The sequence below is a fragment of the Stenotrophomonas sp. 1337 genome (assembly GCF_031455455.1).
Classification (GTDB): Bacteria; Pseudomonadota; Gammaproteobacteria; order Xanthomonadales; family Xanthomonadaceae; genus Stenotrophomonas; species Stenotrophomonas indicatrix.
The window spans coordinates 112,630-170,160 of sequence record NZ_JAVDSR010000009.1 but is presented as its reverse complement, the minus strand read 5'-3'; the positions used below and the strand labels follow the sequence as shown (position 1 = coordinate 170,160).

The following is a 57,531-nucleotide window of genomic DNA, read 5'->3' as shown; positions in this document are numbered from 1 at the left end:
GCCGCGCGCTCGGCCGCCAGTTGGATGCGTGCCTGCAGTGCAGCGCTGTTGATCCGGTCGCCGTCGAAGTCGGCCGGCGTGGCATACACCCCGATCGGCAGCGTGTGCGCCTGCAGGAAGCTGAAGAGTGGACGCAGCTGATGGTCGATCACCAGCGCGTGGCGCTCGCTCCCACCAGTAGCCGCCAGCAGCACTGGCGTATCCACCAGCGCGTCCAGCCCGATGAAGTCGATCAGGTGCTTGAACAGGCCCGGATACGACCCACGATACACCGGCGCGGCCGCCACCAGCAGCTGTGCAGATTCAATCGTGGCCAGTGCGCGTTCCACCTGCGGCTCCACTTCACTACGCTGCAGCGCCTGCCCCAGCGAGCGCGCGATCGGCGCCAGCTCGACCAGCTCCACGCTGATGTTGACCCGCTCGCGCAGTTCTTCCAGCAGATGCCGCACCAGCAGCAACGTGCGCGAGTTGGCCGACGCCGTCGGCGAACCAATCAACGCAACCACATTCAATGCAGATGACATGACCCCCTCCTCGGTAGCGCCGGGCCATGCCCGGCGACGTTTCACATGAACCTCAGAACCGGTAATTGACGCGCCCGTACCAGAACGTCCCGACGTTGCTCAGCACATCACCGCTGTCCCAGGTGGTCTCGATGCTGGCCACATCGGTGGCGCTGCGTGCGTACGCAGGCACCTTGCGGGTGCGCTTGTCGAACACGTTGTTGATGCCCAGCGCCGCGCTCCAACCGGCACCCAGCTCGACGCCACCGGACAGGTTGGTCACCAGCACCGGCAGCTGCTTGTACTCCACGCCGTTGTTCAGGCGCTTGATCGGGCCGTAGTAAGTGAAGTCCACGTTCGAACGCCAGCGCCCGTTCTGCCAGCCCAGCCCCGCCACCTGCGTGTACGACGGCGTGCGGAAGCGCAGCGCGTACTCGCTCGACTTGGTCAGCAGGTTGATGTTCGGCAGCCCCTGCAACGCCTGCGGAATCGCGCTCACCTTCTGGATGGTGGTGCGGCCCACATTGGCCGCGTAGCTCCAGCGCAGCTTGCCCCACTGCGTTTCCTGGTTCGCCTCCAGGGTCAGCTCCACGCCGCGCGTGCGGGTGTCGCCCACGTTGGTGAAGTAGCTGGCATAGAACGCATCACCGGGCAGGATGCTGATGCCGGCCGTGCCCAGCAGCGCGTCGATGGTGTTCTTCTGCGCGGCGGTCAGCACGGTGCCACTGTTGTCGGTCACCCGCGCCGGGTCCTGCGCGTTGTAGCCGATCTGGCTGGACTGGCCCAGCTGGCCACGGATGTCGATCTGGTACGCATCCACCGCCAGATGGAATGCCGGGCTCGGGTCCCAGGTCACGCCGAGGCTGTAGTTGGTGGCCTTCTCCGGCTTCAGCGGCGTAGCGCCCAGCGCCACCGCCGCCGGCGAAGCGACCTGCGCCACCAGCGTGGTACCGCACGGGCAGCTGCCGGTGGCCTGGTAGAACTGCGCGCCCAGGCTCGGCGCGTGGAAGCCATTGCTGACCGTGGCACGTACGCCCAGCGCATCGGTGAAGTCGAAGCGCGTGGTCAACCGACCGGTCGACACCGTGCCGAAGTCCGAGTGGTCTTCCCAGCGCGCGGCGGCGTCCAGGTACCAGCGCGACGTGATGTTGGTCGCTGCACCGGCGTACACCGCCTTGCTGTTGCGGTTGGCCTTCACCGCATCGGCGGTGGAATAGCCGACGAAGGCAGCCGCACCGAAGCCGGTGTACGACTCCCACTGCCCTGCCCCGCGTTCGTATTGTTCGTGCTGGTACTCGGCACCGGCACTCACTTCCAGCGGCGATGCGAAGGCCGCCACCTCGAAGCCTCGACGCAGATCAAGGTTGGCGATGCCCTGCTGGTAATCCAGCTTGCCGTCATAGAAGTCGGTCGGCGAGCCGGGGTACGGCAGCGAGTAGTTCACCGAATTGCGGGTGTAGGTGCGCACCGTGTTGCGGTTGCCGGTCAGGCTGAAGTCGTAGTCCCACCCCGCAACCTGGCCCTTCACCCCAGCCGTGCCGGTGTACTGCTTCTCCTTGGTTTCCAGCACCGGCAGGAAGCCATCGGGAAACACGCTCAGCACGCCCGGCGCCTTGTAGGTGGTGAAGATCGTTGCCGGCAGGCGGAAGTTCTGGATCGCCTGCGCGGTGCGGTCGCTGGCGGTCGCATTGGCGTAGAACTGGGCGTTCTCGCCCAGGCCATGGCCCACGTTCACCGCGAAGGCCTTCAGCGCATACGACGGCGAGCTGAGGATGATGTTGGCCTCGGCATCGCGCCCGGCCTCGGCCGGGTTCGGCGTCGCTCCAGCCGGCAGGCGGTTGTTTGGACGCAGCGCCACCAGGTTGCCGTTGCCATCCACGGCGGGATAACTCAGGTAGCCGTCGATGTAGCGCCGCGTGCGGATCGCATGGTGCTGGCGCGTGCTCTCGCCGGACAGGTTGATGAAGCCATCCTCGCCCCACGGCAGGCCGATGTTGGCGCGCACGCTGGTGCGGCTGCCGTCGCCATCGGTGCTCTGCCCGCTCTCCACCGACACATCGCCACCGTGCGCCTGCGATTTCAGGATCACGTTGATCACTCCGGTGATCGCGTCCGAACCATAGATGGCCGAAGCACCATCACGCAGCACCTCCACATGGTCGATGGCCGACACCGGAATCAGCGCCAGATCGGCCCAGGCGTGGCCGGGATAGCCGCCACCGTTGGCGCCACTGACATACGCGCTGGCGTTGCGGCGCTTGCCGTTCACCAGCACCAGCGTGTAACCCGGCGACAGGTTGCGCAGCTGGTAACCGCGGATCAGGCTTTCCTGGTCGCTCTGGTAACCGCCGATCTGGCTGAGCGATGGCAGGCTGCGCTGCAGCGCCTCCAGCAGGTTGGCCTGGCCGGTCGCGGCCAGGTCCTCGGCGGAAATCACGTCGATCGGTGTCGAGCTGTTCTTCACCGTGCGCGTGCTGGTGCGTGAACCGGTCACCACCACCGCATCCAGCGTGGACGCAGCAAGGTTGGCAGAAGTAGCAGTGGCCGCCGACGGTGCATCGGTCTCAGCCGCATACGCCGGAGCAACGGCAAGAGTGGCGGCAATCAGCAGGGAGAGCGTGGACAGCGCAGGAATGTGGGCAGCAGGCATGGGGGCTCGTGGGGGTGGGCCGGAGACACGCCTCCATTCAAGAGCCCACGCCCAACACGCAACAGCGGATATCGCGTCATGTGACCGTCACATCGCGCCAGCCACATGACCGCTGGTAATGACCTTACGCAGCCTGCACACACCGGGTCGGATCCCTTTCCAAAGGAAAGGGCTCTGACCCCATACACGCGAATCCGCAGGGTCAGAGCCCTTCCTGCGGAAAGGATCTGACCCCGGTCTCCATATACCCTGCGGGCATCACCTCATGCCCGCGCGCCACTCAGCGGCACGTGCCTGCGTCGGTAGCATCAAGCCATGCCCACCCTGCCTGCCGATCCGACCGCGCCCACCGTCGCCATCGTGGCCTGCCACGGCCAGGGCCTGTTCGAATTCGGCTGCGCGGTCGGCCTGTTCGCACCCATCCGCCCTGAACTGGGCGTGGCCTGGTACCGCACCCAGCTCTGCGCTGGCGAGCCCGGTGCACTGCGCATGCTCGGCAGTGCGCAGGTGCAGCTGCCCTACGATCTGAGCGCCGTCGACGACGCCGACATCATCGTCATTCCCGGTTGGCGCGAACCCAGCGAGCGCCCGCCGCAGGCGTTGCTTGATGCCCTCACCCGCGCCCACGCGCGCGGCGCACGCATCACGTCCATCTGCTCCGGTGCATTCGTGCTCGCCTGGGCCGGTTTGCTCGATGGTCGCCAAGCCACCACCCACTGGCGCCTCACCGAAACGCTGGCGCGCGAATTTCCGCGCATCCACGTGCGCGACGATGTGCTGTACGTGGACGCCGGCAGCATCATCACCTCGGCCGGCTCGGCCACCGGCATGGACATGATGCTGCACATGGTGCGCAAGGATTACGGCGCGCGCGTGGCCAATCTGGTGGCCGAACGGCTGGTGCTGGCACCCTGGCGTGATGCCGAACGCAGCCAGCGGGTCAGCCGCGCGATCCCGCTGGGCGAGCCCACGCGGCTGGCGAAACTGATGGAATGGATGCGCCGCAACCTGCGCGAGCCGCATTCGCTGGGCAGCCTGGCCGAACAGGCCGCACTCAGCCAGCGCACCCTGCAGCGGCAGTTCCTGGAAGCCACCGGCCTGTCGCCCATCGACTGGCTCATCCGCGAACGCGTGGCCTACGCACGCGAACTGCTGGAAACCACCGACCGCCCGCTGCAATGGGTGGCCGAACAGGCCGGGTTCGGATCGCAGGAATCGTTCCGCCGGCACTTCCGCGGCATGGTCGACGCCAGCCCCATCGAATACCGCAACCAGCACCGCAGTGGCCTCAGCGCCGACCGGCTGGTGGGTTGCTGAGTCCCGGTAGCGCCGGGCCATGCCCGGCGAGCGAAGCGGCCACTGCGGCGCGAGACGCCGGGCATGGCCCGGCGCTACCTCCCCGCTCGCTCAGTCGTCCTGCACCAGCCCGAACTCGCGCAGCAGCCCACCAATCTGGGTCTTGTCCAGCTTGTTCATCAGCAGGTTGCGCAGGAACGCCGGCCCCGGAATGTCCAGCTCCTTGCCATCTCGAAGACGCCCGGTCGCGGCCAGCAGCGTGCGCACGTCGTAGGTCGAATTGAACACCTCCGGCACGCCGCGCTCGATGCCCAGCAGCGTGTACACCGCTTCCATCGGCGTGCGCACCGAATACTCGGTGGTGAAGATGCAGTCGCGCTGCTTCGATTCGGCAAACTGGCCGATGAAGGCAAAATTCACCGCGCCCTCCGGCACCACGTCCGGGCGGTCACCGGCCTGGCGCGGCATGAAGAACGCAGTGATGTACGGCATCATCACCGGCACCGTCTTCGCCCCGGTCGCCGCCAGCTCGTCGATCTCCTCCACCGGCACACCCAGGTGGTACAGCCACTCGCGGGTGATCTCCTCGCCCGTGCAGTCCTGCATCGGCTTGTTCACGTAATCGCCGGGCGTATCCACGAACAGCGAATACACCCACACCACGATCTGGTCCTTCGGCTGGTTCTTGAAGTGCGGCTGGCGGTTCACCGTCCAGCTCATCAACCAGCGCGAGTCACGCACGCTCACGATGCCGCCGGTCACCACCTTGCCGCTGAACGGATCGCGCTTGGCAATCTTCTCGATGTACGCCGGAATGCGCGCGTCCAACGTGGTTACCGTCGCCGATTCCCACTTGGTTTCCGGTATATGCGCACCGAATACATCCGGGCGCCCGAACGCCGCATCCTTGGCAGCGATGCGCCGCCACAGGTCCCACGCCGGTGCCGGGCCTTCATTCAAGCGCGCAGCGGTGTGGTGGTCGCCGTTGTCGGAATTCTCGGTGAGCGAGCCGATCGTCATGAACACCAGATCGTCCGCGCCCAGGTCCACGCCACCGGCCTGGCCGTCCCGTGTCCAGTGGATGCGCGTGGCCTGCTTGCGGCCCGCCTGCAGCTCGAAGTCCACATCGGTCACTTCAGTGCCGTACTGGAAACGCACGCCGCGCTCCTGCAGCCACTTCACCAGCGGCAGCACCAGCGATTCGTACTGGTTGTACTTGGTGAACTTCAGCGCCGAGAAATCCGGCAGCCCGCCGATATGGTGGATGAAACGATGCAGGTACAGCTTCATCTCCAGCGCCGAGTGCCATTCCTCGAACGCGAACATCGTGCGCCAGTACAGCCAGAAATTGCTGTCCAGGAAATCGCGGCCAAGCACTTCGTTGATGCGCTTGTTCTCCATCTCCTGCCGGGTGGCCAGGAACAGCGCGATCACGTCCTTCTGCGCCTGCTCGCTCAGGGTGAACAAGCCATCGGTATGCGCATCTTCGCCGCGATTGATCGTGGCACGCTGCAGCGAATAGTTCGGGTCGTCCTTGTTCAACCAGTAGAACTCGTCCAGCACACTGGCATCGTCGATTTCCAACGACGGAATCGAACGGAACAGATCCCACAGGCACTCGAAATGGTCTTCCATCTCGCGGCCGCCGCGGATCACGAAACCCTTCTCCGGCACCTTCAGGCCATCCAGCGCGCCACCGGCAATCTGCTGCTGTTCCAAGATGGTGATGCGCTCGCCGGGCATGCGCCCATCGCGCACCAGGAACGCCGCACCGGCCAGCGAGGCCAGGCCCGAACCCACGAACCAGGCCGTCTTGTTGTCCACGCCCGCCGGCTTGCGCGGGCGCGCGAAGGCCTCGTAGTTGCCACTGCTGTAGTACATGCGCGTCTCCTTCCTGGATGGGGTAGCCCCCACTCTAGCGCCGAACCGATGTACCGCATCCTGCAGAAAGGCTGCGACGCAGTGACGCAGGTGCTTGCTGTCCCCGCGTTTCCAGCGGCCTCAACCGCCGTCAGCCGTCGCCTCGGTAGTGAACCAGCGCTGGAACCCGTCGATGGCGTCCGGCATCAGCGCGCTGGCGCGCTCACACACAATGGACTCGGCGTGGCGAATGGCACTCACTGCATCCGGCTGCGCACACAACGCCATCGCCACATCCGACGCGTCCAGCATCGCGAGGTTCACGCCCACGCCCACCGGCGGCATCAGATGGGCAGCATCGCCGATCAGCGTCACGCCGTTGCGCAGTGTCCAACGGAAATCCGCCGGCAGGCTGTAGATCGGCCGCCGCACGAAATCGGTGCACGCCTCCAGCAGCCGCCGCAGGTTCGGTGCCCAGCCGCTGTAGCTGCCTGTCACCAGCGCACGCATGCCTTGCTGCGCGATCTGCGCATCAAGCCAATCGGAAGGCCGCTTCAGCGCTGCATACACGCAGAATCGATCGCCGCTGTTGCGCTGACCGAACAGCGCTTCCTCGCCGCCAAAGCAGAACAAGCTGCCCTGCCCCACCATGGCCGCGATATCCGCCGCAGGCTGCGCGATCCATCCTTCAAAGAAGGTGATACCAGTCGACAGCGGCTGGCAGGCACTCAACGCAGCGCGCACCCTCGACCACGCACCATCGGCACCGATCACGATGTCCGCCTCGGCCTGCACGCCATTGGCGAAGCGCAGGTTGTGGCGGCCGGCATCTGCAGGTTCCATCTCGCTCAGGCAATGGCCCCACTGCACCGTGTCGGCCGGCAACGCGTCCAGCAGCAACTGGCGCAGGTCACCGCGGTCGATCTCCGGCTTGTCCATGGTTCCCTCCGGCCCGAACCCACCTGCGGTAATCGCCCCGGACCACGGATCACCCACCCGCGCCTCCTGGCCTTCATGGCGCGCCACCGCCCGGAACGCCTCCAGCAGACCAGCCCGCTGCAGCGCTACCTGGCCGGAGTCCTCGTGCAGGTCCAGCGTGCCGCCCTGGGTGCGCTGCTGCCCGGACGACTCGCCCTCGTACACGCTCACCCGATGGCCGCCGCGATGCAGGATGAGCGCGGCCGTCAGGCCGGCGGGGCCCGCGCCGATGATGGCGATACGTGGAGGGTGCGGCATGAGGTGGCCTGCTGGTCGGTTGATACATCAACCGTAGAACGCTCGAGTTGACACGTCAACCAACCGCAGGCAACGTGAGCGCATGACCTCACCCACCATCACCCCTGACGAGTGGGCCGCTTGGCGCGGCTTCCGGCGCATGGCCGAGATCACCTCCGGCCGCATCGTCCACGACATCACCCGCAGCACCGGGCTTTCCAGTGCCGACTTCGTCGTGCTGATGGAACTGAGCAAGGCCAAGGACCGCTGCCGCCGCCAGCGCGACCTGCAGGACTACCTGGAATGGGACAAGACCCGGCTCTCGCACCAGCTCACCCGCATGGCCGGCCGTGGCCTGATCGAGCGCGACACCGACAGTGACAACGTGGTGGTGATCCGCATGACCTCAGAAGGCCGCACCCAGCTGAGCGCAGCACGGCCGGTACACGTCGCCAGCGTCCGCCGGAATTTCCTCGACCATCTCTCAGCCGATGACCTGGCCGCACTGCAGCAGATCACCGACAAACTGCATGCAGCACTGCAGGACGCGGAAAACTGAGACGCCGCCAATCGCACGCGGCATCCCGGTAGTGCCGGCCGCTGGCCGGCAGCTGCAGTCCCCCAATTCCACCAGGCTGCCGGCCAACGGCCGGCACTACCCCAACCGACAATCCACGCCGCGTCATTGACCGGTAGTGCCGGCCGCTGGCCGGCAACTGCAATCACCCACTCCACCAGGCTGCCGGCCAGCGGCCGGCACCACCCAGGCCGACAATTCACGCCGCTGCATCGACCGGTAGTGCCGGCCGCTGGCCGGCAACTGCCATCACCCAACTCCCCCAAGCTGCCGGCCAGCGGCCGGCACTACCCCGGTTGAAAATCCACGTCCGCACAGTTGACATGCAGGCATTTACCTGCCTATTGTGATCCCACGGACGGCACCCCGCCGCCCACCGTGGAGCCGCAGTCATGGTGGATATCGCTCACAGAGTCGGCATCAAGGCCCCATCAGCCCAGGTCTACCAGGCCCTGGCCACCCCCGAAGGCATCGCCGCCTGGTGGGCCGAAGACACCACCGGCGACCGCCACCCCGGCGGCACCGTCACCGCCCGCTTCACCGCCAACGGCCAGGAAATCGGCGCCATGCAGATGAAGCTGCTGCAGCTGCAGCCGAACGAGCGGGTGCTGTGGGAATTCATCGACGGCCCACCGGAATGGATCGGTACCACCGCGCGCTTCGCCCTGCACCAGGACGGCGACTACTGCATCGTGCTGTTCAGCCATGAAGGCTGGAAGGAGCGCGTGGAGTTCATGCACCACTGCAGCACCAAGTGGGCCATCTTCCTGATGAGCCTGAAATCCCTGCTGGAAACCGGGCGCGGTCAGCCCAGCCCACACGACGTCAAGATCGACAACTGGAATTGAAGGCACCCCATGGATGCAGACAAGGTGTTCAAGGCACTGGCCGACCCCACGCGCCGCATGCTGCTTGACCTGCTGTGCGAGCGCAACGGGCAGACGCTGGGGCAGCTCTGCGAGCACCTGCAGATCGCCCGGCAATCGGTTACCCAGCACCTGGGCCTGCTGGAAGACGCCAACCTGATCAGCACCGTTAGGCGTGGCCGCGAGAAGCTGCACTTCATCAACCCGGTGCCGCTGCACGATGTCTATACGCGCTGGGTAAGCAAGTTCGAGCAGCAGCGCCTGAGCCTGCTGCATGACCTCAAACAGGAACTGGAAGGAGAATGACGATGAGCGCTGAATCCACCCGTTTCATCCACGTGATCTATATCGCCTCCACGCCGCAGAAGGTGTTCGAAGCCATCACCCGGCCGGAGATTGCCCGCACCTACTGGGGCCATGAAAACGTATCGGACTGGAAACCCGGCTCGCGCTGGCAGCACGTGCGCGCCAACGACGAGCGCAAGGTCGAACTGGTCGGCGAAGTGGTGGAAAACACCCCACCCTCGCGACTGGTGATCACCTGGGCCGCCGCCTCGCAGGCGGACAACCCGAACGCCTACAGCCGGGTGACGTTCGAGATCGTGCCGTATGAGGACATGGTCAAGCTGACGGTGACCCATGACGAGCTGGAACCGGGCAGCGGCATGGATACCGGCATCCGCCAGGGCTGGCCGATCGTGCTGTCGAGCCTGAAATCGCTTCTGGAAACCGGCAAAGGCCTGGACGTATTCGCCAAGCCCCAGTAGTGCCAGCCCATGGCTGGCAATCCGCCCACGGCCCAAGCCAACCCCGTGAAGGCGCCTTGATCCCGCTGAACGACGCATGCAACGCGTGCTGGCCGCTCGTCCGCAAAGTACGCGTTACGTCACGTCAACACGGCATCATTGCGTTGCAGTTTCAATACCCTTCCACAGGTTCCTCTTGCAGCCCTCTTCCCCTTCGGCCGGTGAACCGGCCCCGTCGTCGCCGGCCTTCATTGAAGTTGTTGTTGTGCGGGCCGGTACCCACCTGTTTGCCATCGATGTCGAAGTCGCAATTGAAATCCGCGGCCCGGAAACCTTTGATCGCCCCGGCAGTGGCGCGCGCCCGCACCTCACCGTGCGCGGCCACGCACTGCCGGTGGTCGACCTGCGCCAGGCCAGCGGCTTGAGCGGGTTCGCTCATGGCTGCCCGGCCATGCTGCTGATGCAGGCCGGCACGGAGACCTCTGCCTTGGCCGTAGACGAGGTACGGGACATCGAAAGCGTGCCACGCCACAACGTGCGGCCCGCCGCGGATAGCCCGTTCGGGTTCTGCAGCAATCACGTCACGCTGGATGCGCTGGGCGAGATTCCCCTGATCGATCCCAGCCGGCTTCGATAACGCCGAACCACCGCGCCAACCTCCCGATAACACCGGACCCCACACCGATCTCCCGGTAACACCGGACCCACACCAATCTCCCGATAACACCGGATCCACACCGACCTCCCGATAACACCGGACCCCGCACCGATCTCCCGGTAGCGCCGGGCCATGCCCGGCGGGCAGCCGGCCAGCTAGCGCGCCGTCCAGCCCCCATCCACCGGCAGCGCCGTGCCCGTGATCTGAGCCGCAGCATCCGAGGCCAGGAACACCACCATTTCCCCCAGCTGCTCAGGCGTCACGAACTGCAACGAGGGCTGTTTCTCGGCCAGCAGCGCGCGAGCGGCGGCCTCCTGATCCGTTCCCTCCCGCTCCGCCAAAGCGGTGATCTGCTGCTCGACCAGCGCCGTTCGCACCCACCCCGGGCAGATCGCGTTGGCGGTGATGCCGGTACCCGCGTTCTCCAACGCCGTTACCTTGGTGAACCCCACCACGCCGTGCTTCGCCGCCACATAGGCCGACTTGTTCACCGACCCAACCAGCCCATGCACCGATGCAATGTTGATGATGCGACCGGCTCCCTGCCCCTTCATGTAAGGCAAGGCCGCCGCCGTTGAGTGGAAGACCGCCGAGAGATTCAGTGCGAGGATTGCATCCCACTTCGCTACGGGAAACTCCTCGATCGACGCGGTGTGCTGGATGCCCGCATTGTTCACCAGGATGTCGATACGCCCCATCTTCGCCACGGCGTGGTCGATCATGTCCCCAACGGCGTCGCCGCGAGACAGGTCGGCGCCATCGTGCGCCACCCGCACGCCGAACTCAGTTTCCAGGTTGGAACGGATGCGTTCGACTTCCTGCGCATCGCCGAAGCCATTCAGCACGATGTCGGCGCCTTGCCGCGCCAGCGCAGTGGCAATGCCAAGACCGATACCGCTGGTGGAGCCGGTAACTACCGCAACCTTTCCATTGAACATGGGCGAGCTTCCTTCGGGCATAGGCAGCCAGTTTACCTTCGTAGATCCACGCCACGCGTGGATGCTCTGCCCCTCCTGCCCCAACGAAGACGCTCCTCGATCAAGGCGTCAGGCAACCCGCCCAACCACTGTCGCAAATGACATTGGACCCAGAGAGTCAAGGGCCTCCATGAGCTTTACGAGTACTTTCAAGTCAACCCCGGAGAGATCTGACCACTCCTCTGATGCCCAGCAGGACCTGGGTGGCGTTGAACTCATACCTGCAAGTGCAGATACTCATGAAAACGTGTCAAACCGCTGACCAGGTGAAACCCATGCCTCATTCCCCTCCCCCGGTACCGGCAAAGCTCCTTGAGTTGCTCAAGGACTATCCGGATCACATCGAACAACTGCAGAGGGCTCTCATTTCAGTGAGCGACGGGCGGCAGAGTTACGCCCCCCCCTTTGAGGCCGCAGTCTGGCTGTTGGAGGACTGTCTTAGTGCATTCAAGAGTGAAGCGCGCGCTGAAATTGATGCCGCTGTGGCATCAGGCGATCCGCAAGCCATCGAACGAGCCAAAGAAAAGGAACGACTGATGTCATTTGCCAGGTCCAGCAACATTGGCCTAGCGAATCTCAGTGAGCTGCGCGCCTACTTTGAAGCCAGTATGAGGTAACGCTGATGGCCTCCATGGATGGTCAATTGCCAGCAGATGTGCACCAATCGGCTCTTCGGGAAAAGATCATTCCGGAGAGTGGCTTGAGTCACCACACCTCACAGACAACACCGAGGGCCATCCTCCTCGCAGGACAGCCTGGCTCAGGAAAAAGCACACTTAAGGACTTCGGCAAAGCGGAACTTGGCGGAAATGTAGTTGTCGTGGATCCCGACGAACTACGCGATGCATATCCAGGCGTAGAGCGACTGTATGAGCGGCACCCATACACCTGGGCCGGTCATACCCACGAGGACGCCAGCCAATGGGCCAAAGAATTGCGCTCCGCGGCAGTTGAGGGTCGTAGGAATCTCATCCTCGATACCACACTGGGCAACGGTGATAGCGCAATCAAACTGATAAAGGACCTTCAGGCCAAGGGCTACGATGTTGAGATTCGAGGCGTCGTCGCACACCGACTGGAAAGCGAGCTGGGCGTCGAAGGTCGCTTTACCAAATCCATGGATCGCACTGGCTTCGGCCGCTACGTCCCCGAAGACGTGCGCAAACACGTCTACGAAGCCTTGCCCGGCAATCTGGACAAGGTCCAGGCCGAGACCGGCATCCAGATTCGGCTCTACGGACGCGAAGGCGCGCAGGTCTACGACAGCCATAGCGACACCCGCCTACCGGGCGCAGCACTGGAAGCCGAACGCGAAGCTCGACTGAAAGAACCTCGAATCACCCAATCATTGCGCGATGGCTGGCGAGCACAAGGGCGCTGGCACGCCGAACTTGCGAACACCCTGCCCCACAACGACAAGGTCAGTCCGCCAACAGCGGCAGCCGTTTTCGATGAGCGCACGGCACTCAAGGTTGTTGAAGCCAATGCGTCCAACATCCGCCAAGCGCAAACCATTGACCACACCATCCGCGTCCGTCCAAACATGGTGCGGGGCGCCGTCATCGGCGGTGCCGCAGCAACTGTTGTTGAAGCAGCCACGGAAGGGACAAAGATTGCCGACCTGTACGCGCGCGACAACCGCACAGGAGCGGAAGCTGCGATATTGGACTTCGGTGCGCGCAGTGTCGGCGGCTGGACCGGGGCAGCGCTGGGCGCCAAGGCGGGCACGCTGCTGGGCATCGAGTCCGGCCCCGGCGCGATTGTCACCGGCATTATCGGTGCCGGACTGGGTGCGTGGGGTGCCAGCGAAGTTGTCGAATGGGTCGAGAAGTACAAGATCAACAATCAGGGCGACGGCTCCGGCAGAGTCTGGACGTTTGATCCCGCGCATCCTGAGAAGGGCTGGACGCACAGCGAGCGGGAAATCATAGGCACCGTCGGCACCTTGGCCGATCGCCCGATCTACGGCCCGGCTACGCTGCTGACGGCCGATGCCGAATTGACCCAGCAACTGAACTACCAAGCCTCAAGCTTGGCCGTTGGCCTGCGGATGCGGGAGCCTGATCAACCGATAAATCCTTTCAGCATTGCCGGCGACGCCACCGACACACCCAGCGCACTGCCGCGCTCCTGGGAGCGCAGTCCGGAAACCGGCGAATGGCGACGTGAGGTCGTCCATCAAGTCCTTGAGCACGGCATCAAGAACACGACGGTGGAAGTAGCCGATGCCGCCAAGGCGGCCCATCTCGATGAGACCGCTCAAGGCATCATGGCCTTCAACGCCGCCCGGAGTTCAGCCGCCTTCGCCAAGCAGTACGAGCAGGTATACACCACGCAAGGCTGGTCCCAGTACGGCGAGATTCCGGAGGAGGTGGTCTTCGCCCGGAACCATCCAGATCACGTTCTGGCATCCGATGGGCGCACCTATCAGCGCCAGCACGATGGCGAATGGCTGCATGACGGTTGGATCTACGATTCGCTGGCCGAGGGCAACATCCGCGACGAGTTGAATGGCACCTACCCGCAGATCCGGGCGATCCAGCAGCAGGAGGCTCCCACACCCGGCTCCCATGAGCGACGTATTGAAGCCCTGACCGCAAACGAGCGCGATGCCTACGATCAGGCCACGCAGGAAGCGAACCGGCTGGGCGTCGCGGCTCCCCAGGCGCAGCAACTGGCCGCCGCAGCCGTAGCCAAGGTGCGCGGCGAACACGCCGATGAGCGCCTGAGGCCGCAGGCAGTAGTCGATGCGCACGCCGAGGAGCGAGCTGCGCCGGCGCCCAGCGCACCACCCCTGGTGCAGGAGCACCGCACTCCCGCGCCTGCAGCACCGACGCCGTCGGTTCTTGCCGAGCCGGCACAGGAACCGGCGCGCCCGGAAGGGCCACGACCCGAGCCAACTGCAGCTAAAGCGCCCCCAACGCAGGAAGATTCGAGCGAGCAGAAAGTGCGCACGGATGCAGACTCTCCTGCGCAGCAGACGCCGTCTGCGCCCGCGCCATCACCCTCCATTCCCGCGGCTGAGCAATCTCGCGCCCAGCCCGAGGCGAGTGCGCTGCCTGCTTCCGGTGTTGAGCGCCACGCTCCCGCGCAGGATCCAGTTGCGACTCACGCCCACTCCCTGGCCCCAGCGAACCAGAGCGAAGTGGCCGACGCCGCGCCAGTGACTGCTCGCCTCCACGAAAACGACGCAAAGCCGGCGCCGATCCAGCCCGAGTCAGAAATTCCAGCTAACCGCGCCGCAGTCGAGCCGGCTGCGCCCCCGCCGGCAACAGACGCCGCGCCCAAGGTCTCGGAGCACGAGCGTCCTTACACGCCATTGCCAATGGACGTGCAGCCCACCCCGCCGTCCAGCGCAATGGCCTTTCAACAGCCTGAAGCACCGCCCGCTCCCCTGCTGCCGACCCAGCCCGAGCATCCCGATCACGCCCTCTACCAACAGGTACGAGAAGGCGTGGCAAGGTTGGACGCCAAGCACGGCCGCACCTTCGACGAAGCCAGCGAGCGCATGACCGCCAGCCTGCTGGTGCTGGCCAAAGACAACGACCTGGACCGTGTCGACCACGTGCTGCTGAGCAACGCCACAGCAGACAAGCCCACCGGTCACACCCTGTTTGTGGTCCAGGGCGAGCCCAGCGACCCCGCACACCAGCGCGCCGCAATGCCCACCGAGCTGGCCGCACAGACCTCGGTTGAAGAATCAATGCAGCAGTTCGACGCGGTCAGCCGCGAGGCGCAGCAGCGCGCCATTGCCAACCAACTTGAGCAGCAGCTGGAAGATCAGCGCGTGCAGCAGGATATCCAGATCCGCGCCGCCAGCATGGGCTGAGTGGGTGAGACACGTGCGAAATCATCTACGACAACCATCCACCTAGTCCCTCTGTTTACCAATCGGCGCCGCTGATGTCGCCGCGCGATTAGAAGCGCAGGCCCGCTCGATCGACCGTCGCTAGCGGATTGGCTTTCCGCACCGCCTCCAGGAAGAGCAGGAAGTCGCGGTTGAACAGCGTCAGGTTGTTGGTGAACGTTACGCACCTTCTGCCCGCTGCTTTGCTGAAGCACACCTGCCAGACATAACGCTCGTAGATGACATCGGAGGTTCGGGTGACGGAGGTGATCTGCGTGAGCGGAACCGCCGTGGGCATTGGGCCCCGATGCAGATAGAAGGTATCTGTATCAAAGAAGTAGTGCTCTCGATCCTCTTTCCCATTAACCATCACCAAGGTCATGGACGTACCGGAAATCCGCCGAGGCGGGTTCAAGCGCAGCCCAGATTCCAACGCGGAACGGGCTCTCAGTGTCCTTCGCCGCTGAATGAACCAGATGGTCAACAACGGAAGCGCCGCAAGGACAATCAAGCCTACGGTCTTCAACACAGTTTCCAATGTGCTTGGCACACAGATCTCCAGGGTGAACGTTCAGGCATTGGCGATGTCCAAGTAGATCCACCCCACGCGTGGATGCCCTGGCTTCAACGCCCCATCACTTCCAATGATCCGGCCCCAGAAACGGCAGGCTCAGCACAAACACCGGAACCGCCACAGGTATCAGCGCCGCACCCAGCACCTTCCCGGCCGCCGTACCCGCCCCTGGCTTATCCGCCGCCTCCGGCTGGATCCGCTCAGCCCGCGCGGTAATCGACTGCGGCAACTTCGCCTTCGCGGCCAGCGCAGCAGCGTCCGGCAATTGCACCCGCTCGCCATCGCCCTCGAACAGCGCGCTGTAATAGCTGCCGCCCTTCCTGGAAAGATTGCAGTCCGGGTTGGCCGCCAGTTCGTAACGGCTCCGCGCTTCAAGGATGTACGGCCGGCGCGTCAACTCGTCAATGGCCTTGGCCACCCGCGGGCTGATCTCCAACCGCTCCAGCTTGAACTGGGCAGCTTGCTCCGGCGTCACCTGCTCGGGCCGCAGCAGCAGCGCGTAGCTGCCATGCACCTTGGTGCGGCCAGCCGGAACGCGCCAGTCTTCACGGATGTACAGCTGCGCGCAGACCACGGCCTCGCGCAGCGGGCTGTCCATCAGCGCGCGGTAATCACGGAACGGCGCCGCATCAAAGCGCATCGGCTCGTCATAGACCGGCAGCAAGTACAGCTTGCCGTCGTCGGCCACGAACGCGCCGGTGATCTCGCGACTGTAATGGTGATACTCAGGCCCGCTGGCGCAGCCAGACAACAGGGTCAGACACAAGGCGGAGAGAATGAAGAGGACGGACGTTCGCATGTCGTAGTGGCTGGCTTCCCTGGGTAACCGACCTCGCCGATAAGAACGAGGCCGATCCAACATGGTGCCACGGCGCCGCATGCGATGCAGATCCCGCCTTACTTCAACCGCTCAACCAACCGCTGCCCCACCTCCAGCGCCGAAGCCGGGTTCTGCCCGGTAATCAGCTCACGATCCACCACTACATGCCCCGTCCACGGCGTGGCATTGCTGCTGAACCTCGCCCCCGCCCGCACCAACGCGGTCTGCGGGTAGAACTTCATCTCACCGCCGCCCAGCAGCGGCTTGGCCTGCTCTTCTTCCTGGTTGCTGATCACCGTCATCTGGTAGCCGCTGTAGATCCACTTCGGCGTGGCCGGCAACGCACCGGCTTCCAGCTTCGCCACGAAACCATCTGCATCCGGCAGCGTGGACAGCAGCGCGATCGGCCCATGGCAGACCAGCGCGGTGGTCTTGTTGCGCTGGTGGAAGTCGGCCAGCAGCCGGCCCAGCGCCGGGCTCTTCAGCAGGTCCTGCATCGGCGCGTGGCCACCGGGAATGTAGACCGCATCGAAACGCGCGTAACCCTGCTGCTCCACGCGCGCCAGGCTGACCACCGGCGAGGCGGTCGGCGAGGTCAGCGCCAGCTTCTCCAGCAGGTCCTTGTGCAGCGTCAGCTGCGCGGCGTCGTTGCCGAAGTACGCCGGCGTCACCGAGGACGCATCCACCGTCGGCGCCCGCCCCTGCGGTGTGGCGAAGGTCACCTCGTGGCCCGCGTCCAGCAGCAGCTTGACCGGCTGCATCAGCTCGTTGAGATAAAAACCGGTGGACAGCACCTTGCCGTCCTTCAAGTCCAGGTGGTTTTCGTCGGACAGCACCACCAGCACGTTGGCGGCATGCGCGCCGCTGGCGGCCAGGGTCAGGGCCAGCGCTGCGGCCAGCCGGGTCATCAGGTTCATGGGGAGCTCCTATTAGGGAATGGCGGCCACTTTATTCATCGCCCCAGCGGCGATAAATTGGCCCCATCGCAAAACATCTGTTCTCCGGAGAGCCAAATGAGCCGCAAGTTCGACTACCTGGGCGACGTGGAGGTGTTCCTGGCGGTGGTCGAGCACGGCTCGTTCACGGCCGGCGCGGTGGCGCTGTCCACCACTCCCTCGGTGCTGAGCCGCGCGGTCACCCGCCTGGAAGCGCGGCTGGGCCGGCAGCTGCTGCAGCGGACCACCCGCCGCGTGGGCCTGACCGACGCCGGGCGGCTCTACCGGGAACAGGTGCGCACTGCCTTCGGCCTGCTGGACGACGCCGAGCGCGACGTACTGGCCCAGGACGGCGCGCTGGCCGGCCGCGTGCGCCTGAGCGTCCCCACCACCTATGGCCACTACCGGCTGCCGCCCGTGCTGGCGCGCTTTGCGCAGCAGTACCCGCAGGTGCAGGTGGAACTGAACATCACCAACCGCAACGTGGACCTGGTGGCCGAAGGCTTCGACCTGGCCATCCGCCTAGGCCAGCTGCCGGACAGCGGGCTGGTGGCGCGCAAACTGGAAGACGCCCCGCTGCTGCTGGTGGCCGCGCCGGACTACCTCCAGCGCTGCGGCACGCCGCAGGCGCTGGACGACCTGCAGCAGCACCTGTGCCTGCCCTTCGTGATGCCACGCACCGGGCGGCTGGCGCCTTGGATCTTCCGCGACGGCGCGCGCGACGTGGACTGGCTGCCGCGTTCGTCCATCGAGACCTCCGACGATGTGCTGGGCGTGGTGTCGTTGGCCGAACAGGGCATCGGCATCTGCCAAAGCTATGAGTTCATCGTGCGCGAGCGGTTGCAGCGCGGGCAGCTGGTGGAAGTGCTGCCGCAGCTGCGCGGGAGATCGCGCCCGTTCTCGGTGATCTATGCGCCGCATCGGCGGCAGTCGGCGGCGGCGCGGGCGATGATTGAGCTGTTGGTGGGGAATGCGGCGGTGGTTGAGGATGGTGCTGGTTGAGGCTGCGACGCTCCTTGGCGATGTCGTGTTTGAACCGCTTTTCGGGGTGTACGGCTGATCGGGTGCCGTTGTCTGCCGATGCTGACTAAGAACTGTTGTAAAGAAGGCCATCGCGCTATTCGCTTGCGGCATGGGCGATTGCGCCACGTTGATTCGCAATCAACATAGCGGCTGCGCGAATGCGTCTCGTGGCGTCGCGTGCTGCACGAATGGCGCGTGCAACAATAGTTCCTCGCTCTCGGATTCCGCGATTTCTTCGCGAATTTCAATTTGCATTCGAAGCGACCGCGTAAACACCATGGCGCGCCACCGACAACGGGTGGCCGGGTCTGCAAACCCGAATTGTTAGTTGTTTACGCTTACCCGTCGGCACCGCCCTTAACCGGTGCCGGCGGGTAATCCGTCGGCCTTTATGGCGGGCGGTGCGTGGGGGTCTTCGGGCCCGCCGGGTACTGACAACTAACGTCCGGTTTGCAGCCACGCATCGTCCGCCACCCCGCCTACGCGGTGGCGCTGTTAAGCACAGCCAAGGAAACCGACGCCATGAGCGAATCCGAGACCTTCTCCTCGTACGCCGCTGTTGAGCCCATCAACGACGACACCCCACTGCCCGACCTGAACTCCCTGCTCGGCATCCTCAAGCGCATGCGCGGCTGCGAGGGGGCTGATGGGCTGCCCTAGCCGGAGAACGATGTGTCACCCGGCCGCCGTGTGAGCCTGGCGAGGACCGAGCGCGCTTTGGTGGGGCTGCTGACGGTGCTGGAGGTGCTACACGCGGCGGACCGCTGCCGGGTGGCAGCGGAGCCGGAACGGCATCTGGATGAGGGAACTGTTGATGGGCTGTTTCTGGCTTGCCGGGGGCTGGCTGAGTGGGCTTCTCGGGAGGTGAGGCCGGAGTGATTTCTCTTGGCCACGTAGACGCCTGCTGACGAACCCAACATCCGCTTCCGGCCATGAGGAGCCGTTCACAATATCCGCCTAGCCGACGGCTGGTAGCGGACGCCCAAGGATTGGAAGACCAAAGGCGAACCGAACCACTTGAAACCTGTCTGCTGGCTTGATGCTGGAAACACCAGCAAGTTGAGCAATTGCTTTTGGCAGCCGGTACTGGACGAATGTTCGAGTGAGACAGTCGGCCTCCTACGCGATCTGTGGAAGTAGCCGTACGGTAATCAAGACCGCCCAGGAGCAAGCCATACGCACTTGCAATTGAACATGAGCGCAAGTGCGTTTATTTGGCTTCGATGGGAGCCTGCTCCAAGGAGGGCTATCTGATGGCCCAAACCTTGTCATACGCGAGCTCTGCCAATTCCGTAGTTCGACGCTCTATCTCTGCTGTTCCCCAAGTTGTTGCTGCATCGATCTGAGAATCCAAGATATAGCCATGATTTTTTAACAGAGCCTTCTTTTCCGCGAAATTGTTGGCCGCCAAAACCTCTCCATTGTACTTCACGGGCACGCCCAAAAGATTGCCGATGCTGTGCAATGAAGGGACACCAGTGTTCTGTGAAAGAAGGTGTTCGAGCGACTGTCCTGCGCGGTCAACATCGACTGCTGGGTTTTGGTGCTTGTAGATCTTCCACAACGTGTAGCCGATGATCTCCTTGTGCCTTGGCGTCAAGTAATTTAATGCCTTGAACCGAGTTATGAACGTATCTCGAGCAGGCACCTTGCCTTTAATTTTATTCTTGAACTCGTTGATACACAGACCACGTGAATTCGCATCGGGAGCAGAGGCAAGCGCCCGCGCATGAGCCGCGTACATCTTGCTCACACCGCCAGATGACGGCAGATTACTGATCGTTGTGTACAGATAGTGATAGCGCTCTACGAGCCAGAAGATTTCTCGTACTTGACCATCTTTGAGCTTCTTGGAACCGAACATACGCAGCACTGTCAAGAGCAATGGATTTGCGATCTGGATGTTCAGAACATTCGAGACGCACCGAAGCGAGTCTTCAACATCCCGATTTCCTTTGTTCCACAGGGAGAGCCGCTCGGGCTCCATAATTCCGCGGTATAGATCACTATCGGTCCTGAGCTCATCGAGGAATGCACGCACATTGGCGGCGGACACCTCCTTCTTAATGGCTTTGAAAAGCTCCTTCTCTGTCGTGAAGGGATGCTTTGAAAGCCAGTAGTGATGAAGGAACGTCGCCATTTGAATCGGCCTAGTGGCTTGCTCCAGAGTGCTCTGCATTTCCGTCCAATGGTCCTTGGGCCGGTCAATTGCCTTACCCGTGGAAGGAAGCAGCCGCAGCAGATGGTTCTTCGCAAGATCTGCGGCAGTGAGGTCCTTGCCCCGTGTGTTGAGCGTCTCAAAAATGAGATACGCGTCATCTTGGTTGTCCAGCGTGATCGAAATCACCTTGAGACCCAAGATCTTATCCCGCACACGCTCCAACCATTTTTTTCTAGCATGGTTTGCCTTTGAAGGGACCACCTTAGAGGCCGCCTCCTTCACGCCCTGATCAATGAGGGTGTTAATGATTTTGTAGGCAGCACTGATCGCCTTCTCTTCCTCACCAACATCAATCTCTGTCTTCTCTTTCTCAACGCTCTGGATTTTCGCTTGCAGGTAGGGGTATGAAGTCTCTGTTTTAAGAACGAATTGTGCTTGATCGTTTAGATCCCGCGTTTCAATTAAACGGTGCACCCCTTTAGCAGGGGCCGCAAAGCCCAAGTCACTGAACCTGTCGCGAATAGCACACAGAGCAATCGTGATGGTGGTGATGCGCTGTTGACCATCCACAAGACCAAAGGAAGAGCTTGAAATGTTGTAAGAGACAAAGGACCCAATGAAGTAGTCCTTTTTTAGATCCGATGTGCTATCAACCCAGAATTCTTCAACGTTATCCTCATCCCAAGAAAAGGGCCGCTGAAAACGTGGAATGAGATACGTGCCAGTCTCTAGGACTTGACGTATATCTTTTTCAATACACTGAATCTTCATCTCTCTCTCCGCTAAACAAGGGTGGGGCGCTCCGTCATTATAGTTCAACGAAGTCCGAATTTCTGATCGCGACGTCGAGTGCCGGCAGGTCCTCTAGCGGCGAAAAGCAGACACCAGCTTCTGACCTGCTATCCGTCAATGTTAGTTGCAATCAACGCCGCTTCACTGCAACCCTCAACGTTGCGCGACTTGTAAGCAGGACTTACCTGGCCAACACGGCGATATCGGTTCCCGTCACTTCGACCTCTTAGTCTCGGGGGTAAAGGGGACGGTCCAACTCAGGTCCATAGCGCTAGGGCGCGCCTAGATCAGTGCCGTCCCGTTCGCCGATGCCATGAACCCGTTCGCCGTTGCGTGCGCAAGACTGCTGCACCAACGACGGGGCAGCCCCCGAATCCCCTCCAAAATCGGCTCGCCACCAAGCAGAGGGAGAACACAGCACTTGCCAGCGTGCTCAGAGAGGTCTGTAAGATTGAGGCCACGGGCGTCCTCGTCATCTAAAGAGCTAGACGCCAGAGAGATTCTAGTGACGGTATAGAGATGCACCAGAAGGCCAACCCTGCACTCTCCGGACAACACCTCTGCTTACAGCAAAGAGTGAAGTCAAGGGCACCTACTGATCGCCTTAGGAGGTTCAAGGCAATCCACATAGGCGGCTGTAGATCACCTAATCCTCGTCATCGCCCGCATTCTCATTGGGACGCGACTCATCCACCAATGCTTCAAGAAGACTGGCGAAATCCAAGAATGCCGTGCTCTGGTAGCCACCATGATCTTGTTCAAAGGTGACATACTCCTCCGCGTCATCCTCCTCTAACAACGTAAGCAGGTTCTCTGGAATGTCCCCTTTTGCTTGGAGAATTGCATCGAGGTTGAAGGTGAACATTGGGGTGCTCGAAGCGGCTGAATTGTAAAAACGCACTGCAACGTCCGCTAGCAATTTGAAATGGTGATCTGCCGCCACCGTCTCATGTGTAAAGTTGGCCCAGTCACGAACACCGGCTTCGTAGCAAAGCAACCATTGCTCACCCCACAGGCTCGAACGATCTCGCAACGAATCCCACACAGCGTAATCGATGCCGCAGGGCAGCAACCCACTCGCCTCCATGTCCAGCAGGATGAGACTACAAACCGAGCTCTTCATCTTTGTAACAGGAGCGACGTTCTCATAATTGAGCTTCAACTCATTCGTCTTGCACATCCATAAGCACCACGCGACTTCACTGTGGTGGCTAAGCGGTGCATGCTCCTTAATGATCGAGTTGGCTAGCCTCTCCAGCGGCTCCTTCTTGACCGGATACCCGATGCCAACATAGGTCGAAACAATGTTCTCAATCTGCTGGAGAGTATTTGGATAGGCAATTGCCACATGGCAGAGATGCGCTACAAACGTGGCCCAATTTTCCGGCTTGATGACGATCGAAGACGCCCGCTTTAGAGCGTAAAGCATGACACTCTCGTCTGTGTTCTCACGGGCCAAGCGTTTCGCAAGTTCGAACAAGTGATGAAGGTCTCGCGCCTGAGCCTTTCCTCGATTGGAAATGGGAAATGCTCTGAGCTGATGGCTCCATAAGTCATCGGAAATCTCAACCGTCTCACAGATCCTTGTTTTCTCGAAGTTGATCTGAAGCTCATACTGACTGAGCGTCTGAACCAGCGAGGCCAGGCAGGATTCGGCTTCCTGACGCGTGTGAAAGAACAAGTAGTAGTCATCGACGAAACGAAATCCGCTCAATCTTGCGAATTGATCGAAAAGTTGAACATCAACCGCAGACGCGATTGCTTCGGCGATGATGTGGGAGGTATCGGGCCCTATGGGAAGGCCGATCGTCTGACCGTCCTGCAGCTGCCGGCATGTCTCATCGAGAAGATTCCCGTACAGACGGACACGATTCCTGTCAGTCTTTGAGACTAACTTGGAGTGCAGCGCCCACGGGATTGAATGGGTGTAGATAGTAGGAAAAAACCGGGAGATATCCGTCCTTAGTACGTACTTGTAGCCGGCCGACCGATGAAGGAGCGTCTCCGAGTGCAGTTTCATGCTCGGTAGCGTTGCGCCTCGAGGAGAGCTGTGCCTTATGCGGGGGCGGCTAACGCTCAACTTGCTCTTTCTGTAGTGCTTAAGGAGACTTCCCCAGTGCTGTGATATGTACTCGGACAGATAAAGTTGGGCCACCGGGTTGGTGATGCCCGTCACCCTTCTGCGATGTCCGGCACGGGCAACGCTGAAGGTCTCAATCTTGGAGGTCGGAGCCTTCTTTGGGTTTTGGATACTCTGCTTCCCCTGGATGTTTGGGTCCTTCAATCCGCTCCATCCAGTCAAGAAGTTTTCGTAATGCTCCGAAAAGTCACTAGTGTGGAATCCTGGAGGCAGCTGCGATGGGAAGTGGCCTAGTTCCAGTAGTCGACGAGTCCTGTCCATGACGTTCAATCCGAGTTCGGTCAAATCTTGTACTCTTAAATGCCGCCAAATGTCACTACTGCATCGACGAACGGGGGCGCTGCTGCCCTAAAGAGCGGCTAATGCCCCCCCCACCCTGAGGCGGGCAAGCTAATGGAGCGGCACATAGTCTATGCATCATTGGGCTACGCATTCCAAGTCCACGTCGCAGGAGTGGACCTTTTCAGGAAAGCAGGTACACCATTGCCCCTAGTGCGCTTGATGAATAAGGAGCTGCACAAACAACAAAGGCGCCTCCCGGCGCCCTCGTTCCTTCACTCATCCCCACTGAAATTCAACTACTAAAGCCAATGAGAACCGTCGCGACCATTTCCATCTAGGAACAGAAGGTGATTAGGAAGCGGCTCCGCAGTCCTACCCTTTCCGATCATGTAAGTCGCAGTCGTCTCTTGGAGCGCAAGAGACTCCATTTGTTTGGTAACGTGCTCCGGCATCATGAAATTCCCATATACCCATCGTAGACGAGCGCTAGGTTCAAATTGGCTCATCTCCATCGAATTAAAGATGTGCCTTGCTGCGTCGACGGAGTTTCCGCCGATTGCTTCGTAGCCCACATGAACGCAGCCGGGCAAATCTGGTTGAAGTTGTCGCTCAGCCCGAGCAACAAGGGAACGAAAATGAGTAGCTTTACGCTTCATTGCCTCCACTGAAACGCTACGCCAACTGACTAATGAAATCCTAGAAACCGAAGTGGCATGAAAAGGAAGAGAGCGAGCGGCCACCCAGTCTCCGCGAATGCTGTGATCGAAATTAGGGGCATAAGCCCCAGCCAACAATTCCACCATACGAGTTGAACCAAAAAATACATCATCGCACGACAGAACTGTCTGCATAGCCCCCCATAGCACGGAACGAATTTGACCACGGCCAAAAGAATCACGCCAGCGCACGACCTTCTTAGTGCGTATTGCTCTTTCGACCTTTTCCGCCAAGTAATCGGCAGGAATTTGAGACAGCTCGCTAGTAAAGATTACTTCGATTACCAATGAAGCCGATTTTTCGGCACACACATCATGAGCAGCCGCTGCCAAACCTTGCCCCTGCTCAAACTCGGCTTGCTCATAGCCCGTACGAGTCACACGCTTGCATTCGGCCGCCCAACGACGACGGCCTGATTCGACAAGTAGGTCTTGTGTTTTCGCCCGTCCCGGGCGCTCCGGGACAAATGCGACCTTCCATCCGCGGCTTGCATAGGCACCGGCTACAAGCAGCTCGTACAGACCGTTGTCTGGGACATTGCGGCCATCAGTCATCAGCCGAGCCACACGCTCCTCAATCCCCTTAATTGCTTGCAGACAAGGTAAGAGCTCGCCGATTCTGCGAATAACTGGCGCAATTCGATATCCGTCGGGCTCATACCATTGGTTACGCGACGCGCGAGAACTTGCGTAAGCATCGCCCTGGAAAAGATACCAAGCAATGCCGTCACTGGCGTCATGCAATGGAACTCTGTCACCTCGGGCCCACTGATTCCGTGCATTATGAAAAAGGTCGCGGGTACTCTCCAGACGCTGCTCCCAAGCACTCGCATCCACGTGCGAAGTCAACCATGAGATTGCTGCCATCGACGCGTCACATCTCCAATCTTGCCCGGTCCGCGGCGCGCGCCAAATTATGCTTGGATCACCCATGAGACCGATGATACGTTCATCTCCCCTAGTTTGAAATACTCCTGCCCTTGGACACACGGCTGCAAGGTGGGTTGATGTGTCGGCCCGACCTGGCCGCGACCGTAGCGTTTTTTCCATGCAGTGAGGGTGAAGTGCGCATTTGTCGAATGGCATGAACACGAGAACAGCGTGCACCGCATGTTCAAGATTGTGACGGCTCACCTCAGCGGCTACTGCGCCTAAATGGCCGATCGGCCCGCCCAGAACGATCAATGGCTGCCGGGCCTGCCAAGCATGCTTGGTTGGAAAGTGGCGGCGTGTACGGCTACCGCAAGCTCACCTTGGATATGCGCCATCTGGGCGAGAACTGCGGCGGGCACAGAATAGTCCACTTGCTCAGAATCGACGGCTGTACAGACACCCCTTCCGCCATCACTCTGCCATGCGGGATGGCAAACCAGCTGTCGCGGCATCAACTACGTGCAACCAGTTCACCGTGTCGTAGCCTAATCAATGCTGAGTAACCGATATAGCGTGCATCCGCACTCACGAGAAGTGGCTATACCTGAAATGGTGCCCGACCTGCTCTCTTGTCAGGCGGCCGGCTGGTAAATGGGTACCAGCATCGATATCGGTCAGGTACTCAATACGATAAAGATGGCCTTGTAGCGGCGTCAAACCAAGCAGCCGGTCATTGTCCATTCCGATAAGGGCAGTCAACTCACTTGATATGACTGGCAGATCTTCCTACACGACCATACTCGATGATCAACATGGGACATGTGGCGCCAAGCTGAAATTCTGGCGCGCACGCTCTTCATGCGCATACGCCGACCATATTCGACCAACGTCAACTTAGGCGCCATCCGACCAAAACAAAAGGCGCCGAAGCGCCTTTTGTTACTCCACCGAGCAGGATCACTCCCACTCAATAGTAGCCGGCGGCTTCCCAGAGATGTCATACACAACCCGCGACACCCCCCGCAACTCATTGATGATCCGGTTGCTCACCGTCCCCAGGAACTCATACGGCAGATGCGCCCAGTGCGCCGTCATGAAGTCGATCGTCTCCACGGCCCGCAGCGCAATCACCCACTCATAAGCCCGCGCATCACCCACCACGCCCACCGACTTCACCGGCAGGAACACGGCAAACGCCTGGCTGGTCTTGTCGTACAGGTCGGCCTTGCGCAGCTCGTCGATGAAGATCGCATCGGCCTTGGCCAGCAGCTCAGCGTACTCACGCTTCACTTCGCCCAGGATACGCACGCCCAGGCCCGGGCCCGGGAACGGATGGCGGTAGACCATGGTGCGCGGCAGGCCCAGCTCAACGCCCAGGCGGCGCACTTCGTCCTTGAACAGCTCGCGCAGCGGCTCCACCAGGCCCAGCTTCATGTGCTCCGGCAGGCCACCCACGTTGTGGTGGCTCTTGATCACATGCGCCTTGCCGGTCTTGCTGCCGGCCGACTCGATCACGTCCGGGTAGATGGTGCCCTGCGCCAGCCACTTGGCGTTCTTCAGCTTGTTCGACTCTTCGTCGAAGATCTCGACGAACAGGTTGCCGATGATCTTGCGCTTGGCTTCCGGATCGCTAACGCCTTCCAGCGCGCTGAAGTAACGGTCGGCGGCATTCACGCGCACCACCTTCACGCCCATGTGCTCGGCAAACATCGCCATCACCTGGTCGCCTTCCTGCCAGCGCAGCAGGCCGGTATCCACGAACACGCAGGTCAGCTTCTCGCCGATGGCCTTGTGCAGCAGCGCGGCCACCACGGACGAATCGACGCCGCCGGACAGGCCCAGGATCACTTCGTCATCGCCCACCTGTTCGCGCACGCGGGCGATCTGGTCGTCGATGATGTTGGCGGCGGTCCACAGGGTCTGGCAGCCGCACACGTCCACCACGAAGCGGCGCAGCAGCGCCTGGCCCTGCAGGGTGTGGGTCACTTCCGGGTGGAACTGCACGCCGTACCAGCGCTTTTCTTCGTTGGCCATGGCGGCCACCGGAATGCGGTCGGTGGTGGCGGTGATGGTGAAGCCCGGCGGCGCAACGGAGACGTGGTCGCCGTGGCTCATCCAGACATTCAACTTCGGCTCGCCGCCGTGGTCGCTCAGGCCCTTGAACAGCGCATCGGGGTTGATCACGTTCACTTCGGCGTGGCCGAATTCGCGCTGGTCAGCCGCTTCGGTGGCACCGCCCAGCTGCGCGGCCAGGGTCTGCATGCCGTAGCAGATGCCGAAGATCGGCAGGCCGCTGTCGAACACTTCCTGCGGCGCGGCGGGCGCGCCCGGCAGCGTGGTCGATTCCGGGCCACCGGACAGGATGATGCCCTTGGCGCCGAAGCCGGCGATCTCGGCCGGGTTGTGGTCCCACGCCCAGATTTCGCAGTAGACGCCCAGCTCGCGGATGCGGCGGGCAATCAGCTGCGTGTACTGCGCGCCGAAATCGAGGATGAGGATCTTGTCGTTATGGATGTTGGTCATTCGGGCGCTCAGGGATGGGTAGTACAGAGAAGGTGCTCAGCACACTGGCGGACAACTCACGCCGCAATTCATCGGCCACCGGATCCGGCGCGGTCCATCGCACGCCGATGAAGCCATCGGCACGCTGCTCGCGCCGTGGATAGGGATCGCCCCACATGCAGGTCTGCAGCCGTTCGGTCTCGGCGCTGCTGGTTTCGCAGCGGATCAGCCGCGCATCGGTCATGTCGACAAGCTTCTCGTCGAACCAGTAACCGAAGCTCCGCTCGAAGTGCGGGAGCTGCGTCGACCAGCCCAGCCGGCGATAACTCTCATCACGCAGTGACGGCAGAATCTCCGGGCTGTATTCACCCTGCCAGCAAACCAGCAAGCCGTTGAAACTGGATGCGCGCGGCGGCACCAGGCGCCATTGCAGTGCCCCCTGCGGTTCAAGCCGCCAGCCCTGTGGCAGGTCGAAGGTCAGGTTCGGACAGGACACCCGGTTCGCAGGGGGCGCCCGCTCGGCCGAGGAGTGCTCGGCAGCGCCGGAGCACCCCGCGACCAGCATGGCCACGCCAAGCAGGCTCCCGCCGCGGTATCGGCCGGCGCGCTGGCCGGCAGTGCGGAGGTAGCTCACGAGGCCAAGGCGGGCAGTCATCAGGAGCGGTAGTTCGGCGGCTCTTTGGTGATCGTCACGTCGTGGACGTGGCTCTCGCGCTGGCCGGCGCCGCTGATCTTCACGAACTTGGGCTTGCTGCGCATGTCCTCGACGGTGGCGCAACCCACGTAGCCCATGGTGGCGCGCAGGCCGCCCATCAGCTGGTGGATGATGCCGCCCACCGGGCCGCGGTACGGCACGCGGCCTTCAATGCCTTCGGGCACCAGCTTGTCGGCGGTGGCGGCGTCCTGGAAGTAGCGGTCCTTGGACCCCTTCTCCATCGCAGCCAGCGAGCCCATGCCGCGGTAGCTCTTGTACGAACGGCCTTGGAACAGCTCGGTTTCGCCCGGCGATTCCTCGGTACCGGCCAGCAGGCCACCAATCATGATGGTGGAGGCACCGGCGGCCAGCGCCTTGCCGATGTCGCCGGAGTAGCGGATGCCACCGTCGGCGATCAGCGGGATGCGGTCCTGCAGCGCTTCGGCCACCAGGTCGATCGCGGTGATCTGCGGCACGCCCACGCCTGCCACCACGCGGGTGGTGCAGATCGAGCCCGGGCCGATGCCGACCTTCACTGCGTCCGCGCCGCTGTCCAGCAGCGCCAGCGCGGCCTCACCGGTGCAGATGTTGCCGCCGATGACCTGCACGTTCGGGAAGTTCTTCTTGACCCAGCTGACGCGGTCCAGCACGCCCTGCGAATGGCCGTGCGCGGTATCGACCACGATCACGTCCACGCCGGCAGCCACCAGCGCTTCCACGCGGCGGTCGGTATCGCCGCCCACGCCGACGGCCGCGCCGACCAGCAGGCGGGTGGCGATGTCCTTGGCAGCGTTCGGGAAGTCGGTGTTCTTCTGGATGTCCTTGACGGTGATCAGGCCACGCAGGGCGAAATCATCGTTGACCACCAGCACCTTTTCGATGCGGTTGCGGTGCAGCAGCTGCAGCACTTCATCAGACGCGGCGCCTTCCTTGACCGTGATCAGGCGATCCTTCTTGGTCATGATGTGGCGGACCGGATCGTCCAGCTCGGTCTCGAAGCGCATGTCGCGATGGGTCACGATGCCGGCCAGCAGGCCGTCGCTACCCACCACCGGCACGCCGGAGATGTTGTGTGCCTGCGTCAGGGCCAGCACGTCGCGGATGGTGGTTTCCGGGCCGACGGTGATCGGGTCGCGGATGACGCCGGCCTCGAACTTCTTGACCTTGGCCACTTCCGCGGCCTGCTGCTCCACGCTCAGGTTCTTGTGGATGATGCCCATGCCACCCAGCTGTGCCATGGCGATGGCCAGGCGTGCTTCGGTGACGGTATCCATGGCGGCGGACAGGATCGGAAGCTTGAGCTTCAGGTCGCGCGTCAACCGCGTTTCGAGGTTGACGTCCTTGGGCAGGATGGTCGAATGAGCGGGGACGAGCGAGACGTCGTCGTAAGTGAGTGCTTCAGCCTGGATGCGCAGCATCGGCATACCCGAGATGTGGGGAAGCGCGACATTTTACCCTGTTTTGGCGACCAAGAACAGTAATTTTGGTAACCGGAAATAGGTAATCCTGCGACACAGTGTCGCGCGGGCGGGGATCTGTTCAGGGCACCTACCGAAGCGGGTAGTGCCGGCCGCTGGCCGGCAACCTCATGAACCTTCGGATGGCATACCGGGTTGCCGGCCAGCGGCCGGCACTACCGTCAAACCCCAGCTTCCGCCGCTTCCAACGTGTTCTGCATCAGCGTGGCCACGGTCATCGGGCCTACGCCACCCGGCACCGGGGTGATCCAGCTCGCCCGCTGCGCTGCGGCCTCAAACCCGACATCGCCCACCAACCGGCCGTCATCCAAGCGGTTGATGCCCACGTCGATCACCACCGCGCCCGGCTTCACCCACTCGCCCGGCACGATGTCCGGCCGGCCGACCGCCACCACCAGGATGTCGGCGTTGCGCACGGCCTGTTCCAGCACGTCCTTGGGGGTGAACTTGTGGCAGCTGGTCACGGTGCAGCCGGCAATCAGCAGCTCCAGGCCCATCGGCCGGCCGACGTGGTTACTGACGCCGACGATGGTGGCGTTGCGGCCGCGCACCGGTTGGTCGGTGTGGCCCAGCAGCGTGGTGATGCCACGCGGGGTGCACGGGCGCAGGCCGAACTCGCGCAGGGCCAGGTGGCCGACGTTTTCCGGATGGAAGCCGTCCACGTCCTTGCGCGGGTCGATGCGCTGGATCAGCCGGCGCGCATCCGGGATACCCGGCAGCGGCAGCTGGATCAGGATGCCGTTGATCTTCGGATCGGCGTTGAGCTGGTCGATCAGGTCGAGCAGCTCGGCCTCGGTGGTGCCGGCCGGCAGGTCGTAGTCATAGGCCTCGATGCCCACCTTCTCGGCCGCGCGGCGCTTGTTGCGCACGTACACGGTCGAGGCCGGGTCGCCCCCCACCAGCACCACGGCCAGGCCCGGGCGGCTGCCACCGGCGGCGACACGGGCGTCGACCCGCACCTTCAGGCTGTCGAGCAGGTCCTCGGCGATACGGCGGCCATCGAGGATGCGGGCAGGAAGCTGGGGGGCGGAGTCGGTCATCGGGTGCGGGCGTGGGGCGGCGGGGACGCTATTGTCCCCGATTCACGCCCCCTCGCCCACCGGCACGGACGGGGTCGGATCCCTTTGCCAAAGGCAAAGGGCTCTGACCCCATCGACCAAGCACGCACGTCGGTAGTGCCGGCCGCTGGCCGGCAACCTCATGAGCGCAGGAAGCACCGTGCAGTTGCCGGCCAGCGGCCGGCACTACCATGCTTCAGATCATTCCTCTTCTTCTTCCGGCACTTCATCCGCATTGAGCGTGCGTGCCTTGCGCTTGGGCGCGGTAAACGGCGTCGGCGTCGGCACACCGGGCAGCGCGCTGCCGAACACCATGTGCGCGCCGGCCCTCAGGCTGCCACCGGCCATTTCCAGCTCGAAGCGCTCGGCATCGCGCTCGCGGATCTGCTCGGCGATCTCGCGCGCATCGTCTTCGTCCGCGCCCAGCTCCACCAGTGCCGCCTGCCCGAACAGCAGTGCCGACTCGAACGTTTCGCGGATCTGGAAGTCCACGCCGGCATGGATCAGCCGCAGCGAATGTTCGCGGTCGAACGAGCGCACCAGCAGCTTGGCCTGCGGGAATTGATGGGCCACCAGTTCGACGATGCGGTCGGCGTCCTCGGCATTGTTCACGCACACCGCGATCGCCCGCGCACTGCCCGCGCCGGAGGCATGCAGCACGTCCAAGCGGGTGCCGTCGCCGTAATAGATCTTGAAACCAAAGCGCTCGGCGTTGTGGATCATCTCCACATCGTTATCGATGATGGTCACGTCCACGTCGCGGGCCAGCAGCGACTGGCTGGCCACCTGGCCGAAGCGGCCGAAGCCGATCAGCAGCACGCTGCCGGACAGGCCATCGGCGGTATCCACGCCTTCCAGGCTGACGGTCGGCGTCGGCGCCACGCGCTTGTAGACCAGCACCACCAGCGGCGTCAGCGCCATCGACAGCACCACCACGGCAGTGAAGTTGGCATTGATGTCCAGGCTGATCACCCCGGCACTGGCTGCGGCCGAGAACAGCACGAAGGCGAACTCGCCGCCCTGCGCCATCAGCACGCCACGGTCCAGTGCCTGCGCGTGGTCGCTGCCCATCAACCGCGCCACCACGTAGATGCACAACGCCTTGGCCGCCATCAGCGCCACCACCAGGCCGAGGATCATCGGCCAGTTGCCGGCCACCACGCCCAGGTCCAGCGCCATGCCCACGCTGAGGAAGAACAGGCCCAGCAGGATGCCGCGGAACGGTTCGATGTCTGCTTCGATCTGGTGGCGGAAGGTCGATTCGCTCAGCAGCACGCCCGCCAGGAACGCGCCCATCGCCATCGACAACCCGGACAGCTGCATCAACAGCGCCGCGCCCAGCACCACCAGCAGTGCGGCGGCGGTCATCACTTCGCGCGCTTTCGACTCGGCCAGCACGCGGAACAGCGGATTGAGCAGGAAGCGGCCCACCAGCACCAGGCCGACGATGGCACCCACGCCGATCGCCACCGACATCCAGCGCGAGCCCTCGCCATCGGCACTGCCGGCAGCCGGTGCCATCCACGCGACAAGCGCCAGCAACGGCACGATCAGCAGGTCTTCGAACAACAGGATCGAGACGATCTTCTGCCCCGACGGCAGCGCGATGTCGCCGCGCTCGGCCAGCAGTTGCATCACCACCGCAGTGGAAGTCAGCACGAAACCGGTGGCGCCGATGAAGGCGATCTGCCACGGCAGCCCGAACAGCTTGGCGATGCTGGTCAGCACCAGCGCGCAGGTGACGATCTGCAGCGTGCCCAGCCCGAAGATTTCCTTGCGCAGGCTCCACAGGTGCGAGGGCCGCATTTCCAGGCCGATGACGAACAGGAACATGACCACGCCGAGTTCGGCGGTATGCAGGATCGCCTGCGGGTCGGAGAACCAGCCCAGCCCGAACGGGCCGATCGCCAGGCCGGCGGCGAAGTAGCCCAGCACCGAGCCCAGGCCGAGCCGACGGAACAGCGGCACCATCACCACCGCTGCGCCCAACAGGGCGACGACCTTGACCAGCTCGCTGGTCGCTGCTTCTACCGCCATGCGGTGGGTTCCCCGGAAATCGAAATCGGCCTCAACGATAGAGCAACACCGATGACGGCAATAGCACGTGTGTTGCGTTTTATTGTCTTGGAGATGGAACGATAGCGGAAGTGGCCCTGGGCATCATCCCGAAACCATAAACGGTAGCGCCGGGCCATGCCCGGCGAGCGCAGCGGCGCGCGCAGGCACATCCGCCGGGCATGGCCCGGCGCTACCGGGTTCACCCACCCCGACAGAACGCGGCGTAATCGATGTACCCCGGGAACGGCACGCCCGGCGCGCACACCGCGCACTGCGGGTCGGGGCTGATGCGGGTCTCGCGGAAGCGCATGCCCAGCGCGTCAAAGCGCAGCAGGCGCCCCACCAACGGTTCGCCGATGCCCAGCAACAGCTTCAGCACCTCGGTGGCCTGCAGCACACCCGCCAGCCCGGGCAGCACGCCCAGCACGCCGGCCTCGGAACAGTTCGGCGCGAACTCCGGCGGCGGCGGCTCCGGGAACAGGCAGCGATAGCACGGCGCCTCGCCGCGCTGGCGGCCGGCATCGAACACGCTCACCTGGCCATCGAAGCGCTCGATGGCGGCGTAGACCATCGGCGTGGCGTGCTTGATGCAGGCATCGTTGAGCAGGTAGCGCAACGGGAAGTTGTCCGAACCATCCAGCACCACGTCGACGCCCCGCAACAGGCGGTCCACGTTCTCCGAGGTGACGCGCTCGGGCACGGCCTCGACCTCGATGGACGGGTTCAACGCCAGCAGCCGCTCACGTGCCGAATCAACCTTCAGCTGGCCGACGCTGGCCTCGGTATGCACGATCTGCCGGTGCAGGTTGCTGCGCTCGACACGGTCGTGGTCGGCAAAACGCAGGTGCCCTACCCCGGCGGCCGCCAGGTAGAACCCGGCCGGCGCGCCCAGGCCGCCCGCGCCCAGCACCAGCACCCGCGACTGCTGCAGGCGGCGCTGCCCAGCCTCGCCCACCTGCGGCAGCAGCAGGTGGCGCGAATAGCGGTCGTAGAAATCGCGGTCGGCGGCGCTGGTCAGTGGCTGCACCAACGGCAGCGCCAGCTCGCGCCAGGCCACGGTGCCGCCGGCAACGGAGCTCACGTTCGTATAGCCCGCATCCAGCAGCGCCTGTGCTGCATCAACCGAGCGCTTGCCGCTCTGGCAGATCAGCAGGATTTCCTGTTCCGGCAGAGGCAGGTGTGCGGCGGGGTCGTCCAGCAGTTCAGCCTTGGCCACGCCACGCGCGCCCTCGGCCATGCCGCCGGCCCGCTCGTGCGCCTCGCGCACGTCGATCAGCACCGCACCATGGGCCACGCGCGCGCGCGCCCGCTCGGGGGAAAGCTCTGGAATGCTCATGGCGTCCATTGTAGAGCCGGGCCCCATGTTGACGGAGCCGACGGCGCGTAGGACCCTCTGGCCGGTGAAACCATCGATCAATCCCGTACAGACCGAGCACCTGGTGCTCCGGCCGTTCTCATGCGCCGACGGCCCCGAGGTCTTCGCCGGCATCACGCCAACGCTGACCCGCTTCATGGCATTCGATCCGCCGGACTCTTTTGCGGCATTCGAAAAGATCGGCCAGGAATGGCTGCGCCTGATCGAGGAAGGCGCGGAATACACGTTCGTGATCCGGCATCTGCAGGACGGACGCTTTGTGGGCATCGCCGCCGTGCACCGCGCTACCGAGGGCGAACCCGAGCTTGGCATCTGGATAAGCGAGCGCGAGCACGGACAGGGCTACGGCCGCGAGGCAGTGCGCGCCGTCGTCCACTGGTGCGCGGAACGGCTCGCTGCGGTCGCCTATCGCTACCCGGTGGCGGTGGACAACGTGGCCAGCCGGCGGATTGCCGAAGCACTGGGCGGCCAGGTGGTCGGCACCGAGCAGAACGCGAAGTTTGCGTCGGTGGTCTATCGGATTCCGGTGCCAGGGCTGCCTGGCTGAGGTTGCCGGCCAGCGGCCGGCACTACCGACAGGATCGCCACAACGAGAAAGGCGGCCCTGCGGCCGCCTTTTCGTGGATCACTTGCCCTTGACGTGCTTCATCAAGCGCCGCTTGGCCTTGACCTGCCGTTCGGTCAGCACGTTCTTCTTGCCTTCGTACGGGTTGGCACCCTCGCGGAAGATGAACTGCACCGGCGTTCCGATCAGCTTGAAGCGCTTGCGGAAGAAATTCTCCAGGTAGCGCTTGTACGACTCCTGCAGTTCCTTCAGGCGGGTGCCGTGCACGATGAAGGTCGGCGGGTTGGCGCCAGCCGGGTGCACGTAACGCAGCTTGGAAACGTGGCCGCGGATGGTCGGCGGCGGGTTGGTCTCGTAGGCCACTTCCAGCGCCTTGTTCACTTCGCTGGTGGTGAAGGTCTTGTTCGCCGATTCGTGCGCGCGGTGCACCGCACGGAACAGCTCACGCAGGCCCGAGCCATGCTTGGCCGAGATGCGCACCGATTCGGCCCACGGCACGAAGCCCAGGCGCAGCGACAGCATCGTTTCGGCCTGCTCACGCTGGTAGTCGGTCAGGCCGTCCCACTTGTTGATCGCGATCACCAGCGCGCGGCCGGCATCCAGCACGGCGCCGAGCACGGTGGCGTCCTGGTCTGTCACGCCTTCGGTGGCGTCGAGCATCAGCACGGCCACCTGGCACTGCTCGATCGACTGCATGGTCTTGACCACCGAGAACTTCTCGACGACCTCGTCCACGCGCGAACGGCGACGCAGGCCGGCGGTGTCGATCAGGCGGTACTCGCGGCCGTCGCGCTCCAGGTCCACCGAGATCGAATCGCGGGTGGTGCCCGGCACGTCCGAGGCGATCATGCGCTCTTCGCCGAGGATGCGGTTGACCAGGGTCGACTTGCCCACGTTGGGGCGGCCGACGAAGGCGATGCGCACGCGGTTCGGATCGTTGTCCAGCTCTTCGCCGCTGCCCTCTTCCGGCAGACGCTGGATGACCTCGTCAAGCAGGTCGTCCAGGCCCTGGCGATGGGCAGCCGACACGGTCAGCATCTCGCTGAAGCCGTAGCGGGCGAACTCCGAACGCACGGTGTCTTCGTCGGTGCCGTCGATCTTGTTGATCAGCAGCAGCGTCGGGCGCGACAGCTTGCGCAACCAGGCCAGGATCTCATCGTCCATCGCCGAGGTGCCCTCGCGGGCATCGACGACGAACAGGATCAGGTCAGCTTCGCCAGCGGCAGCACGGGCCTGGCGCGTGGTAGCACCAGCCAGGCCTTCTTCTTCCTCTGCGATGCCGCCGGTATCGACGACGAGGAAATGGTTGTCCTCGTCAAGCCGGCAGACGCCATAGTTGCGGTCCCGGGTGACGCCGGGCTGGTCATGGACCAGGGCGTCACGTGTACGGGTCAGTGCATTGAATATGGTCGACTTGCCGACATTCGGCCGTCCAACCAGGGCGACCAAAGGCAGCATCGCGATTACTCCGTATTAATTTGCCAACCGGAATGCGGTCAGCTTGCCATCAACGTTCTGCACCAGCAGCACTCCATCGACGACGATTGGCTGGGCCAGAAGCGCATCACCGCCGCTTTTCGCCCGCGCCGCCATCGCGCCATCGGAGGCCTGCAGCCAATGCAGGTATCCCTTGTAGTCACCGACCACCACGTAGTCGCCGTGCAGCGCCGGACCGGTCAGCGAGCGCCGGGCCAGTGCGGTCTGCGACCACATCGCCGCGCCGCTGGCCTTGTCCAGGCCGAACACGCCGCCCTTGTTGTCAGTAACGAAAACATTGCCCGAAGACACCGCCACACCGCCGGCACCGCCGTGGTCACGCGCCCACAGCGGGCGACCGGTCGGGCCTTCGATGGCCATGGTCTGGTTCTTGAAGCTGCTCACGAACAGCGTGTTGCCGTCGAGCACCGGGGCGCCATCGACGTCGGCCATGCGGTCCAGCTCGGTACGGCCTTCGCCGGTACCCACGTTCTGGTCCCACAGCGTGCGGCCGTCCTGCATGGCCAGCGCAGACACGCTGCCCTCGTCCTTGCCGATGAACAGCACGCCCGGACCGGCCACCACCGGCGCGTTGCCACGCACGGTCAGCGCCGGCAGCTCGCTGGGGTTGAACCACTTCTGGGTGCCGTTGCCGGCATCGAACGCGGTGACGCGACCATCATTGCTGCGCACGAAGACCATGCCCTGGGCAATGGCCGGTGCGGCGATGACTTCGTTGGGCACGCGTGCGCGCCACTTCTCGCTGCCATCGTTGATGTCCAGCGCGATCACCTGGCCATCGAGGGTACCGATGACCACCAGGTTCTCGCCGACGCCCGGACCACCGGACAGCCGCAGCTTGGCCTTCTTCTTTTCCTTCTTCGGCTCCCAGGTCCAGACCTTCTTGCCGGTCTGCAGGTCGATGGCGTGCACGCCACCGGTGATCGCCGCGGCGAACACGTGGCCATTGGCCACTGCCGGGCCCTGGCGTACGCCGATGCGGCGCTCGCCCTTGCCCAGGTTGACCGACCAGGCCTTGTTGACCTTCAGGGTCGGCTCGAACTTCACCAGTTCCGCCGGCTCCTGTGCCTTCTTCGCTGCTGCGTCCTTGCCGGCGAACCAGCCCTTCATGGTGCTGCAACCGGACAGCGCCATACCGAGCAGGAGTACGGTGGCGACGCGCGTGATCATGACCTTCTGACTCATCAAACCGACTCCGCAGGGGCGGCGACGGTGCCGCCGGCGTCCATAACCTTGGTTTCCAGCAGTCGCCGCTGCGGCGCTGCCACGTCCAGCGTCTTCAGCGCCTTCTCATACTGTTCGCGGGCCGCGTCACGCTTGCCCTGCGCCATCAGCGCATCGCCATGGATTTCCAGGCTGCTGCTGTCGGTGGCGCTGCCCAGCAGCTTGATCGCTTCATCGCCCTTGCCGGTCGCCACCAGCAGGCGTGCCACGCGCTGGTCGACCACGCGCTGCAGGTCGCCTTCGACCTTCACCGCGCGCAGGGTGGCCAGCGCTTCTTCATTCTTGCCGGCATCGACCTGGGCCTTGGCCAGCTGCAGCGCAGCCAGGTCGCCGTAAATGCTCGACGGGCCAGCCTCCAGCGCCTTGACCGCCTTCGCAGCGTCATCGAGCTTGTTCTGCTGCAGGCCCACCAGGGCCTTCTGGTACTCGACATTGGCCGAGGCCAGCTTGCCGCCCTGATCCTTCTGGTACCACTGCCAGCCGGCAATGGCACCGATGGCGATGACTACGCCACCGAGGATGCTGGCACCGTTCTTCCGCAGCCAGCTGCGGACGCGTTCACTTTGTTCGTGCTCGTCGAGCAGGTCGTCGATCGCCATGCGTACTCTCGCCCCGCCCATCGGGAGGGACCATTGGGATTATCGAAGGTGGTGAAACCGCGCCTCAGTGTGAAACCGGGACAACGGAGCCTTCAGAGGATACCTGAAAGCGTGCCACGTTGGCTCGCTGATAGGGCGTCAGATCGACGATAGCGCCATTCTGCTGAACCTGGACCGCCGAGGCGTTGCCCAGAGTGACCCGGGCCACCTGGCCGGGGGTGAAGCTGCGGGTCTCGCCCGCCTTGATCAACGCCTTCTCGACGCTGCCGCCATCCGGACCGGCAATATCGACCCAGCTGTCGCCGCTGAACTGCATGTCCAGGTTGGCGGCAGCGGCCGGCGCAGCGCGTGGCACCGGGGCCAGCGAGGCAACGTAGGGGGTAGCAGTCGGCTTGGTGACAGGTGCGGCCGCCACTTCGGCGGGTGCCGCGGCGGCGGACCCGGGACCGGCCGGGGTAACCGGTACGGCGGCCGGGATCACATCCAGCGAGGCGGTGTTCGGCGAAGGTGCGGCGCCATCGAAGTGACCGCGGGTGGCAAACCAGACCGGGACCGCCAGCACGGCGGTAATACCGACATACAGCGCACGGCGGCCGAGATTCTCGGCGATCCGGCGCGCACGCGGGGTATGGGTGTGGCTGACCAGGGTCGGCGGAACCACCGGGCCAACCTGGGCCTGTTCCAGCAGTTCGCTGACATCGACGCCGAGCAGGCGGGCGTAGCTGCGCAGCTGGCCGCGCACGAACACCGGCGCGCCGAGCTTCTGCCACTGCTCCTGCTCGAGCGACTTCACCACTTGAACCGGCATGCGCAGGCGCTGGCCAACATCTTCAAGGGTCAGTCCGGCGGCCTCACGGGCCTGGCGCAGGCGGGTGCCGCAGCCGGCCACAGTCTCGAGATCGCTCACAGTCTGGTCATCAATCACAATGCATCAACCCTGGAGTTAGGAGCCCGCGTCCTGCGGAAATTCCTGTCGAATCCGCTGAAGATAGCGATCAGATGCCGCCTGATCACCCAGTCGCGCCTCGATTTCAGACGCAAGTTGTAACACGGAACGCGTGGCCGGTGCAGCCGCAATCCTACGTTCGGCGAAGGCGCGGGCCTCCATGAACTGGCCGCGACGGAAGCTCAGCTGGGCCATCGCCTCCAGCGCGACCGGGTTGCCAGGCACCTGGGACAGGGCGGCACGCAGGTTGCGTTCGGCGCGATCAAGCTGCCCGGCATCCAACGCACAGCTGCCGCCGTTGGCCTGCGCCTCGGCCGGCGTGGTGTAGCTGCGCGCCTGCAGCGCACGATCGAACCAGGCCAGCGACTCGGCAGCCTGTCCGTTCTGGCACAGCCAGGCACCATAATTGTTGAGCACGTCCCCCCGCTGCGGCGCCAGTTCGGCGGCCCTGCGGAAACCTTCCCCGGCCTGTCGGGTGCGGCCACGCTGATCATCGATGCCGGCCAGCAGCACCAGTGCATCGGGGTCGGCAGGCGCCAGCTTGATCGCATCGCGCGTCTTGCGCTCGGCCGCATCGAGGTTGCCGCTCTGCATGTCGCGTGCGGCCAAGGCGAGCAGATCCGCGGCGCGGACCTGCCGGCGAACACCTTCAGGGTCGCGGACCGAATAGACCGTCGCCTGGCTGGGGCCCAGCTTGGCCTTGGGTTGCGACTTGCAAGCGGTGACCGAGAGGGCCAGCACGGCTGCAAGCAGCGCCAGCCAGAAGCGGTCAGGCCGCGGCATCGCTCCCCTTCCCCGCCTGCAGCGTCTTGTTGAACTCGGCCTGGCGGCGCGTGCGATCCATCACCTGACCCTTGAGCTGGCCACAGGCGGCGTCGATATCGTCGCCACGGGTGCGGCGCACCATGGTCAGCACGTTGCTGTCGAGCAGGATCTTCTGGAAGGCGCGGATATGCGCTTCTTCGGAACGCTCGTAGCGGGTACCCGGGAACGGGTTGAACGGGATCAGGTTGACCTTGCCCGAGTCCCTGGCCTGCACGGCGTTGTCGAACTGGTGCATCAGCCGCGCCAACTGGCGGGCGTGCTCGGGCTGGTCGTTGATGCCCTTCATCAGGGTGTATTCGAAGGTGACCGATTCGCGGCGCTTGTTGGCGCGCAGGTAGCGTGCGCACGAAGCCATCAGCTCGGCGATCGGGTACTTCTTGTTGAGCGGCACGAGGGTCTCACGCAGCTCGTCGTTCGGCGCATGCAGCGACACCGCCAGCGACACGTCGCTTTCGGTGGACAGGCGGTCGATCTGCGGCACCAGGCCGGAGGTCGACAGGGTCACGCGCTTGTTGGCCAGGCCGTAGCCCAGATCGTCGCGCATCACGCTCATGGCACGCACGACGTTGTCGAAATTCATCAACGGCTCGCCCATGCCCATCATCACCACGTTGGTGAGGCGGCGCATCTGGTGCGGGACGTTGCCCAGGTGGCGCGCCGCGATCCACACCTGGCCGATGATCTCGGCGGTGGTCAGGTTGCGGTTGAAGCCCTGGGTGGCGGTGGAGCAGAACGTGCAGTTCAGGCCGCAACCGACCTGCGAGGACACGCACAGCGTGCCGCGGGTCTTGTCGGGGATGTACACGGTCTCGATGGCGTTCTTGCCATCCACGCCCATCGCCAGCAGCCACTTGTGGGTGCCGTCGGCGGAGGGCTTGTCGAAGATGATGTTCGGGACGAGGACCTCGGCATGCTCCTGCAGCTTGGCGCGCAGGACCTTGCCGAGGTCGGTCATCTCATCGAACTCGGTGACGTAGCGATGGTGGATCCACTTCATCACCTGATGGGCGCGGAACTTCTTCTCGCCGAGAACCTCGACGAAAAACTTCTCCAGGCCCGCGCGATCGAGGTCGAGCAGGTTCTGCTTGCCAGCCGTGGGTGCCGACTTCGGCAGCGGCTGGATGGCGATTTTCTGTACGACCTCGTTCACGGCATTACTCTCAGCGCGAGACGACTTCGGTGGCGGCGAAGAAGTACGCGATTTCAATCGCGGCATTCTCGACCGAGTCCGAGCCGTGGGCGGCATTGGCATCGATGGATTCGGCGAAGTCGGCGCGGATGGTGCCCGCAGCGGCTTCCTTCGGGTTGGTGGCGCCCAGCAGGTCGCGGTGGGCCAGGACGGCGTTCTCGCCTTCCAGGGCCTGGATCATCACCGGGCCGGAGATCATGAACTCCACCAGTGCGTTGAAGAACGGACGCTCGCGGTGCACGGCGTAGAAGCCTTCGGCTTCACGACGCGACAGCTGCTTGTACTTGGCGGCCACGACCTTCAGGCCGGCCTTTTCGAAGCGGGCGTAGATTTCGCCGATGACGTTCTTGGCAACGGCGTCCGGCTTGATGATCGAAAGGGTGCGCTCCAGCGCCATGGGATGTCTCCAATGGAATCGGGCCGCTGATGGCCCGAAGGGTAACAAAAAAAAAGCCGCGTCGAAACGCGGGCTTAGCCTGATAAACGTGCGCGGATTGTAAAAGATAAAGCGGCAGGGTGGTAGTGCCGGCCGCTGGCCGGCATTGGCCGCCATTCAACCTCGGGGCTGCCGGCCAGCGGCCGGCACTACCCCCATTCACCCACCTGAGCGGATTCTGACCAGCCCGGGCATTTTTGCTGCACTGCAAAATGCCATACGGTACCGTCTGGTTCTAGTATCAAACAATCGTTTGATTAAGGTCCGCCCGCCCGATGGCCAAGCCCGCCCACTTCTCGACCAAGGACCGGATCCTCGGCGCCGCCGAGGAGCTGTTCGCCCAGCACGGCTTTGCCGGCACCTCGCTGCGCCAGGTCACCAGCCAGGCAGACGTCAACATCGCTGCGGTCAACTACCACTTCGGCTCCAAGGAAAACCTGGTCAACGAGGTGTTCCGCCGCCGCATGGACGAGATGACCGGCGCCCGCCTGGCCCAGCTCGAGCGTGCCCGCAACGAACACCCCGGGCAACTGCGGCCGGTGCTCGCCGCCTTCGTCGAGCCGGCCCTGGCGCTGGCGCAGGACCGCCAGAACGGCGGTGCCTTCGTCCGCGTGATCGCCCGTGCCTACGCTGAAAAGAACGACAACCTGCGCAAGTTCCTGTCCGACCACTACGGCCACGTGCTGCGTGAGTTCGGCAAGGCGATCGCCACCTGCGTGCCCGGCCTGAGCAAGGAAGAGCTCTATTGGCGCCTGGATTTCCTCGCTGGCTCGCTGACCTATGCCATGGCCGATTTCGGGCTGATCAAGCGACCTGCCGGTGTCACCGAAACGGCGCATCGTGCCCATGCCGCCCATGAACTGATCCATTTCGCCGAGGCCGGATTCCGTGCCGCCGCCCGCAGCGGCAGCGCCCTGCCCGCCTCCATTGATTCCACCCAGTAACTGCTGACCAACAAAGGCCCTACACCATGTCCAATTCCCTGCTAGTCCGCCGCGCCGCCGTGCTGGGTGCCGGCGTCATGGGTGCCCAGATCGCCGCCCACCTCACCAATGCCGGCGTCGACACCGTGCTGTTCGACCTGCCTGCCAAGGAAGGTCCGGCCGATGGCATCGTGCTGAAGTCGATCGCCAACCTCGGCAAACTGAGCCCGGCGCCGCTGGCCAGCAAGTCGCTGGCCGAAGCCATCACCCCGGCCAACTACGAGACCGGCCTGGAACAGCTGAAGGACTGCGACCTGATCATCGAGGCCATCGCCGAACGCATGGACTGGAAGCAGGACCTGTACAAGAAGATCGCCCCGTTCGTGGCCGACCACGCCGTGCTGGCCTCCAACACCTCGGGCCTGGGCATCAACAAGCTGGCCGACGTGCTGCCCGAACAGCTGCGCCACCGCTTCTGCGGCGTGCATTTCTTCAACCCGCCGCGCTACATGCACCTGGCCGAGCTGATCCCGGCCACCACCACCGACGCCAGCGTGCTGGAAGGCCTGGAAGCGTTCCTGGTCACCACCCTGGGCAAGGGCGTGGTGTACGCCAAGGACACCCCTAACTTCATCGGCAACCGCATCGGCGTGTTCTCGATCCTGTCCACCATCCACCACACCCAGGAATTCGGCCTGGGCTTCGACGAAGTGGACGGCCTGACCGGCCCGCTGGTCGGCCGCCCGAAGTCGGCCACCTACCGCACCTCCGACGTGGTCGGCCTGGACACCATGGCCCACGTCATCAAGACCATGGGCGATACCCTGCCCAACGACCCGTGGCATGAGTTCTTCAAGTCGCCGAAGTGGCTGGATGCGCTGATTGCCAAGGGCGCACTGGGCCAGAAGACCGGCGCCGGCATCTTCCGCAAGGTCGGCAAGGACATCGTGGTGCTGGACCTGGAAAAGCAGGACTACCGTCCGGCTGACCGCGCCGCTGCGCCGGAAGTGGTCGAGATCCTGAAGATCAAGAACCCGGCCGAGAAGTTCGCCAAGCTGCGCGAGAGCCAGCACCCGCAGGCGCAGTTCCTGTGGGCGACCTTCCGCGACCTGTTCCACTACAGCGCCTACCACCTGGCCGACATCGCCGAGACCGCGCGCGACGTCGACCTGGCCATCCGCTGGGGCTACGGCTGGTCGCTGGGCCCGTTCGAAACCTGGCAGGCTGCCGGTTGGAAGCAGGTCGCGCAGTGGATTGCCGATGACATCGTCGCCGGCAAGAGCATGAGCAACGCCCCGCTGCCGGATTGGGTATTTGACGGCCGTGACGGCGTGCATGCCGCCGAGGGCAGCTACAGCCCGTCGCGCAACGCCAAGCTGCCGCGTTCGTCGCTGCCGGTGTACCAGCGCCAGCGCTTCCCCGATCCGCTGCTGGGTGAGAAGTTCGCGCCGGGCGAGACCGTGTTCGAGAACGACGGCCTGCGCATGTGGCACGACGGCGATGGCATTGCCGTGGTCAGCTTCAAGACCAAGATGAACACCGTGTCCGACCACGTGCTGGATGGCCTGCAGGAATGCGTCACCCGCGCCGAGAAGGACTTCCAGGGCCTGGTGATCTGGCAGCAGAAGGAGCCCTTCTCCGCCGGTGCCGACCTGGCTGGCGCCCTCGGCCTGCTGCAGGCCGGCAAGGTCGATCAGTTCGAAGCGATGGTGCACAACTTCCAGCGCACCAGCCAGCGCATCAAGTACTCGCTGGTGCCGGTGGTGGCTGCGGTGCGTGGCCTGGCCCTGGGTGGCGGCTGCGAGTTCCAGATGCACAGCGCCAAGACCGTGGCCTTCCTGGAAAGCTACATCGGTCTGGTCGAGGCCGGCGTCGGCCTGCTGCCGGCAGGCGGCGGCCTGAAGGAACTGGCCGTGCGCGCATCGCAGGCCGCCGGCCCGGGCGGTGACGTGTTCGCCGAACTGAAGAAGACCTTCGAGACCGTGGCGATGGCCAAGGTGTCCAACTCGGCGGTCAACGCCAAGGAACTGGGCCTGCTGCGCAGCACCGACAAGGTGGTGTTCAACAGCTACGAGGCCCTGTACATCGCCAAGGCCGAAGCACGCGCCCTGGCCGAAGCGGGCTACCGTCCGCCGCTGCCGGCACGCCGTATCCAGGTGGCCGGCGACGTCGGCATCGCCACCTTCAAGATGATGCTGGTCAACATGCTTGAAGGCCGCTTCATCAGCCCGTACGACTACGAGATCGCCGAGCGCATCGCCACCGTGCTGTGCGGCGGCAAGGTCGACCGCGGCACCCTGGTCGACGAAGAGTGGCTGCTGACCCTGGAGCGCAAGCACTTCGTCGAACTGGCCCAGCAGGAAAAGACCCAGGCCCGCATCGCGCACATGCTCAAGACCGGCAAGCCGCTGCGGAACTGACGGAAGACATCGGTAGTGCCGGCCGCTGGCCGGCAACCTCTTCCAACCCCTATTCAAGAGATCACTGCAATGACCAAGCAAATCCAGGACGCCTACATCGTCGCCGCCACCCGCACCCCGGTTGGCAAGGCGCCCAAGGGCATGTTCCGCAACACCCGCCCCGACGACATGCTCGCCCACGTGCTGCGCAGCGTCGTGGCGCAGGCGCCGGGCGTGGACGTCAACCGCATCGATGACGCGATCATCGGCTGCGCGATGCCCGAAGCCGAGCAGGGCATGAACGTAGCCCGCATCGGCGTGCTGCTGGCCGGCCTGCCGAACACCATTGCCGCGCAGACCGTGAACCGCTTCTGCTCCTCCGGCCTGCAGGCCGTGGCGCAGGCGGCCGACGCGATCCGCCTTGGCAACGCCGACCTGATGCTGGCCGGCGGCACCGAATCGATGTCGATGGTGCCGATGATGGGCAACAAGATCGCGATGGCCCCGAGCGTGTTCGACAACGACCACGTCGCCATCGCCTACGGCATGGGCATCACCGCCGAGAAGGTCGCTGAAGAGTGGAAGGTCTCGCGCGAAGAACAGGACGCGTTCGCCCTGGCCTCGCACCAGAAGGCCATGGCCGCCATCCAGAATGGTGACTTCAAGGACGAGATCAGCCCGTACGAGATCGTCTCGCACCAGCCCGATCTGGCCGACGGCAAGCGCATCATCACCCGCAACAAGGTGGCCGACACCGACGAAGGCCCGCGCCCGGATTCCTCCGCTGAAGGCCTGGCCAAGCTGCGCCCGGTGTTCCGCAACGGCCAGTTCGGCGGCACCGTCACTGCCGGCAACTCCTCGCAGATGAGCGATGGCGCCGGCGCAGTGCTGCTGGCGTCGGAACAGGCGATCAAGGATTACGGCCTGACCCCGCTGGCCCGCTTCGTCAGCTTCTCGGTGGCTGGTGTGCGCCCGGAAGTGATGGGCATCGGCCCGATCGCCGCGATTCCGAAGGCACTGAAGCAGGCCGGCCTGACCCAGGACCAGCTGGACTGGATCGAGCTCAACGAAGCCTTCGCGGCACAGTCGCTGGCGGTGATCCGCGATTGCGGCTTGGACCCGAGCAAGGTCAACCCGCTGGGCGGCGCGATCGCGCTGGGCCATCCGCTGGGTGCGACCGGCGCGATCCGTACCGCGACCCTGCTGCACGGCCTGCGCCGTCGCCAGCAGAAGTACGGCATGGTGACGATGTGCATCGGCACCGGCATGGGTGCGGCGGGCATTTTCGAGGCGCTGTAGGGTTCAAGGCGTTGCCTCGTTGGGCTTCAAGGCGTGGGCCGGGTTGGCAGGGCTACCCGGGACACGCCGTGAACCCATCCATGGGGGCTCGATGGCGCCATCCATGGCGCCAACGGTCCCGGGCAGCCCTGCCAACCCGGCCCTTCCAGCCTCCCCGCGGCGGTGGGATAAGAAGAGGCAAGAGCAGTAGATCCACGCCATGCGTGGATGCTCCGAAAACGAAAAAAGGCAGCCATCGGCTGCCTTTTTCGTTTCTGCCCTGCTCTTGATTCCGCCCTTCCCGTCCGCGCCCGCAGGAAACCAAGCTGGCGGGATGGGTGGGCCTTTGCAGGACCGTTGGCGCCATGGATGGCGCCATCGAGCCCCCATGGACGGGTTTACAGCGTGTCCTGCGAAGGCCCACCCATCCCGCCCATCACGTATCAATCAAGGCGTCGCGAACGGAGCGCTTGAAAACCCTTACTCCGCCAGCATCGCCGCCAGCTTCTCGCGCGCCGGACCGGCCAGCTTCGGGTTGTCCAACGCGAAGCGGATCGTCGCCTCGACCAGCCCCAGATGGGTGCCGCAGTCGAAACGGGTGCCCTCGAAACGATAGGCATCGACCTCGTCGGTCTTCAGCAGTTCGGCGATCGCATCGGTCAACTGGATCTCGCCACCGGCACCGGTGCGGGTCTGCTCGAGCAGCTCGAAAATCTTCGGGCTCAGCACGTAGCGCCCCACCACCGCCAGGTCACTCGGTGCGTCTTCCGGCTTGGGCTTCTCCACGATCTGCGAGATACGCCCCTTGCGGCCGTCGAACGCCTCGGTGGCGACGATGCCGTAACTGGCCGTCTTGTCGTGGGGCACGTCCTCCACGGCGATGACGCTGGCACCGCTGGCCTCGTTGAGGTCGGCCATCTGCTTCAGCGCACCCGCGCCGCGGTTCCAGATCAGATCGTCGGGCAGCAGCACGGCGAACGGCTCGTCACCGATGACCGCCTTGGCGCACAGCACCGCATGGCCCAGGCCCAGAGCCTCGGCCTGGGTGACGAAGATCGCGCGCACGCCTTCCGGCAGCACATGGCGGATCAATTCGAGCTGTTCGTGCTTGCCCGCGCGCTCGAGCTTCTGCTCCAGTTCGTAGGCCTTGTCGAAATAGTCGGCGACGGCGTGCTTGTAACGGTTGGTGATGAACACCAGGGTGTCACAGCCTGCTTCGATCGCCTCATCCACGGCGTACTGGATCAGCGGCCGATCGATGATCGGCAGCATCTCCTTCGGCACCGTCTTGGTCGCCGGAAGAAAACGCGTGCCCAGACCCGCTACCGGGAATACCGCCTTGCGAATGCGCTTGCTCATTGGTGCCTGTTGGCCTCACGTGCCGGAAAGGGCACAACCTTAGCGGATGAAATGTAAGCATCCTGTTCGATTGGCGAGAATTCCGGCATGGTCGCAAACAGGATTTCCTGGATCGTATCGATGTCGTACCGGGCAATGGCCTCGCGCAGCTTCGGCACGTTGCCCAGCACGATGTCCCGCGAGAACGAACGGACGCCGGCCTCGAGGATCTTCGGGTGCGCGGTCGGCCGGTAGTCCTCGTCGGAATAGAACAGCGTCTCGTGCAGCTTCTCGCCCTGGCGCAGGCCGGTATAGATGATCGGAATTTCCTTGTAGGGCTGCTTGCCCGCCAGGCGGATCATCTGCTCGGCCAACACCCGGATCGGCACGGGCTCGCCCATGTCCAGGGTGTAGATCGCGCCGTGCGACGCCGAAGCGGCCGCCTGCAGGATCAGCTGGCACGCCTCGGGAATGGTCATGAAATAGCGGCTGACCTCCGGGTCTGTCACCGTGACCGGGCCGCCCTTGAGGATCTGCTCGCGGAACAGCGGCACCACGCTGCCGGCCGACGCCAGCACGTTGCCGAAACGCACGGTCACGAAACGGGTGTGCGTGGACTTCTGGTCCAGGCTCTGGCAGATCATCTCCGCATAGCGCTTGCTGGCGCCCAGCGCATTGACCGGGTCCACCGCCTTGTCGGTCGAGATGAATACAAAGTGCTCGACGTGGGCTTCCAGGCAGGCGCGGGCCACGTTCTCGGTAGCCAGGATGTTGTTGCGCACGGCTTCACGCAGCTGACGCTCCAGCACCGGCACGTGCTTGTAGGCAGCCGCATGGAAGGCGGTGTCGACCGGGTGCAGCGACAGCGCGTGGCGGATCACTGCAGGATCACCACAGTCACCGAGCACCGCTTCGATCTCGACATCAGGGAAGCTGCGGCGCAGCTCGCCCTCGATGGTCAACAGCAGCAGCTCACTGATCTCCAGCAGCACGATACGACCGGCGCCATGGCGCGCGCACTGGCGGCACAACTCGGACCCGATCGAGCCACCGGCACCGGTCACCATCACCGTGCGCCCGCCCAACCAGCCACGGATGAGGTTCCAGTCCGGCATGATCGGCTTGCGGCCGAGCAGATCTTCGATCGCCACTTCCTTCAGCTGCCCCGGCAGCGACTGCCCCTGCAGGATGTCGCTGAGCTTGGGCACCGTGCGGAACGGAATGCCGGTGCTCTCGCAGATGGCCACCACGCGCTGCATGCCGACGGCATCGAGCGAAGGCATGGCAATCACCAGCAGCTTGGCTGCGGTCTCGCGGGCCACTGCCGGTGCATCGTCCAGCGTGCCCAGGATTGGCAGGCTCTGCAGCTTGGCCCCTCGCAGGTGCGGCGCATCATCGAGCAGGCCGACCGGCTCGAAATTGCCGGACCGGCGCAGGTCGCGCACCAGGGTCTCGGCGGCCTGTCCGGCGCCGAGAATCAGCACCCGGCGCGCGCTCGAGTCGGACTGCAGCGACTGATAGTCCTTCCATGCCCGGTACAGCAGGCGTGGGGCGCCCAGCAGTGCCGACAGTGCGAACGGATAGATCACCAGCACCGACATCGGCACGCCGTTGAAGCGCTTCCAGGCCAGCACCAGAACAATGGCGATCAGGCCGATGAAGCTGGCCTTGAAGATGTTCAGCAGGTCGCTGACGCTGGCAAAACGCCACAGGCCGCGATAGAGGCCGATACGCCAGAACACCAGTCCCTGCAGCGCCAGTACCAGCGTGGTGTCCACGTTCCACAAGGGCAATGCAGGAGCGTCGGCCAGAATCGAGTAACGACCTGCGTGCAGCAGCTGCCAACAGGCCCATACCATGAACAAGTCGTGGCAGACGATGGCCGTACGCGGCATCAGGCCGAGGATTCTGTCCCGCCAGGGTGAAGACATAGATCGAGTAATTCCTTATCGGTGGCGCAATCCATTGCGCAGGAGGAGCCACAGCAGGGTCAGCGCGGCAAACCACGCGACCGCTACGACAGCCTCCCACCTCGGCTGCAAATTGGTGCAGATATTGAACACTGTAATACTGAACAGGCCCAAAACAAAGTACATCCCTGTCACCTGGGCATGGCTGGCTCCTGCCTGCACCGCGCGCTGGTAGACATGCTGGGTGTGGGGTTCCATCCAGCGTTGCCCGGAAAGCATGCGCGCCAACAGCGTGAAGCCCGCGTCCACAAGAAATGCAGACAACGGCAGCAACAACAGGATCCAGTTGATGTCGGTGTGCACTGCCGCGACGGCCAGCACCACCGCCACGGCATAGCCGAGGGCGCCACTACCGACATCACCCATGAAGATCCGCGCCTGCGGGAAATTGAATGGCAGAAAACCCAGGCAGGCCAAGCCGAGAACAACGGCCACCAGCGAATAGGGCCAGGGCAGCACTGTCGCAAAGCCGAGCGCAACGATGATGGCCTGGCTGCTGGCAATCCCGTTGATGCCATCCATGAAGTTCCAGATGTTGATCAGCGAGGCGGTGAAGAACAGCACCAGCAGGCTCAACAGCCAGCTACCCCCGTGCATCTTGACCAGCCCTGCCAGCAAGGCAGCGGCGAGGAAATGCACCAGCAAACGGCGCATGGCTGGCAGCGGCCGATGGTCATCCCACCAGCCGATGCCGGCCACCAGCAGCAGGCCAAGGCTGGCAACAGCCAGGCTGGGCGCGGCGTCCGGCCAGAAAAAAGCGGCCACGGCCGCGGCAACCAGCAGACTGATCACGATGGCGATGCCGCCACCGCGAGGGGTGGCGACACTATGGCTGCGGCGCTCGCCGGGCTGATCCAGCAGCTGCCTGCGCAGCGCATACACGCGCGCCGCCCAGGTCAATGCCGCGCTGAGCAGGGCCAGGCCCAGCAGCGCGGCCATCACAAGCCACGGCATGGTTCAGAGCACCGCGTAATTCAACAGCGGCTTGACCGTGCCCCACTCCTTGCAGCTGGGGCATTGCCAATGGTGGGTGCGGGCGCCGAACCCGCAGCGGGTGCAGCGGTAAGCGGGGTTACGCACCAGCAACTGATCGGTGATGTGCTTGAGGTCATGCAGGGTCGCGGTGGAATCTGCGCCCTCGGCCAGGGTGAGGTCGATCAGCGCCGATTCGCCACGCACCGACGGGCGATCCTTGAGCTGGCGGCCGAGGTAGGCGCGGGCAGGTGCAACACCCTCCTGCTCTTCCATCAGGCGGGTCAGCGCCAGCACCGGGGCGATGCCGCGGTAGTGCTCGGTCATCTCGGACAGGAACGCGCGCGCGCCGCCGAGGTCGCCGACCTTGCGGTAGTTTTCCATCAGCGCCGGCAGCACTTCCGGCAGGTACTCCGGATCGTTGCGGGCGGCACGCTCGAAGGCGCGCACGGCCGCCTCGGCGTTGCCTGCATCGGTTTCCAGTCGTCCTTCGATGATGCCGGCACGGACCGACATGGCATCAGCCTGGTAGGCGCGGGCAATGGCCGCCCTCGCCTCTTCCAGCTTGCCAGCGCCACGGAAGCGCTCGGCGAGCTCGCATTCAAACTGCCCGATCAGCTTGCCCATCGGCTCGCCGGTGACATCCTCGAAGCGGGTAGCGTTGTCGATCGCCTTTTCCCAGTCGCGCTCGGCCTGGTAGATGCCGATCAGGTGCTTGAGCGCCTGCGGTGCCCGCTGGTCCAGCTGTGCCAGTTCGGTGAACACGGTTTCGGCACGGTCCAGCAGGCCGGACTTCATGTAGTCCTCGCCCAGTGCCAGCAGCGCCTGCACGCGCTGCGCGTCGCTCAGGTCCTGGCGGTTGACCAGCCCCTGGTGCAGACGGATCGCGCGGTCCACTTCGCCACGGCGACGGAACAGATGGCCCAACGCGACCTGGGTCTCGAAGGTTTCCTTGTCCAGCTCGGCGATGTGCAGGAACAGTTCGATGGCCTTGTCCGGCTGCTCGTTGAGCAAGTAGTTCAGGCCACGGAAATAGGTGCTGGACAGGTGGCTGACCTGGTTGTCACCGTGGCGTTGACCGCCGCGGCGTCCGATCACCCAGCCGGCCAGGGCCGCCAACGGCAGACACAGGAAGAACCAGAACCACTCGGAAACGAATTCCATCGTCGATCAACGTCCATCAAAAGATTGGGAGGGGGCGACCGGCGCCGACGGCGCAGCCGCCGACTTGTTGGCACGTCGCAGCTGGCTGTAGAGCGGAATGACCACGCTTACCAGCACCAGGCCAGCGCCGACCACGACACCAATCAGCAGGGCGGCGATCAGCGCCACACCGACGGACGTGTTCAACTGGGTAAACAGCAGGTTGATCGACATGGCCGTCATGTTGACCGCACCGATGATCAGACCAAGGATCAGAACCGCCAGCAGGACCAGCAGACGAAAAACTTTCATGCGACAGCTCCATTGGCAGGAGGCCGTAGCTTATCCGACTCGTGGTGGGATTCGCACGAAGTCGCGCGACGGATGGCTCAGGCCGGATCTGCGTCCAGCGGCAGCACACTACTGACCCGCTCGCGCAATTCCTTGCCTGGCTTGAAATGAGGGACATGCTTGCCCGGCAGGGCAACCGATTCGCCGGTCTTCGGGTTGCGCCCCAGGCGCGGCGGACGGTAGTGCAGCGAAAAACTGCCAAAGCCGCGGATCTCGATGCGATCGCCGGCCGACAGTGAGCCCCCCATCATTTCCAGCAATGACTTGACCGCCAGATCGACATCATCGGCCTTCAGGTGCGCCTGCCGGCGCGCAAGGATTTCGATCAGTTCGGATTTGGTCATTACCGGCTCACATCAGGGGCATCTCAGCCTGAAACGGCCCGGGCAGTGCCCGGGCCGTCCAGGAAACAACGAACAGCGTAAGGCCGATATTACTCGGACTTGTTGCCGTTCAGCTGTGCACGCAGCAGCGCGCCCAGCTGGGTGGTGCCGCTGGAAGCCGAAGAGGACTGGTATTCCTCCAGCACTTCGCGCATTTCCGCGTCGTCCTTGGCCTTGATCGACAGCTGCAGGGTACGACCCTTGCGATCCATGCCCACGAACTTGGCTTCAACCTTGTCGCCGACCTTCAGGTGCTGGGTCGCGTCGTCAACACGCTCGTTGGCGATGTCGCGAGCTGCAACATAGCCTTCGATGCCGTCGGACAGCTCGATGATCGCGCCCTTGGCGTCGACTTCCTTCACCACGCCTTCGACCTTGGAGCCCTTCGGATTGGTCGCCATGTACTGGCCGAACGGATCCTGCTCCAGCTGCTTGACGCCCAGCGAAATGCGCTCGCGTTCCGGATCGACGGCCAGGACGACTGCGTCCAGGTTGTCGCCCTTCTTGAAGTTGCGAACGATGTCTTCGCCAGTGGTCGCCCAGCTGATGTCGGACAGGTGAACCAGGCCGTCGATGCCGCCGTCCAGGCCGATGAAGATGCCGAAGTCGGTGATCGACTTGATCTGGCCCGACACCTTGTCACCCTTCTTGTGGGTGGCAGCGAAGGTTTCCCACGGATTGGCGGCAACCTGCTTCATGCCCAGCGAGATGCGGCGACGCTCCTCGTCGACGTCCAGGACCATGACTTCAACTTCGTCACCGACCTGCACAACCTTGGACGGGTTGACGTTCTTGTTGGTCCAATCCATCTCGGAAACGTGCACCAGACCTTCGACGCCCGGCTCGATTTCGACGAATGCGCCGTAATCGGTGACGTTGGAGACCTTGCCGAACACGCGGCTGTTGGCCGGGTAACGACGGGCGATGTTATCCCACGGATCTTCGCCCAGCTGCTTCAGGCCCAGCGAAACGCGGTTGCGCTCGCGGTCGAACTTCAGCACGCGCACGTCCAGCTCGTCGCCGACATTGACGACTTCGGACGGATGGCGCACGCGCTTCCATGCCATGTCGGTGATGTGCAGCAGGCCGTCGATGCCGCCCAGGTCCACGAATGCGCCGTAATCGGTCAGGTTCTTGACGACACCCTTCAGGATCGCGCCTTCCTGCAGCTTGTCCATCAGCTGCTCGCGCTCTTCCGAGTGCTCGCTTTCGACGACAGCGCGGCGCGAGACCACGACGTTGTTGCGCTTGCGGTCAAGCTTGATGAGCTTGAATTCCAGCTCCTTGCCTTCCAGGTAGGCCGGATCGCGCACGGGGCGCACATCGACCAGGGAACCCGGCAGGAAGGCGCGGACATCCTTGATGTCCACGGTGAAACCACCCTTGACCTTGCCGCTGATGCGACCGGTGATGGTTTCGTTCTTTTCCAACGCTTCTTCCAGCTCGTCCCACACCATCGCGCGCTTGGCCTTCTCGCGCGACAGGACGGTTTCACCGAAGCCGTTCTCGATCGAGTCGAGGGCGACCTTGACGATGTCGCCTTCGGCAACATCGATTTCGCCAGCGTCGTTACGGAACTGTTCGATCGGCACGATGCCTTCCGACTTCAGCCCGGCGTTGATCACCACGACGTCGCCGCGGACTTCAACAACGGTACCGCTGACGATGGCGCCCGGCTTCAGCTTGGCCAGGTTGGCCTGGCTGGCTTCAAACAGTTCGGCAAATGATTCGGTCATTAGATTTACTCTGTTGGACACATGGGTCGGTTGGCTTCCCTTCAGGGAATGGCTACCGCCCGCCTGTTGGTCGACCCCGGAAATGCAGGTCGTGTGTGGAAGTAGGAAAACCGCCACGCATCATTGCGCGACGGAGCTTTTACAGCACTGCAGATGCGCGACCTCCACCGATGCTGCTGGCAGAGCTCCCGCGCGAACGGATCAGGCAGCCGGAACCGGAAGCAGATCCATCACTCTGGCAACGACATCTTCGATGCCGATGCCTGTGGTGTCGATGAGGACAGCATCGTCTGCCGGCTTCAGGGGCGCCACGGTACGCTGAGCATCACGGGCGTCGCGGGCCATGATCTCGCGCAGGAGGTCTTCAAAGTTAACAGAAACCCCCTTGTCTTTCAACTGCTTATGCCGGCGCTCGGCGCGCTCCTCGGCACTGGCGGTCAGGAAGACCTTGTAGGGGGCGTCCGGGAAGATCACCGTGCCCATGTCGCGGCCGTCGGCGACCAGCCCCGGCTCCATCCTGAATGCGCGCTGGCGCTCCTTCAGGGCGGCCCGGACCTCGGGGATGGCGGCAATCGCCGACGCCAGCGCCCCGGTGGTCTCCAGCCGCAGCTCGTCGGTGGCATCGGTGCCATTGACCAGGACCCGCATGCCATCGCCCTGCTCGACGAACTGGACATGCGTATCAAAGGTACAGCGCACCAGCGCGGAGGCATCGGAGGTGTCGATGTCGGCCCAGCTGGCCGCCACGCCGACCGCGCGGTACAGAGCGCCCGAATCCAGGTAGTGCCAGCCCAACCGGCGCGCCACGATGCGGCTGATGGTACCCTTGCCGGCCCCTGACGGGCCGTCGATGGTCAGGACGGGAACGAGTGGATTCATGGGGGTCCTTGCGCGTGTGAAGGGGGCATTCTAGCCCCTGCCGGACACCCCGTAACGGGCCTTTTGTGCAACCACTTGAAACCATGGGGAAAAGCCCGGTAGAATGGCGGGCTTGAACGAGCGTCCACTGCCGATTGTCTTTCGCATATCGCGGCCACGCTCCACCCGAACAACTACTGTTTACGCCGAGGTATGCCATGAAAGTTCTGTCCTCCCTGAAGTCGGCGAAGGCCCGTCACCGTGACTGCAAGGTCGTGCGTCGTCGTGGCAAGATCTTCGTCATCTGCAAGTCGAACCCGCGTTTCAAGGCGCGTCAGCGCTAAGCCCAACGGTCCTTGTGACCGCGGCTGGCCCCACGCGGGGCCGACCCGATGCAAAAAGCCGCCTTCGGGCGGTTTTTTGTTTATGCGGTTTTTTCCTGCCGTTTTTGCTGTAATCGCTGTTCTTGACCACTGGGGAGTAGATCGAGATGACGCGTTACCTGTGCACCCTGGCCGTACTGGCCACCCTGGCTGCCGCCACTCCGGCGATGGCCGATACCCTGCTTGTCGACCGCGCCCGCGAAAAGCCGGCCGGCGCGCTGCCCGTCCGCGGCCAGAGCATGCAGCAGGTGCAGTCGCAGTTCGGCGCGCCGGCAGAGCAGCTGCAGCCGCGCGGCGGGCAGAAACGGCAATGGCCGACCATCCACCGCTGGGTGTACCCGCAGTTCACCGTCTACTTCGAGAAGCAGAAGGTGATCGACGTGGTGGCAAACCAGGCGGATCCGAACGAAATCGGCCCCAAGCCGCCGATCCGTTGACCCCCATGCCCGCCACCGGCGGGCGCGTGTAGCGAGACCATGAACCAGACCCTTCGTTTTCCTGCCGAATGGGAAGCCCAGAGCGGCGTCCTGATTGCCTGGCCCACCGCCGACACCGACTGGGCCGACCGCCTGGGCCAGGTGGAAGAGACCTACATCGCCCTGGTTGCAGCGATCACCCGCTTCCAGCCGGTGCTGATCTGCGTGGCCGACGATGACGTGGAGACCTACGCCGAAATGCGGTTGCGCTCCAACCGCATCGACATGGACAAGGTCCACTTCACCACCGCCGCCTACGACGACACCTGGCTGCGTGATTCGGGCCCGATCACCCTGCGCCGTGCCGACGGCAGCTTCCAGCTGCTGGACTTCCGCTTCACCGGCTGGGGCGGCAAGTTCGACGCCACCCTGGATGACCAGCTGGTCGGCGCGCTCGACCAGGCCGGCGTGTTCAACGACGCGACGGTGCGCAGCATTCCGTTCGCGCTGGAGGGCGGCGGCATCGAGACCGATGGCGAAGGCACCCTGCTGACCACCTGGAAGTGCCTGCACGAGCGCCATCCCGACCGTGACCGCGACAGCCTGAGCGCCGACCTGGCCGACTGGCTGCAGCAGAAGCGCGTGCTGTGGCTGGATCATGGCTATCTGGAAGGCGACGACACCGACGCCCATATCGACACCCTCGCCCGCTTCGCCTCGGCCGACAGCATCGTCTACCAGGCCTGCGACGACGCCAGCGACTCGCATTACGCCGAGCTGCAGGCGATGGGCACCGAGCTGGCCGCGTTGCGCACCGCTGACGGAAAGCCGTACCGCCTGTTCCCGCTGCCGTGGGCACAGCCGGTGATCGATGAAGGCCGTCGCCTGGCTGCTTCGTATGCCAATTACCTGATCGTCAACGGCGCGGTGCTGATGCCGGCCTATGGCGACCCGGCCGATGACCTGGCCCGCGACGTGCTGGCACAGGCCCACCCTGGCCGCGAGATCGTGCAGGTGCCGTGCCGCTCGCTGATCTGGCAGAACGGCAGCCTGCACTGCATCACCATGCAGCTGCCGGCTGGGCTGTTGAAGGCATAAACCACGCGGTAGCGCCGGGCCATGCCCGGCGAGCGCGGCGGCATCTGGAAAATCCGCCGGGCATGGCCCGGCGCTACCGGTTGCGTGCACCATTCAGCAGCCAACACGCTGTCGTGGCGCATCCGCGTTAACATGCGGGTTTTCCCCCGCAGGATCGCCCCGCATGAACTCGCGCAGCCCCCTTACCGTCGCCCTGATCCAGGAGCGCAACCACGGTGATGCCGCCGCCAACCTGGCGGTGATCGAAGCGCGTGTTGCCGACGCCGCGGCGCAGGGCGCGAAGCTGGTGCTGCTGCAGGAACTGCACAACGGTCCCTACTTCTGCC

At 63.9% G+C, this 57,531-nt stretch carries 49 protein-coding genes and 1 pseudogene (2 of these 50 cut by a window edge); 18 read left to right on the top strand and 32 right to left on the bottom strand.

Annotation, left to right across the window (positions count from 1 at the left end):
- Together msuE and J2X70_RS14095 are read right to left on the bottom strand one after the other, a co-directional pair.
- Positions 1–524 carry the 5' portion of an FMN reductase gene (gene msuE / locus J2X70_RS14100; protein ID WP_033830939.1) on the bottom strand. 58 nt of this gene lie to the left of the window's left edge, so only the first 524 of its 582 coding nucleotides appear in the window; its start codon is at positions 522–524; its stop codon lies beyond the left edge, outside the window.
- Between the two features lie 52 nt (positions 525–576).
- Complete coding sequence (locus J2X70_RS14095; protein ID WP_309910834.1) at positions 577–3,153, bottom strand: TonB-dependent receptor; 2,577 nt, start codon at positions 3,151–3,153, stop codon at positions 577–579.
- A 315-nt stretch (positions 3,154–3,468) separates the two neighbouring features.
- Between J2X70_RS14095 and J2X70_RS14090 the strand changes: the two genes are divergently transcribed.
- Positions 3,469–4,470, top strand: a complete 1,002-nt coding sequence (locus tag J2X70_RS14090) for a helix-turn-helix domain-containing protein (protein ID WP_032976126.1) — start codon at positions 3,469–3,471, stop codon at positions 4,468–4,470.
- A gap of 90 nt (positions 4,471–4,560) precedes the next feature.
- On the opposite strand, the gene J2X70_RS14085 is transcribed toward J2X70_RS14090, so the two are convergent.
- Together J2X70_RS14085 and J2X70_RS14080 are read right to left on the bottom strand one after the other, a co-directional pair.
- Positions 4,561–6,330: an oleate hydratase gene (locus J2X70_RS14085; RefSeq protein ID WP_309910832.1), complete on the bottom strand. Its 1,770-nt coding sequence runs from the start codon at positions 6,328–6,330 to the stop codon at positions 4,561–4,563.
- 120 nt (positions 6,331–6,450) lie between these two features.
- A complete protein-coding gene (locus J2X70_RS14080) occupies positions 6,451–7,545 on the bottom strand; it encodes an NAD(P)/FAD-dependent oxidoreductase (protein ID WP_309910830.1) in 1,095 nt (364 codons plus the stop codon).
- Between the two features lie 82 nt (positions 7,546–7,627).
- Between J2X70_RS14080 and J2X70_RS14075 the strand changes: the two genes are divergently transcribed.
- From J2X70_RS14075 to J2X70_RS14055, 5 genes are all read left to right on the top strand, one after another.
- Entirely contained in the window at positions 7,628–8,083 is a 456-nt protein-coding gene (locus tag J2X70_RS14075) for a MarR family winged helix-turn-helix transcriptional regulator (protein ID WP_309910828.1), read from the top strand.
- A gap of 410 nt (positions 8,084–8,493) precedes the next feature.
- Entirely contained in the window at positions 8,494–8,949 is a 456-nt protein-coding gene (locus J2X70_RS14070) for an SRPBCC domain-containing protein (protein ID WP_154880122.1), read from the top strand.
- Between the two features lie 9 nt (positions 8,950–8,958).
- Entirely contained in the window at positions 8,959–9,273 is a 315-nt protein-coding gene (locus J2X70_RS14065; protein ID WP_309910825.1) for a helix-turn-helix domain-containing protein, read from the top strand.
- Positions 9,274–9,275: 2 nt separating this feature from the next.
- Positions 9,276–9,734 (top strand): SRPBCC family protein, encoded by a 459-nt coding sequence (locus tag J2X70_RS14060; RefSeq protein WP_032976139.1) that lies wholly within the window; start codon positions 9,276–9,278, stop codon positions 9,732–9,734.
- Between the two features lie 76 nt (positions 9,735–9,810).
- The gene (locus J2X70_RS14055; RefSeq protein ID WP_309910822.1) at positions 9,811–10,350 is read left to right on the top strand and encodes a chemotaxis protein CheW; all 540 of its coding nucleotides are present in this window, start codon (positions 9,811–9,813) and stop codon (positions 10,348–10,350) included.
- A gap of 176 nt (positions 10,351–10,526) precedes the next feature.
- On the opposite strand, the gene J2X70_RS14050 is transcribed toward J2X70_RS14055, so the two are convergent.
- Positions 10,527–11,309 carry a 3-hydroxybutyrate dehydrogenase gene (locus J2X70_RS14050; RefSeq protein WP_309910820.1) on the bottom strand — a complete coding sequence of 261 codons (783 nt, stop codon included), beginning with the start codon at positions 11,307–11,309 and terminating at the stop codon, positions 10,527–10,529.
- Positions 11,310–11,623: 314 nt separating this feature from the next.
- On the opposite strand from J2X70_RS14050, the gene J2X70_RS14045 reads away from it, so the two are divergent.
- A complete protein-coding gene (locus J2X70_RS14045) occupies positions 11,624–11,965 on the top strand; it encodes a hypothetical protein (protein WP_230112325.1) in 342 nt (113 codons plus the stop codon).
- A 5-nt stretch (positions 11,966–11,970) separates the two neighbouring features.
- Positions 11,971–15,177, top strand: a complete 3,207-nt coding sequence (locus J2X70_RS14040; protein ID WP_309910818.1) for a zeta toxin family protein — start codon at positions 11,971–11,973, stop codon at positions 15,175–15,177.
- A gap of 88 nt (positions 15,178–15,265) precedes the next feature.
- Here J2X70_RS14040 and J2X70_RS14035 read toward each other — a convergent pair whose 3' ends face one another.
- From J2X70_RS14035 to J2X70_RS14025, 3 genes are all read right to left on the bottom strand, one after another.
- Positions 15,266–15,724, bottom strand: a complete 459-nt coding sequence (locus J2X70_RS14035; protein WP_309910874.1) for a hypothetical protein — start codon at positions 15,722–15,724, stop codon at positions 15,266–15,268.
- Between the two features lie 106 nt (positions 15,725–15,830).
- Entirely contained in the window at positions 15,831–16,568 is a 738-nt protein-coding gene (locus tag J2X70_RS14030) for a hypothetical protein (protein ID WP_309910816.1), read from the bottom strand.
- A gap of 98 nt (positions 16,569–16,666) precedes the next feature.
- Positions 16,667–17,506 carry a type 1 glutamine amidotransferase domain-containing protein gene (locus J2X70_RS14025; RefSeq protein ID WP_309910814.1) on the bottom strand — a complete coding sequence of 280 codons (840 nt, stop codon included), beginning with the start codon at positions 17,504–17,506 and terminating at the stop codon, positions 16,667–16,669.
- A gap of 96 nt (positions 17,507–17,602) precedes the next feature.
- Here J2X70_RS14025 and J2X70_RS14020 point away from each other — a divergent pair, with 96 nt between their 5' ends.
- Positions 17,603–18,526 carry a LysR family transcriptional regulator gene (locus tag J2X70_RS14020; protein WP_309910812.1) on the top strand — a complete coding sequence of 308 codons (924 nt, stop codon included), beginning with the start codon at positions 17,603–17,605 and terminating at the stop codon, positions 18,524–18,526.
- A 543-nt stretch (positions 18,527–19,069) separates the two neighbouring features.
- A pseudogene (locus J2X70_RS14015) lies at positions 19,070–19,426 on the top strand (hypothetical protein).
- 367 nt (positions 19,427–19,793) lie between these two features.
- Here the strand turns inward: J2X70_RS14015 and J2X70_RS14010 are convergent.
- The 9 genes from J2X70_RS14010 to moeB form a co-directional block, all read right to left on the bottom strand.
- Positions 19,794–21,479 (bottom strand): DUF262 domain-containing protein, encoded by a 1,686-nt coding sequence (locus tag J2X70_RS14010; protein ID WP_309910810.1) that lies wholly within the window; start codon positions 21,477–21,479, stop codon positions 19,794–19,796.
- 667 nt (positions 21,480–22,146) lie between these two features.
- Positions 22,147–23,520 (bottom strand): RNA-directed DNA polymerase, encoded by a 1,374-nt coding sequence (locus J2X70_RS14005; protein ID WP_309910808.1) that lies wholly within the window; start codon positions 23,518–23,520, stop codon positions 22,147–22,149.
- 701 nt (positions 23,521–24,221) lie between these two features.
- Positions 24,222–25,193: a hypothetical protein gene (locus tag J2X70_RS14000; protein WP_309910806.1), complete on the bottom strand. Its 972-nt coding sequence runs from the start codon at positions 25,191–25,193 to the stop codon at positions 24,222–24,224.
- Positions 25,194–26,468: 1,275 nt separating this feature from the next.
- Complete coding sequence (gene guaA, locus J2X70_RS13995; RefSeq protein ID WP_046982889.1) at positions 26,469–28,034, bottom strand: glutamine-hydrolyzing GMP synthase; 1,566 nt, start codon at positions 28,032–28,034, stop codon at positions 26,469–26,471.
- Positions 28,018–28,668 (bottom strand): hypothetical protein, encoded by a 651-nt coding sequence (locus J2X70_RS13990; protein WP_025874981.1) that lies wholly within the window; start codon positions 28,666–28,668, stop codon positions 28,018–28,020. Before J2X70_RS13990 ends, guaA begins: the two co-directional genes overlap by 17 nt.
- A complete protein-coding gene (guaB, locus tag J2X70_RS13985; RefSeq protein WP_032976170.1) occupies positions 28,668–30,125 on the bottom strand; it encodes an IMP dehydrogenase in 1,458 nt (485 codons plus the stop codon). The genes J2X70_RS13990 and guaB overlap by 1 nt, the downstream gene beginning before the upstream one ends.
- A gap of 221 nt (positions 30,126–30,346) precedes the next feature.
- Positions 30,347–31,225: a bifunctional methylenetetrahydrofolate dehydrogenase/methenyltetrahydrofolate cyclohydrolase FolD gene (gene folD / locus J2X70_RS13980; RefSeq protein WP_025874985.1), complete on the bottom strand. Its 879-nt coding sequence runs from the start codon at positions 31,223–31,225 to the stop codon at positions 30,347–30,349.
- 219 nt (positions 31,226–31,444) lie between these two features.
- The gene (locus tag J2X70_RS13975) at positions 31,445–33,280 is read right to left on the bottom strand and encodes a monovalent cation:proton antiporter-2 (CPA2) family protein (RefSeq protein ID WP_059063917.1); all 1,836 of its coding nucleotides are present in this window, start codon (positions 33,278–33,280) and stop codon (positions 31,445–31,447) included.
- Between the two features lie 220 nt (positions 33,281–33,500).
- Positions 33,501–34,637, bottom strand: a complete 1,137-nt coding sequence (gene moeB, locus J2X70_RS13970; protein WP_309910803.1) for a molybdopterin-synthase adenylyltransferase MoeB — start codon at positions 34,635–34,637, stop codon at positions 33,501–33,503.
- On the opposite strand from moeB, the gene J2X70_RS13965 reads away from it, so the two are divergent.
- Positions 34,636–35,223, top strand: coding sequence for a GNAT family N-acetyltransferase (locus J2X70_RS13965; RefSeq protein ID WP_309910801.1), 588 nt, complete (start codon positions 34,636–34,638; stop codon positions 35,221–35,223). The two genes, moeB and J2X70_RS13965, sit on opposite strands and share 2 nt — an antisense overlap.
- Before the next feature lie 78 nt (positions 35,224–35,301).
- On the opposite strand, the gene der is transcribed toward J2X70_RS13965, so the two are convergent.
- From der to ndk, 7 genes are all read right to left on the bottom strand, one after another.
- Positions 35,302–36,699 (bottom strand): ribosome biogenesis GTPase Der, encoded by a 1,398-nt coding sequence (gene der, locus J2X70_RS13960; protein ID WP_025874993.1) that lies wholly within the window; start codon positions 36,697–36,699, stop codon positions 35,302–35,304.
- Positions 36,700–36,714: 15 nt separating this feature from the next.
- Positions 36,715–37,923 carry an outer membrane protein assembly factor BamB gene (gene bamB, locus J2X70_RS13955; protein ID WP_032977555.1) on the bottom strand — a complete coding sequence of 403 codons (1,209 nt, stop codon included), beginning with the start codon at positions 37,921–37,923 and terminating at the stop codon, positions 36,715–36,717.
- Positions 37,923–38,561 (bottom strand): tetratricopeptide repeat protein, encoded by a 639-nt coding sequence (locus J2X70_RS13950; RefSeq protein WP_025874997.1) that lies wholly within the window; start codon positions 38,559–38,561, stop codon positions 37,923–37,925. The genes bamB and J2X70_RS13950 overlap by 1 nt, the downstream gene beginning before the upstream one ends.
- A gap of 64 nt (positions 38,562–38,625) precedes the next feature.
- Positions 38,626–39,486: a RodZ domain-containing protein gene (locus tag J2X70_RS13945; protein WP_051585102.1), complete on the bottom strand. Its 861-nt coding sequence runs from the start codon at positions 39,484–39,486 to the stop codon at positions 38,626–38,628.
- An 18-nt stretch (positions 39,487–39,504) separates the two neighbouring features.
- A complete protein-coding gene (gene pilW / locus J2X70_RS13940; RefSeq protein WP_180831270.1) occupies positions 39,505–40,290 on the bottom strand; it encodes a type IV pilus biogenesis/stability protein PilW in 786 nt (261 codons plus the stop codon).
- Entirely contained in the window at positions 40,277–41,482 is a 1,206-nt protein-coding gene (gene rlmN, locus J2X70_RS13935) for a 23S rRNA (adenine(2503)-C(2))-methyltransferase RlmN (protein WP_032977561.1), read from the bottom strand. Before rlmN ends, pilW begins: the two co-directional genes overlap by 14 nt.
- Positions 41,483–41,492: 10 nt before the next feature.
- The gene (gene ndk, locus J2X70_RS13930) at positions 41,493–41,918 is read right to left on the bottom strand and encodes a nucleoside-diphosphate kinase (protein ID WP_008265389.1); all 426 of its coding nucleotides are present in this window, start codon (positions 41,916–41,918) and stop codon (positions 41,493–41,495) included.
- A 314-nt stretch (positions 41,919–42,232) separates the two neighbouring features.
- Here ndk and J2X70_RS13925 point away from each other — a divergent pair, with 314 nt between their 5' ends.
- The 3 genes from J2X70_RS13925 (at position 42,233) to J2X70_RS13915 (ending at position 46,578) form a co-directional block, all read left to right on the top strand.
- On the top strand, positions 42,233–42,901 hold the full coding sequence (locus tag J2X70_RS13925; RefSeq protein WP_025875011.1) for a TetR family transcriptional regulator: 669 nt from the start codon (positions 42,233–42,235) through the stop codon (positions 42,899–42,901).
- A gap of 26 nt (positions 42,902–42,927) precedes the next feature.
- A complete protein-coding gene (locus tag J2X70_RS13920) occupies positions 42,928–45,300 on the top strand; it encodes a 3-hydroxyacyl-CoA dehydrogenase/enoyl-CoA hydratase family protein (protein WP_309910795.1) in 2,373 nt (790 codons plus the stop codon).
- 69 nt (positions 45,301–45,369) lie between these two features.
- The gene (locus J2X70_RS13915) at positions 45,370–46,578 is read left to right on the top strand and encodes an acetyl-CoA C-acyltransferase (RefSeq protein WP_025875015.1); all 1,209 of its coding nucleotides are present in this window, start codon (positions 45,370–45,372) and stop codon (positions 46,576–46,578) included.
- Between the two features lie 459 nt (positions 46,579–47,037).
- Here the strand turns inward: J2X70_RS13915 and galU are convergent, their stop codons facing one another.
- The 8 genes from galU to cmk all read right to left on the bottom strand — a co-directional run bounded on the left by galU (position 47,038) and on the right by cmk (position 55,329).
- The gene (galU, locus tag J2X70_RS13910; protein WP_025875017.1) at positions 47,038–47,916 is read right to left on the bottom strand and encodes a UTP--glucose-1-phosphate uridylyltransferase GalU; all 879 of its coding nucleotides are present in this window, start codon (positions 47,914–47,916) and stop codon (positions 47,038–47,040) included.
- Positions 47,913–49,826, bottom strand: a complete 1,914-nt coding sequence (locus J2X70_RS13905; protein WP_025875018.1) for a nucleoside-diphosphate sugar epimerase/dehydratase — start codon at positions 49,824–49,826, stop codon at positions 47,913–47,915. The genes galU and J2X70_RS13905 overlap by 4 nt, the downstream gene beginning before the upstream one ends.
- A gap of 15 nt (positions 49,827–49,841) precedes the next feature.
- Positions 49,842–50,819, bottom strand: coding sequence for a glycosyltransferase family 4 protein (locus J2X70_RS13900; protein WP_025875019.1), 978 nt, complete (start codon positions 50,817–50,819; stop codon positions 49,842–49,844).
- Between the two features lie 3 nt (positions 50,820–50,822).
- Positions 50,823–52,001 (bottom strand): lipopolysaccharide assembly protein LapB, encoded by a 1,179-nt coding sequence (gene lapB, locus J2X70_RS13895; protein WP_032977571.1) that lies wholly within the window; start codon positions 51,999–52,001, stop codon positions 50,823–50,825.
- A gap of 6 nt (positions 52,002–52,007) precedes the next feature.
- Entirely contained in the window at positions 52,008–52,292 is a 285-nt protein-coding gene (locus tag J2X70_RS13890; RefSeq protein WP_025875021.1) for a lipopolysaccharide assembly protein LapA domain-containing protein, read from the bottom strand.
- A gap of 77 nt (positions 52,293–52,369) precedes the next feature.
- A complete protein-coding gene (locus J2X70_RS13885; RefSeq protein WP_005409286.1) occupies positions 52,370–52,675 on the bottom strand; it encodes an integration host factor subunit beta in 306 nt (101 codons plus the stop codon).
- Between the two features lie 89 nt (positions 52,676–52,764).
- Positions 52,765–54,450, bottom strand: a complete 1,686-nt coding sequence (gene rpsA / locus J2X70_RS13880; RefSeq protein ID WP_025875032.1) for a 30S ribosomal protein S1 — start codon at positions 54,448–54,450, stop codon at positions 52,765–52,767.
- A gap of 201 nt (positions 54,451–54,651) precedes the next feature.
- Positions 54,652–55,329, bottom strand: a complete 678-nt coding sequence (gene cmk, locus J2X70_RS13875) for a (d)CMP kinase (RefSeq protein WP_025875034.1) — start codon at positions 55,327–55,329, stop codon at positions 54,652–54,654.
- Between the two features lie 197 nt (positions 55,330–55,526).
- Here cmk and ykgO point away from each other — a divergent pair, with 197 nt between their 5' ends.
- The 4 genes from ykgO to J2X70_RS13855 form a co-directional block, all read left to right on the top strand.
- Positions 55,527–55,652, top strand: a complete 126-nt coding sequence (gene ykgO, locus J2X70_RS13870) for a type B 50S ribosomal protein L36 (protein WP_005409283.1) — start codon at positions 55,527–55,529, stop codon at positions 55,650–55,652.
- 206 nt (positions 55,653–55,858) lie between these two features.
- Positions 55,859–56,128: a hypothetical protein gene (locus tag J2X70_RS13865; RefSeq protein WP_223482678.1), complete on the top strand. Its 270-nt coding sequence runs from the start codon at positions 55,859–55,861 to the stop codon at positions 56,126–56,128.
- 39 nt (positions 56,129–56,167) lie between these two features.
- Positions 56,168–57,205 (top strand): agmatine deiminase family protein, encoded by a 1,038-nt coding sequence (locus J2X70_RS13860; protein WP_140227107.1) that lies wholly within the window; start codon positions 56,168–56,170, stop codon positions 57,203–57,205.
- A gap of 163 nt (positions 57,206–57,368) precedes the next feature.
- A protein-coding gene (locus tag J2X70_RS13855) for a carbon-nitrogen hydrolase (RefSeq protein WP_025875046.1) crosses the window boundary here: on the top strand, positions 57,369–57,531 show its beginning. Its footprint extends 725 nt past the window's final position; 163 of the gene's 888 nt are visible here — the first part of the coding sequence; the start codon lies at positions 57,369–57,371; its stop codon lies off the right edge, out of view.

What these genes read in the sequence shown, in the direction of transcription:
- J2X70_RS14090 (WP_032976126.1), top strand. Translation starts at nt 3,469, where the DNA reads ATGCCCACCCTGCCTGCCGATCCGACCGCGCCCACCGTCGCCATCGTG.
- cmk (WP_025875034.1), bottom strand. Translation starts at nt 55,329, where the DNA reads ATGAATCCACTCGTTCCCGTCCTGACCATCGACGGCCCGTCAGGGGCC.
- ykgO (WP_005409283.1), top strand. Translation starts at nt 55,527, where the DNA reads ATGAAAGTTCTGTCCTCCCTGAAGTCGGCGAAGGCCCGTCACCGTGAC.
- J2X70_RS14040 (WP_309910818.1), top strand. Translation starts at nt 11,971, where the DNA reads ATGGCCTCCATGGATGGTCAATTGCCAGCAGATGTGCACCAATCGGCT.
- J2X70_RS13990 (WP_025874981.1), bottom strand. Translation starts at nt 28,668, where the DNA reads ATGACTGCCCGCCTTGGCCTCGTGAGCTACCTCCGCACTGCCGGCCAG.
- J2X70_RS14055 (WP_309910822.1), top strand. Translation starts at nt 9,811, where the DNA reads ATGCAACGCGTGCTGGCCGCTCGTCCGCAAAGTACGCGTTACGTCACG.
- J2X70_RS14060 (WP_032976139.1), top strand. Translation starts at nt 9,276, where the DNA reads ATGAGCGCTGAATCCACCCGTTTCATCCACGTGATCTATATCGCCTCC.
- guaA (WP_046982889.1), bottom strand. Translation starts at nt 28,034, where the DNA reads ATGACCAACATCCATAACGACAAGATCCTCATCCTCGATTTCGGCGCG.
- J2X70_RS13905 (WP_025875018.1), bottom strand. Translation starts at nt 49,826, where the DNA reads ATGTCTTCACCCTGGCGGGACAGAATCCTCGGCCTGATGCCGCGTACG.
- guaB (WP_032976170.1), bottom strand. Translation starts at nt 30,125, where the DNA reads ATGCTGCGCATCCAGGCTGAAGCACTCACTTACGACGACGTCTCGCTC.
- der (WP_025874993.1), bottom strand. Translation starts at nt 36,699, where the DNA reads ATGCTGCCTTTGGTCGCCCTGGTTGGACGGCCGAATGTCGGCAAGTCG.
- pilW (WP_180831270.1), bottom strand. Translation starts at nt 40,290, where the DNA reads ATGCCGCGGCCTGACCGCTTCTGGCTGGCGCTGCTTGCAGCCGTGCTG.
- J2X70_RS13865 (WP_223482678.1), top strand. Translation starts at nt 55,859, where the DNA reads ATGGCCGATACCCTGCTTGTCGACCGCGCCCGCGAAAAGCCGGCCGGC.
- J2X70_RS14045 (WP_230112325.1), top strand. Translation starts at nt 11,624, where the DNA reads ATGCCTCATTCCCCTCCCCCGGTACCGGCAAAGCTCCTTGAGTTGCTC.
- J2X70_RS13900 (WP_025875019.1), bottom strand. Translation starts at nt 50,819, where the DNA reads ATGCCGTGGCTTGTGATGGCCGCGCTGCTGGGCCTGGCCCTGCTCAGC.
- J2X70_RS13890 (WP_025875021.1), bottom strand. Translation starts at nt 52,292, where the DNA reads ATGAAAGTTTTTCGTCTGCTGGTCCTGCTGGCGGTTCTGATCCTTGGT.
- galU (WP_025875017.1), bottom strand. Translation starts at nt 47,916, where the DNA reads ATGAGCAAGCGCATTCGCAAGGCGGTATTCCCGGTAGCGGGTCTGGGC.
- J2X70_RS14075 (WP_309910828.1), top strand. Translation starts at nt 7,628, where the DNA reads ATGACCTCACCCACCATCACCCCTGACGAGTGGGCCGCTTGGCGCGGC.
- J2X70_RS14095 (WP_309910834.1), bottom strand. Translation starts at nt 3,153, where the DNA reads ATGCCTGCTGCCCACATTCCTGCGCTGTCCACGCTCTCCCTGCTGATT.
- J2X70_RS14025 (WP_309910814.1), bottom strand. Translation starts at nt 17,506, where the DNA reads ATGAACCTGATGACCCGGCTGGCCGCAGCGCTGGCCCTGACCCTGGCC.
- J2X70_RS14050 (WP_309910820.1), bottom strand. Translation starts at nt 11,309, where the DNA reads ATGTTCAATGGAAAGGTTGCGGTAGTTACCGGCTCCACCAGCGGTATC.
- J2X70_RS13920 (WP_309910795.1), top strand. Translation starts at nt 42,928, where the DNA reads ATGTCCAATTCCCTGCTAGTCCGCCGCGCCGCCGTGCTGGGTGCCGGC.
- moeB (WP_309910803.1), bottom strand. Translation starts at nt 34,637, where the DNA reads ATGAGCATTCCAGAGCTTTCCCCCGAGCGGGCGCGCGCGCGCGTGGCC.
- bamB (WP_032977555.1), bottom strand. Translation starts at nt 37,923, where the DNA reads ATGAGTCAGAAGGTCATGATCACGCGCGTCGCCACCGTACTCCTGCTC.
- J2X70_RS13975 (WP_059063917.1), bottom strand. Translation starts at nt 33,280, where the DNA reads ATGGCGGTAGAAGCAGCGACCAGCGAGCTGGTCAAGGTCGTCGCCCTG.
- J2X70_RS14010 (WP_309910810.1), bottom strand. Translation starts at nt 21,479, where the DNA reads ATGAAGATTCAGTGTATTGAAAAAGATATACGTCAAGTCCTAGAGACT.
- J2X70_RS14080 (WP_309910830.1), bottom strand. Translation starts at nt 7,545, where the DNA reads ATGCCGCACCCTCCACGTATCGCCATCATCGGCGCGGGCCCCGCCGGC.
- lapB (WP_032977571.1), bottom strand. Translation starts at nt 52,001, where the DNA reads ATGGAATTCGTTTCCGAGTGGTTCTGGTTCTTCCTGTGTCTGCCGTTG.
- J2X70_RS13915 (WP_025875015.1), top strand. Translation starts at nt 45,370, where the DNA reads ATGACCAAGCAAATCCAGGACGCCTACATCGTCGCCGCCACCCGCACC.
- J2X70_RS14070 (WP_154880122.1), top strand. Translation starts at nt 8,494, where the DNA reads ATGGTGGATATCGCTCACAGAGTCGGCATCAAGGCCCCATCAGCCCAG.
- J2X70_RS13885 (WP_005409286.1), bottom strand. Translation starts at nt 52,675, where the DNA reads ATGACCAAATCCGAACTGATCGAAATCCTTGCGCGCCGGCAGGCGCAC.
- J2X70_RS14000 (WP_309910806.1), bottom strand. Translation starts at nt 25,193, where the DNA reads ATGACTGATGGCCGCAATGTCCCAGACAACGGTCTGTACGAGCTGCTT.
- J2X70_RS13950 (WP_025874997.1), bottom strand. Translation starts at nt 38,561, where the DNA reads ATGGCGATCGACGACCTGCTCGACGAGCACGAACAAAGTGAACGCGTC.
- J2X70_RS14085 (WP_309910832.1), bottom strand. Translation starts at nt 6,330, where the DNA reads ATGTACTACAGCAGTGGCAACTACGAGGCCTTCGCGCGCCCGCGCAAG.
- J2X70_RS13925 (WP_025875011.1), top strand. Translation starts at nt 42,233, where the DNA reads ATGGCCAAGCCCGCCCACTTCTCGACCAAGGACCGGATCCTCGGCGCC.
- J2X70_RS14020 (WP_309910812.1), top strand. Translation starts at nt 17,603, where the DNA reads ATGAGCCGCAAGTTCGACTACCTGGGCGACGTGGAGGTGTTCCTGGCG.
- J2X70_RS13965 (WP_309910801.1), top strand. Translation starts at nt 34,636, where the DNA reads ATGGCGTCCATTGTAGAGCCGGGCCCCATGTTGACGGAGCCGACGGCG.
- folD (WP_025874985.1), bottom strand. Translation starts at nt 31,225, where the DNA reads ATGACCGACTCCGCCCCCCAGCTTCCTGCCCGCATCCTCGATGGCCGC.
- J2X70_RS13860 (WP_140227107.1), top strand. Translation starts at nt 56,168, where the DNA reads ATGAACCAGACCCTTCGTTTTCCTGCCGAATGGGAAGCCCAGAGCGGC.
- J2X70_RS14005 (WP_309910808.1), bottom strand. Translation starts at nt 23,520, where the DNA reads ATGAAACTGCACTCGGAGACGCTCCTTCATCGGTCGGCCGGCTACAAG.
- J2X70_RS14065 (WP_309910825.1), top strand. Translation starts at nt 8,959, where the DNA reads ATGGATGCAGACAAGGTGTTCAAGGCACTGGCCGACCCCACGCGCCGC.
- rpsA (WP_025875032.1), bottom strand. Translation starts at nt 54,450, where the DNA reads ATGACCGAATCATTTGCCGAACTGTTTGAAGCCAGCCAGGCCAACCTG.
- ndk (WP_008265389.1), bottom strand. Translation starts at nt 41,918, where the DNA reads ATGGCGCTGGAGCGCACCCTTTCGATCATCAAGCCGGACGCCGTTGCC.
- J2X70_RS14030 (WP_309910816.1), bottom strand. Translation starts at nt 16,568, where the DNA reads ATGCGAACGTCCGTCCTCTTCATTCTCTCCGCCTTGTGTCTGACCCTG.